The sequence below is a fragment of the Mycobacterium sp. FW102-FHT13B02 genome, from assembly GCF_058790275.1.
The window spans coordinates 1-57671 of record NZ_JBYTCM010000013.1 but is presented as its reverse complement, the minus strand read 5'-3'; the positions used below and the strand labels follow the sequence as shown (position 1 = coordinate 57671).

Annotated in this window: 51 protein-coding genes and 3 pseudogenes; 36 read left to right on the top strand and 18 right to left on the bottom strand. The window is 66.6% G+C overall.

Going from position 1 to position 57671, the window contains the following annotated elements:
• Positions 1 to 34 precede the first annotated feature (34 nt).
• On the top strand, positions 35 to 1420 hold the full coding sequence (locus AC3WTE_RS20920; protein ID WP_492440547.1) for a class II 3-deoxy-7-phosphoheptulonate synthase: 1386 nt from the start codon (positions 35 to 37) through the stop codon (positions 1418 to 1420).
• A gap of 70 nt (positions 1421 to 1490) precedes the next feature.
• On the opposite strand, the gene AC3WTE_RS20915 is transcribed toward AC3WTE_RS20920, so the two are convergent.
• Positions 1491 to 2741 (bottom strand): protein kinase domain-containing protein, encoded by a 1251-nt coding sequence (locus AC3WTE_RS20915; protein WP_492440545.1) that lies wholly within the window; start codon positions 2739 to 2741, stop codon positions 1491 to 1493.
• Here AC3WTE_RS20915 and AC3WTE_RS20910 point away from each other — a divergent pair.
• Positions 2731 to 3135, top strand: a complete 405-nt coding sequence (locus AC3WTE_RS20910) for an Rv2175c family DNA-binding protein (protein WP_492440543.1) — start codon at positions 2731 to 2733, stop codon at positions 3133 to 3135. The two genes, AC3WTE_RS20915 and AC3WTE_RS20910, sit on opposite strands and share 11 nt — an antisense overlap.
• On the opposite strand, the gene AC3WTE_RS20905 is transcribed toward AC3WTE_RS20910, so the two are convergent.
• The 4 genes from AC3WTE_RS20905 to AC3WTE_RS20890 all read right to left on the bottom strand — a co-directional run bounded on the left by AC3WTE_RS20905 (position 3122) and on the right by AC3WTE_RS20890 (position 7162).
• Positions 3122 to 4630 (bottom strand): alpha-(1->6)-mannopyranosyltransferase A, encoded by a 1509-nt coding sequence (locus tag AC3WTE_RS20905; protein WP_492440541.1) that lies wholly within the window; start codon positions 4628 to 4630, stop codon positions 3122 to 3124. The genes AC3WTE_RS20910 and AC3WTE_RS20905 overlap by 14 nt on opposite strands.
• A gap of 9 nt (positions 4631 to 4639) precedes the next feature.
• The gene (gene idsA2, locus AC3WTE_RS20900; protein ID WP_492440713.1) at positions 4640 to 5698 is read right to left on the bottom strand and encodes a bifunctional (2E,6E)-farnesyl/geranyl diphosphate synthase; all 1059 of its coding nucleotides are present in this window, start codon (positions 5696 to 5698) and stop codon (positions 4640 to 4642) included.
• Positions 5699 to 5864: 166 nt separating this feature from the next.
• Positions 5865 to 6506, bottom strand: a complete 642-nt coding sequence (locus AC3WTE_RS20895; protein WP_492440711.1) for an LppM family (lipo)protein — start codon at positions 6504 to 6506, stop codon at positions 5865 to 5867.
• 62 nt (positions 6507 to 6568) lie between these two features.
• Positions 6569 to 7162 (bottom strand): GNAT family N-acetyltransferase, encoded by a 594-nt coding sequence (locus AC3WTE_RS20890; protein WP_492440539.1) that lies wholly within the window; start codon positions 7160 to 7162, stop codon positions 6569 to 6571.
• Positions 7163 to 7372: 210 nt separating this feature from the next.
• Here AC3WTE_RS20890 and AC3WTE_RS20885 point away from each other — a divergent pair, with 210 nt between their 5' ends.
• The 28 genes from AC3WTE_RS20885 to AC3WTE_RS20750 all read left to right on the top strand — a co-directional run bounded on the left by AC3WTE_RS20885 (position 7373) and on the right by AC3WTE_RS20750 (position 40559).
• Positions 7373 to 7765, top strand: coding sequence for an SCO2097 family morphological protein (locus tag AC3WTE_RS20885; RefSeq protein WP_492440537.1), 393 nt, complete (start codon positions 7373 to 7375; stop codon positions 7763 to 7765).
• A 378-nt stretch (positions 7766 to 8143) separates the two neighbouring features.
• The gene (mraZ, locus tag AC3WTE_RS20880; RefSeq protein ID WP_492440535.1) at positions 8144 to 8578 is read left to right on the top strand and encodes a division/cell wall cluster transcriptional repressor MraZ; all 435 of its coding nucleotides are present in this window, start codon (positions 8144 to 8146) and stop codon (positions 8576 to 8578) included.
• Entirely contained in the window at positions 8553 to 9701 is a 1149-nt protein-coding gene (rsmH, locus tag AC3WTE_RS20875) for a 16S rRNA (cytosine(1402)-N(4))-methyltransferase RsmH (protein ID WP_492440533.1), read from the top strand. Before mraZ ends, rsmH begins: the two co-directional genes overlap by 26 nt.
• Complete coding sequence (ftsL, locus tag AC3WTE_RS20870) at positions 9701 to 10867, top strand: cell division protein FtsL (RefSeq protein ID WP_492440532.1); 1167 nt, start codon at positions 9701 to 9703, stop codon at positions 10865 to 10867. Before rsmH ends, ftsL begins: the two co-directional genes overlap by 1 nt.
• A complete protein-coding gene (locus tag AC3WTE_RS20865; protein WP_492440530.1) occupies positions 10864 to 12807 on the top strand; it encodes a peptidoglycan D,D-transpeptidase FtsI family protein in 1944 nt (647 codons plus the stop codon). The genes ftsL and AC3WTE_RS20865 overlap by 4 nt, the downstream gene beginning before the upstream one ends.
• Positions 12808 to 12843: 36 nt before the next feature.
• Positions 12844 to 14397, top strand: a complete 1554-nt coding sequence (locus tag AC3WTE_RS20860; protein WP_492440528.1) for a UDP-N-acetylmuramoyl-L-alanyl-D-glutamate--2,6-diaminopimelate ligase — start codon at positions 12844 to 12846, stop codon at positions 14395 to 14397.
• The gene (locus AC3WTE_RS20855; RefSeq protein ID WP_492440526.1) at positions 14394 to 15893 is read left to right on the top strand and encodes a UDP-N-acetylmuramoyl-tripeptide--D-alanyl-D-alanine ligase; all 1500 of its coding nucleotides are present in this window, start codon (positions 14394 to 14396) and stop codon (positions 15891 to 15893) included. The genes AC3WTE_RS20860 and AC3WTE_RS20855 overlap by 4 nt, the downstream gene beginning before the upstream one ends.
• Positions 15890 to 16969 carry a phospho-N-acetylmuramoyl-pentapeptide-transferase gene (gene mraY, locus AC3WTE_RS20850; RefSeq protein ID WP_459369381.1) on the top strand — a complete coding sequence of 360 codons (1080 nt, stop codon included), beginning with the start codon at positions 15890 to 15892 and terminating at the stop codon, positions 16967 to 16969. The genes AC3WTE_RS20855 and mraY overlap by 4 nt, the downstream gene beginning before the upstream one ends.
• A 66-nt stretch (positions 16970 to 17035) precedes the next feature.
• On the top strand, positions 17036 to 17698 hold the full coding sequence (locus tag AC3WTE_RS20845; RefSeq protein WP_492440525.1) for a DUF5642 family protein: 663 nt from the start codon (positions 17036 to 17038) through the stop codon (positions 17696 to 17698).
• Between the two features lie 229 nt (positions 17699 to 17927).
• Positions 17928 to 19643, top strand: coding sequence for a putative lipid II flippase FtsW (gene ftsW, locus AC3WTE_RS20840; RefSeq protein WP_492440523.1), 1716 nt, complete (start codon positions 17928 to 17930; stop codon positions 19641 to 19643).
• A gap of 94 nt (positions 19644 to 19737) precedes the next feature.
• The gene (gene murG / locus AC3WTE_RS20835; RefSeq protein ID WP_492440521.1) at positions 19738 to 20838 is read left to right on the top strand and encodes an undecaprenyldiphospho-muramoylpentapeptide beta-N-acetylglucosaminyltransferase; all 1101 of its coding nucleotides are present in this window, start codon (positions 19738 to 19740) and stop codon (positions 20836 to 20838) included.
• Positions 20839 to 20876: 38 nt separating this feature from the next.
• Positions 20877 to 22286 (top strand): UDP-N-acetylmuramate--L-alanine ligase, encoded by a 1410-nt coding sequence (murC, locus tag AC3WTE_RS20830; protein WP_492440709.1) that lies wholly within the window; start codon positions 20877 to 20879, stop codon positions 22284 to 22286.
• Positions 22283 to 23260, top strand: coding sequence for a cell division protein FtsQ/DivIB (locus tag AC3WTE_RS20825; protein ID WP_492440520.1), 978 nt, complete (start codon positions 22283 to 22285; stop codon positions 23258 to 23260). The genes murC and AC3WTE_RS20825 overlap by 4 nt, the downstream gene beginning before the upstream one ends.
• Positions 23261 to 23498: 238 nt before the next feature.
• Positions 23499 to 24674 (top strand): cell division protein FtsZ, encoded by a 1176-nt coding sequence (ftsZ, locus tag AC3WTE_RS20820; RefSeq protein WP_492440518.1) that lies wholly within the window; start codon positions 23499 to 23501, stop codon positions 24672 to 24674.
• 42 nt (positions 24675 to 24716) lie between these two features.
• Positions 24717 to 25427 (top strand): peptidoglycan editing factor PgeF, encoded by a 711-nt coding sequence (pgeF, locus tag AC3WTE_RS20815; protein ID WP_492440517.1) that lies wholly within the window; start codon positions 24717 to 24719, stop codon positions 25425 to 25427.
• Positions 25424 to 26236: a YggS family pyridoxal phosphate enzyme gene (locus AC3WTE_RS20810; protein WP_492440515.1), complete on the top strand. Its 813-nt coding sequence runs from the start codon at positions 25424 to 25426 to the stop codon at positions 26234 to 26236. Before pgeF ends, AC3WTE_RS20810 begins: the two co-directional genes overlap by 4 nt.
• Positions 26237 to 26301: 65 nt before the next feature.
• Complete coding sequence (locus AC3WTE_RS20805; protein ID WP_492440514.1) at positions 26302 to 26952, top strand: cell division protein SepF; 651 nt, start codon at positions 26302 to 26304, stop codon at positions 26950 to 26952.
• Positions 26953 to 27086: 134 nt separating this feature from the next.
• Positions 27087 to 27380 (top strand): YggT family protein, encoded by a 294-nt coding sequence (locus AC3WTE_RS20800; protein ID WP_492440512.1) that lies wholly within the window; start codon positions 27087 to 27089, stop codon positions 27378 to 27380.
• A 270-nt stretch (positions 27381 to 27650) separates the two neighbouring features.
• On the top strand, positions 27651 to 28448 hold the full coding sequence (gene wag31, locus AC3WTE_RS20795) for a DivIVA-like cell division protein Wag31 (RefSeq protein WP_492440510.1): 798 nt from the start codon (positions 27651 to 27653) through the stop codon (positions 28446 to 28448).
• A 10-nt stretch (positions 28449 to 28458) separates the two neighbouring features.
• Positions 28459 to 28947, top strand: coding sequence for a hypothetical protein (locus tag AC3WTE_RS20790; protein WP_492440508.1), 489 nt, complete (start codon positions 28459 to 28461; stop codon positions 28945 to 28947).
• A 352-nt stretch (positions 28948 to 29299) separates the two neighbouring features.
• The gene (locus AC3WTE_RS20785) at positions 29300 to 30793 is read left to right on the top strand and encodes a nitrate/nitrite transporter (protein ID WP_492440506.1); all 1494 of its coding nucleotides are present in this window, start codon (positions 29300 to 29302) and stop codon (positions 30791 to 30793) included.
• A gap of 117 nt (positions 30794 to 30910) precedes the next feature.
• On the top strand, positions 30911 to 31630 hold the full coding sequence (locus AC3WTE_RS20780; protein ID WP_492440504.1) for a FadR/GntR family transcriptional regulator: 720 nt from the start codon (positions 30911 to 30913) through the stop codon (positions 31628 to 31630).
• 6 nt (positions 31631 to 31636) lie between these two features.
• On the top strand, positions 31637 to 32467 hold the full coding sequence (locus tag AC3WTE_RS20775; protein WP_492440502.1) for a sterol desaturase family protein: 831 nt from the start codon (positions 31637 to 31639) through the stop codon (positions 32465 to 32467).
• 149 nt (positions 32468 to 32616) lie between these two features.
• A complete protein-coding gene (locus tag AC3WTE_RS20770) occupies positions 32617 to 36690 on the top strand; it encodes a bifunctional nitrate reductase/sulfite reductase flavoprotein subunit alpha (protein WP_492440500.1) in 4074 nt (1357 codons plus the stop codon).
• 86 nt (positions 36691 to 36776) lie between these two features.
• Positions 36777 to 38096 (top strand): GTP cyclohydrolase II, encoded by a 1320-nt coding sequence (locus AC3WTE_RS20765; RefSeq protein ID WP_492440498.1) that lies wholly within the window; start codon positions 36777 to 36779, stop codon positions 38094 to 38096.
• Positions 38093 to 39328, top strand: coding sequence for a URC4/urg3 family protein (locus AC3WTE_RS20760; protein WP_492440496.1), 1236 nt, complete (start codon positions 38093 to 38095; stop codon positions 39326 to 39328). Before AC3WTE_RS20765 ends, AC3WTE_RS20760 begins: the two co-directional genes overlap by 4 nt.
• 9 nt (positions 39329 to 39337) lie before the next feature.
• Positions 39338 to 39967, top strand: a complete 630-nt coding sequence (gene upp / locus AC3WTE_RS20755; RefSeq protein ID WP_492440494.1) for a uracil phosphoribosyltransferase — start codon at positions 39338 to 39340, stop codon at positions 39965 to 39967.
• Positions 39968 to 40040: 73 nt separating this feature from the next.
• Positions 40041 to 40559 (top strand): nucleoside deaminase, encoded by a 519-nt coding sequence (locus AC3WTE_RS20750; protein ID WP_492440492.1) that lies wholly within the window; start codon positions 40041 to 40043, stop codon positions 40557 to 40559.
• Between the two features lie 19 nt (positions 40560 to 40578).
• On the opposite strand, the gene AC3WTE_RS20745 is transcribed toward AC3WTE_RS20750, so the two are convergent.
• Both AC3WTE_RS20745 and AC3WTE_RS20740 read right to left on the bottom strand, forming a co-directional pair.
• Positions 40579 to 40929, bottom strand: coding sequence for a hemophore-related protein (locus tag AC3WTE_RS20745; protein WP_492440490.1), 351 nt, complete (start codon positions 40927 to 40929; stop codon positions 40579 to 40581).
• Positions 40930 to 41007: 78 nt separating this feature from the next.
• Positions 41008 to 41292, bottom strand: coding sequence for a hypothetical protein (locus AC3WTE_RS20740; RefSeq protein ID WP_492440488.1), 285 nt, complete (start codon positions 41290 to 41292; stop codon positions 41008 to 41010).
• Positions 41293 to 41599: 307 nt separating this feature from the next.
• Between AC3WTE_RS20740 and AC3WTE_RS20735 the strand changes: the two genes are divergently transcribed.
• Together AC3WTE_RS20735 and AC3WTE_RS20730 are read left to right on the top strand one after the other, a co-directional pair.
• The gene (locus AC3WTE_RS20735; RefSeq protein WP_492440487.1) at positions 41600 to 41854 is read left to right on the top strand and encodes a hypothetical protein; all 255 of its coding nucleotides are present in this window, start codon (positions 41600 to 41602) and stop codon (positions 41852 to 41854) included.
• A gap of 5 nt (positions 41855 to 41859) precedes the next feature.
• Positions 41860 to 42321, top strand: coding sequence for a hypothetical protein (locus AC3WTE_RS20730; RefSeq protein WP_492440485.1), 462 nt, complete (start codon positions 41860 to 41862; stop codon positions 42319 to 42321).
• Between the two features lie 238 nt (positions 42322 to 42559).
• On the opposite strand, the gene AC3WTE_RS20725 is transcribed toward AC3WTE_RS20730, so the two are convergent.
• The 10 genes and pseudogenes from AC3WTE_RS20725 to AC3WTE_RS20680 form a co-directional block, all read right to left on the bottom strand.
• The gene (locus tag AC3WTE_RS20725; protein WP_492440483.1) at positions 42560 to 42946 is read right to left on the bottom strand and encodes a hypothetical protein; all 387 of its coding nucleotides are present in this window, start codon (positions 42944 to 42946) and stop codon (positions 42560 to 42562) included.
• Positions 42947 to 43117: 171 nt separating this feature from the next.
• A pseudogene (locus AC3WTE_RS20720) lies at positions 43118 to 44314 on the bottom strand (multicopper oxidase family protein); the annotation flags it as partial.
• Positions 44315 to 44588: 274 nt separating this feature from the next.
• Positions 44589 to 45200 (bottom strand): annotated as a pseudogene (locus AC3WTE_RS20715) (DEAD/DEAH box helicase family protein); the annotation flags it as partial.
• Positions 45097 to 46200 carry a TOTE conflict system archaeo-eukaryotic primase domain-containing protein gene (locus AC3WTE_RS20710; RefSeq protein WP_492440481.1) on the bottom strand — a complete coding sequence of 368 codons (1104 nt, stop codon included), beginning with the start codon at positions 46198 to 46200 and terminating at the stop codon, positions 45097 to 45099. The gene AC3WTE_RS20710 and the pseudogene AC3WTE_RS20715, both read right to left, overlap by 104 nt.
• A gap of 54 nt (positions 46201 to 46254) precedes the next feature.
• Positions 46255 to 47106, bottom strand: a complete 852-nt coding sequence (locus AC3WTE_RS20705) for a nucleotidyl transferase AbiEii/AbiGii toxin family protein (protein WP_492440480.1) — start codon at positions 47104 to 47106, stop codon at positions 46255 to 46257.
• The gene (locus AC3WTE_RS20700) at positions 47103 to 47660 is read right to left on the bottom strand and encodes a type IV toxin-antitoxin system AbiEi family antitoxin domain-containing protein (protein WP_212814870.1); all 558 of its coding nucleotides are present in this window, start codon (positions 47658 to 47660) and stop codon (positions 47103 to 47105) included. Before AC3WTE_RS20700 ends, AC3WTE_RS20705 begins: the two co-directional genes overlap by 4 nt.
• Before the next feature lie 671 nt (positions 47661 to 48331).
• A complete protein-coding gene (locus tag AC3WTE_RS20695; protein WP_413232336.1) occupies positions 48332 to 48487 on the bottom strand; it encodes an integrase core domain-containing protein in 156 nt (51 codons plus the stop codon).
• Positions 48462 to 49142 carry an IS3 family transposase gene (locus AC3WTE_RS20690; protein WP_413232339.1) on the bottom strand — a complete coding sequence of 227 codons (681 nt, stop codon included), beginning with the start codon at positions 49140 to 49142 and terminating at the stop codon, positions 48462 to 48464. Before AC3WTE_RS20690 ends, AC3WTE_RS20695 begins: the two co-directional genes overlap by 26 nt.
• 14 nt (positions 49143 to 49156) lie before the next feature.
• Complete coding sequence (locus AC3WTE_RS20685; RefSeq protein WP_413232335.1) at positions 49157 to 49456, bottom strand: transposase; 300 nt, start codon at positions 49454 to 49456, stop codon at positions 49157 to 49159.
• Between the two features lie 650 nt (positions 49457 to 50106).
• Entirely contained in the window at positions 50107 to 51930 is a 1824-nt protein-coding gene (locus AC3WTE_RS20680) for a fatty acyl-AMP ligase (RefSeq protein WP_318985128.1), read from the bottom strand.
• A 482-nt stretch (positions 51931 to 52412) separates the two neighbouring features.
• On the opposite strand from AC3WTE_RS20680, the gene AC3WTE_RS20675 reads away from it, so the two are divergent.
• On the top strand, positions 52413 to 53003 hold the full coding sequence (locus AC3WTE_RS20675) for a TetR/AcrR family transcriptional regulator (RefSeq protein WP_318985127.1): 591 nt from the start codon (positions 52413 to 52415) through the stop codon (positions 53001 to 53003).
• A 434-nt stretch (positions 53004 to 53437) separates the two neighbouring features.
• Here AC3WTE_RS20675 and AC3WTE_RS20670 read toward each other — a convergent pair whose 3' ends face one another.
• Positions 53438 to 54469 (bottom strand): TIGR03617 family F420-dependent LLM class oxidoreductase, encoded by a 1032-nt coding sequence (locus AC3WTE_RS20670; RefSeq protein WP_318985126.1) that lies wholly within the window; start codon positions 54467 to 54469, stop codon positions 53438 to 53440.
• Between the two features lie 392 nt (positions 54470 to 54861).
• Here AC3WTE_RS20670 and AC3WTE_RS20665 point away from each other — a divergent pair, with 392 nt between their 5' ends.
• The 3 genes and pseudogenes from AC3WTE_RS20665 to AC3WTE_RS20655 all read left to right on the top strand — a co-directional run bounded on the left by AC3WTE_RS20665 (position 54862) and on the right by AC3WTE_RS20655 (position 57600).
• Positions 54862 to 55437, top strand: coding sequence for a DUF6431 domain-containing protein (locus AC3WTE_RS20665; protein ID WP_318985125.1), 576 nt, complete (start codon positions 54862 to 54864; stop codon positions 55435 to 55437).
• Between the two features lie 470 nt (positions 55438 to 55907).
• A pseudogene (locus tag AC3WTE_RS20660) lies at positions 55908 to 56696 on the top strand (transposase); the annotation flags it as partial.
• 481 nt (positions 56697 to 57177) lie between these two features.
• Positions 57178 to 57600 (top strand): PaaI family thioesterase, encoded by a 423-nt coding sequence (locus tag AC3WTE_RS20655; RefSeq protein ID WP_492440707.1) that lies wholly within the window; start codon positions 57178 to 57180, stop codon positions 57598 to 57600.
• Positions 57601 to 57671: the final 71 nt, after the last annotated feature.

Here is a 57671-nt window from a genome sequence, read left to right as displayed (position 1 = left end):
AATACTCGCTGGTCGGCGCCGGTACCATAGACACGTGAACTGGACCGTCGACGTACCCATCGACCAGCTGCCCGAGCTGCCCCCGCTGCCCGGGGACCTGCACGCGCGCCTTGCCGACGCGCTGTCCCGCCCGGCCGCGCAGCAGCCCAGCTGGCCCGCGGACCAGGCTGCCGCGATGCGCAAGGTGCTCGAGAGCGTGCCGCCCATCACCGTGCCGTCCGAGATCGAGAAGCTCAAGCTGCAGCTGGCCGACGTGGCGCAGGGCAAGGCGTTCCTGCTGCAGGGGGGCGACTGCGCCGAGACGTTCGTCGACAACACCGAGCCGCACATCCGGGCCAACATCCGGACCCTGCTGCAGATGGCCGTCGTGCTGACCTACGGCGCCAGCATGCCGGTGGTCAAGGTGGCCCGCATCGCCGGGCAGTACGCCAAGCCGCGCTCGTCGGACATCGACTCGCTGGGCCTGACGTCCTACCGCGGTGACATGGTCAACGGTTTCGACCCGGACCCCGCGGTGCGGGTGCACGACGCGTCGCGTCTGGTGCGCGCCTACGCCAACGCGAGCGCCGCGATGAACCTGGTCCGGGCGCTGACCTCGTCGGGCCTGGCGTCGCTGCAGCAGGTGCACGAATGGAACCGCGAGTTCGTCCGCACGTCGCCGGCGGGTGCCCGGTACGAGGCGCTGGCCGGCGAGATCGACCGCGGGCTGAACTTCATGACGGCCTGCGGCGTCAACGACCGCAACCTGCAGACCGCCGAGATCTACGCCAGCCACGAGGCGCTGGTGCTCGACTACGAGCGCGCCATGCTGCGGCTGTCCACGGAGTTCGGCGAACCGCGCCTGTACGACCTGTCTGCGCACTACGTCTGGATCGGCGAGCGCACCCGTCAGCTCGACCATGCGCACATCGCGTTCGTGGAGACCATCGCCAACCCCATCGGCATCAAGATCGGCCCCACGACGACGCCCGAGATGGCCGTCGAGTACGTGGAACGCCTTGACCCGCACAACATTCCGGGCCGGCTCACGCTGGTCAGCCGGATGGGTAACGGCAAGGTGCGCGACGTGCTGCCGGGCATCATCCAGAAGGTGGAAGCCTCCGGCCATCAGGTCATCTGGCAGTGCGACCCCATGCACGGCAACACCCACGAGAGCTCGACGGGCTACAAGACCCGGCACTTCGACCGCATCGTCGACGAGGTGCAGGGCTTCTTCGAGGTGCACCGCGCGCTGGGCACCCACCCGGGCGGCATCCACGTCGAGATCACCGGCGAGAACGTCACCGAATGTCTTGGTGGCGCACAGGATATCTCCGACGACGACCTGGCCGGCCGCTACGAGACGGCGTGCGACCCGCGCCTGAACACTCAGCAGAGCCTGGAATTGGCGTTCCTGGTCGCGGAGATGCTCCGCGACTAGAACCGCCCGGCGGTGGCCGCTTACCGCGCGATTCTCGAGAAATCCGCGTGGTAGGTGGCCATTCGGCGTTCTAGAACAGCCCGTTGATATTGGTGCCGAGCGTCCAGGCGCCGGCGGCGACCAGCGCTGTCAGCGTGAGGATCGCGATGACCCAGAAGAGCACGGCGCGCCGCGAGCGCTGCCGGGCCCAGGCGAAGTCGTCGAGGTCGATGCCCGCGAATTGCTTTGCGACCACGGGTGATTCCAGTAGCGCGGGGTCCATCGCCGGGTCCATGGTGAACTGCAGCGTGTGCTGCGGCGCCGGCTTCGGGGCCGGTGCCCGGCCCGTCGCCACCGTGGTGCGCTCAGCCCGGCCGCTTTGGGCAGCCGCCGCGGTGTGCTGCGCCGAATTGTGCGGTGCCGGCACGCGGAATTCGGGCAGGCCCAGATCGGTGACGATCGCGGCCAGCTCTGCCGCCATGTCGCCGGCATCGAGGTAGCGGTCGTCGGGCACGCGGGCCGTCGCGCACGCCACCAGGTCGTCGAATTGCTTTGGCACACCGGCGATTGCCGCGCTCGGCAGTGGCACGTCCTGGTCCAGTCGCTGATACGCGACGCTGAGTGGGCTGTCACCGGTGAACGGCGCGGTGCCCGTCAGGAGTTCGTACGCCAGGATGCCGACGGAGTAGACGTCGCTGCGCGGGTCGGCGTCCCCGGTGCTCACCTGTTCGGGGGAGAGGTACGCCGCGGTGCCGAGGATGACGCTCGTCGATGTGATCTTGGCCTCAGCTACCGCGCGCACCAGCCCGAAGTCGGCGATCTTGACCTCACCGCTGTCGGAGATCAGGACGTTCTCGGGCTTGATGTCGCGATGCACCAGGCCGGCCTGGTGGGCCACCGCGAGGCCGTCGAGCATGGGGGCCAGCACGGCCGCCACCGCGTGTGGGGGCATGGGTCCGCGCTCGCGCAGCAACTCGCGCAGCGTGCCGCCCTCGACGAGTTCCATGACGAGATAAGGCGCCGCCCGGCTGATGTCTCCGCCGCCTTGGTCGTAAACCGCTACCAGCCCAGGACTTTTCAAACCGGCGGCGGCGCGGGCCTCGCGCTGGAACCGGGTCAGGAACTGCTGATCACCGGAGTACCGCGAATCCATGACCTTGAGTGCGACCAGCCGGTCAAGCCGGGTGTCCAGGCCGCGGTACACCGTCGACATGCCGCCGCTGGCGATCGGGGCATCCACCCGGTAGCGCCCGTCCAGCACCGCACCGATCAGGGGGTCGGGTTGGTGGGATGGCTGCACCTGGCAATCGTACGGCTCTAGAATCTCCTGGGTGAGCAGCATTCCGGCCGCCGAGGACGTTATCGATCCCGATGAAGCGGTCTACGACCTTCCCGCAGTGGCATCCATGCTGGGTATTCCGGTGACCAAAGTGCACCAGCAGCTCCGGGACGGGCACCTCATCGGAGTGCGCCGGGGCGGTGCCATCGTGGTGCCCAAGATCTTCTTCGACGCGAAGGGGCAAGTGGTCAAGCAGCTGCCGGGCCTGCTCGTCGTGTTGCGCGACGGTGGCTACCACGAAACCGACATCGTGCGTTGGCTGTTCACCGCGGACGAGTCGCTGACGCTGAGCCGCGACGGGAGCACCGAACGCACCACCAACGCGCGTCCGGTCGACGCGCTGCATTCGCACCAGGCCAGGGAAGTGCTGCGGCGCGCCCAGGCTATGGGGTACTAGCCGGCTCGGCTGTCGCCGTCTGCGGCTCCGGCGCGTGGGCCAGCGAGTACCACGCTGCCACGGCGCATCCCGTCGCCAGGATGACATGCAGCCAGGAGTACATGCCGTGCGATCCGTCGGGTTTGAAGATCACCATGATCCAGGTCGAGAACCCGGCGATCAGCGCGATCGCCGACCGGCTCTGCGCCAGTGCTGAGACGATCGCCAGCGGCCACGTGTAGTACCAGGGCAGCGCGGCGGGCACGAACAGCACGACGACGGCCATCACCAGCGCGATGCCGATCAGCGCCTCCCGGTCGGTGTGGCGGAATCGCCACCACAGCAACGGAAGGGAGATCGCGATGATCGCGATGCCGATGATGCGGGTGACGTCCAGCACCGCGTAGAAGCTGACGGTGGTGAACAGCCCGCCGATGGCGTGGATCAGGTTGGCCACAGCAGTCGGGATGGTCAGCCAGTTCACGATCTTCACCGAGCCGGCCAACGCGGTCAGCCAGCCGAGCCCGACGCCCGCCGCCACCGTGGTCACGGCGAACACCACGCTGAAGATCGCTCCCGATGCGGCGGTCGCCGCGATCCAGGTGCGGACGGCGCCCCACGGGCGTCGTTCGCGCAACTGGCGCATCCAGACCCACACCATGAATGGAAGTGCCAGTCCCGCGGTGGCTTTCACCGCCACCGCGAGGGCGATCAGGCTGACGCCGGCGATGGGATGCCGTTCGAAGGTCAGCGCGATGGCGGCCATCATCAGCCCGACCATCAGCATCTCGTTGTGGACACCGCCCATCAGATGGATGATCACCAGCGGGTTGAGGACGCAAATCCACAGGGCGGCAGCGCTGTTGGCGCCGACGTGGCGGGCCACCCGGGGCGCCGCCCAGATCAACATGACCAGACCGGGCAGCATGCACAGCCGCAGTAGCATGGTGCCCTGCACCACGTGGTCGCCGACGATCATGGTGACGAATTTCGCCACCAGGATGAATGCCGGCCCATACGGCGCGGTGGTGGTGGTCCAGATCGGACTCACGTTGTCCAGCAACGAGTTCGGGTTGTCCACCGGCCCGACGAGGTAGGGGTCAAGCCCGTCGCGCAGCAGCGCGCCCTGGGCCAGATAGGAGTAGGTGTCGCGGCTGAACACCGGCACGCTCAGCAGCAGTGGGGCCAGCCAGAAGCCGGTCGTCGCGATCATCGTGGAGTCGGTCGCCGTGCGGTCCACCACGCGCCGGCCCAGTGCCAGCCAGGCGACGAGCATCAGGGCCACGCCGGTCCACAGCAGGATCGACGACAGCACCAGCCCATGGCCGAACCGGAACCAGGACAGGTGCATCGACTCCAGCAGCGGATCGTGCTGCCGGGTACTGCCGGCACCCAGCCCGCCCAGAGCGATCAGGATGGCGCCGGCGAAGCCGAGCAGCGCCGGGCGGCCCTCGTCGGATCGTCCGAACGTGATCAGCCGGGCCAGCGCCCCGGGCGCAGTAGTCGAGGTGGTCATCGTCGGTGTCTACGCGGACCGGTTCGACGCCCGCCGGGCGAGTTCGGTGAGTCCGGCCTTGGCCTGGTCGTCGATGGGGGACGACGCGAGGGCGTCCAGTCCGCGGTCGGTGAGCAGCGCGATGCGCTGTTCGACGGCGGCCAGCGCACCCACGGACTCGATCACGCCGCACAGGTCGCTGACCTGGCCGTCGGTCAGGTCGGTCCCGATCGAGTCGCGCAGCAGGCTCGCCGCGGCCGGGTCGGCGCGTTCGGCCAGCTCAACGGCCTCGGCCAGCAGCACCGTGCGCTTGCCTGAGCGCAGGTCGTCACCCGATGGCTTGCCGGTGACGGCCGGATCACCGAACACGCCGAGCACGTCGTCGCGCAGCTGGAACGCGATGCCCAGATCGGTGCCGACCGCGTGGAAGATCTTCTGTACGTCGGGCCGGTCGGCCGCCGCTGCGGCGCCCAGCTGCAGCGGCCGGGTGACGGTGTATGACGCGGTTTTGTACAAGTTCACGTTCATCGCGGAAGCCACGGTGTCGGCGCCGCTGGATTCGGCGACGATGTCGAGGTACTGCCCGCCGAGGACCTCGGTGCGGATGTGCGCCCACACCTCGTTGACGCGCCGCCGCGCATCGGCGGACAGGTCGGCGTTCGAGACGACGTCGTCGGCCCACGACAGCGCGAGGTCGCCGAGCAGGATGGCCGCGGACAATCCGAACTGCTCCGAGGAGCCGCGCCAGCCCTGCCGGCGGTGCCGGTCGGCGAACAGCCGGTGCACCGTGGGCAGGCCGCGCCGGGTTGCCGAACAGTCGATGACGTCATCGTGGACCAGAGCGCAGGCCTGTAGCAGTTCCAATGCGGAGAACAGGCGCAACACCGCCGGGTCGGCTGGGTGGCCGGGGTCGGGAGCCACGGCGCGCCAGCCCCAGTAGGCGAACGCCGGGCGGACCCGCTTGCCGCCGCGGAGCACGAACTCTTCGAGTGCGCCCGTCACCTCGGCGTAGGCGTCGCCGATGTAGGCGCTGTCCCGCCGGCGTTCGGCGAGATAGTCGCGCAGTTGATCTGTGATGGCATTCGCCAGCTCGCCAGCCGACGGACCTGCGGCATCGACGCTCAGCGCGCGTCCCCTCTCCTGACCCCGGAATAGTGCATCCAGATTAGAGGGTGTCGGGTCAGCGGTCGGACACAGTCACAAAGTCACTCGTCGGACACAGTGGTGAAGTCACTCATCGGACACTGGGGCGAAGTCACTCGTCGGACACTGTGGCGAACTTGGGGGACCGGTCGCGGCTCCAGTAGGCGAGGCCGCCGATGACGCCCGCGATCGCGAAGGCCAGGACGGCCATCCAGATCGCGGCCGTGGTGAACGAGCGCGCGCTCGGGTCGGTGTAGCGTGCCTGGGCCTTCATGGTGCTCACGACGCCGGGCTTGAGTTTCCACTGGACGATGTCGCTGGCCACCCGCTCGCCGTTGGTCGACGTGACGTCGCCGGGGAACGCCACCGACAGCGTGACGTCGGAATCCGGATCGCTGAGCGTGGTCAGGTCCACGCGGCCTTCGAGGATCACCAGGTCGCCGGCACGGCGCAGCGAGATGTCGGCGCCGGCCGAGTCACGACTCAGATTGGCCAGCTGGGGCACCTCGGAGAAGCTCAGGTCCGAGAACACCGCCTCGGAGCCGACGTAGTCGTCCTTGCGATAGTCCGAGACCGCCACCTTCTGGGCGAACGGCAGGTTGTTGGTCAGCTGCGGACCTTTGTCGTCCGAGTTCTTGGCTTTGGCGGCGGCCACGATCTGACCCGAGACCCGGTCGTCCGGCGAGACGGTGAGTGAGGTGTGGACGCGCACGCAGCCGACGGCGAGGGGGAGCAGCATCAGAAACAGCAGCATGGCGCGCAGGTGGCGGCGGCGGTTCACGCCGTTATCGTGCCAGATGGGGCGTGCACAGGGCTTCAGAGTGGCAGGGCGCGGCCCAAAATGGCGAACGGCCGCGGATCACCGGGGAAGAAGTAGCTGCGCATCACGTCCTGGAAACCCAGCCGGCGGTAAAGCCGCCAGGCCCGGTTGCCTTCGTCGAGGATCTCCGGCGTCGACAGCAGGACGTGCGATTCGGCGGCGCCGGCGAGCAGCCGGCGGGCGAGTGCCTCGCCGAGCCCGTGCCCCTGGGCGCGCGGGTGGATGTGCAGCTCGGTGAGCTCGAAGTACCCATTCATCAGCTGGTCGATGCGTTCGCTCGGGGTACCGACGTGACGCAGCCCCGTGGCGACCTGTTGGTACCACCACTGATCGGGTGCGCCGCGGTACCCGTAGGCGACGCCGAGCATGGGCGCCGAGTCGATGGACCCGCCTTCTGCCATTTCCGGCGAGGGAACCTCGAACGCGGCAACGCCGGTCCACCCGTCACGCCGGGTGTGTTCCAGCCACATCGAGGCGCGCTGGCGTTCGGTGCCGCGCGGGTAGCGCATGGCGTCGACGTAGACGGACAACGCGTCGTCGAGTCGGTGCTGCATGTCAGCCGGCGACAGATCGGTCAGCAGCGTCGCCACGGTGTGAGCCTTTCGGTGCAGCAGGGAACGTTGGTGTCGGGTTGCGCAGCAGGCGCTGTCGCCCGGCCGACGTCCCAGTCTTACAATTCGGGAGTCTGAAGTATGTGGTACGTGTCTGTGTGACCTCGTATCATGACTGTTAGGGATCCGTGACCACGGGTGCAGACGTCAGGAGCCGCTGCGGGCAGCGGTGTGAATTGGGAGGCGCGGATGCCACTCTCCGATCATGAGCAGCGCATGCTCGACCAGATCGAGAGTGCGCTGTACGCCGAGGACCCGAAGTTCGCTTCGAGCGTCCGGGGCGGCACGCTGCACGCGCCGTCGGCGCGCCGGCGGCTACAGGGCGCGGGGTTGTTCGTCTTGGGTCTGGCGCTGTTGGTGCTGGGCGTGGCATTTCGGATTCTGTGGGTCAACCAGCTGCCGATCCTGAGCGTGATCGGTTTCGTGGTGATGTTTGCCGGTGCGGTGTTCGCCGTGACCGGCCCACGGGTGCTCTCCAAGGAGAAGTCGGCGCCGGCCGGCGGCAAGTCCAAGCGTGCTCGCGCCGGTAATTCCTTCACAAACCGGATGGAAGATCGATTCCGTCGCAGGTTCGACGAATAAACGCCGACGCGTGATGCAGGGGTAGCCGATTCGGCTGCCCCTGTTTTTTGTTTTCGCCGCCCCTCGAGGGGTGTGACTCCCAGACACGCCGGGTTGGTAGCGAAATTTGCCGGCGGTCGCGGCGCGGCGATTTTGCAGGGGCTGGGCTCCGCGGTTCCCCACATTGCCCCACCGCATCCTCGCATGGCCATTTAACTGCGGTTTTAGCGCGCATCCAGGCCGTTTGCCGCCGTCCTTCACTGCAGGGTTCTCGTGATTACTGCGTGAGGTGGGGCAGATAAGGCCATTTTTAGACTTTGAATGGAGAGAAGTGGGGGATTGTGGGGTAATGTGGCGGACGTCGGAGAGACCGGACTCCGGAGTCGTGGGAGGTGCCTGATGTTCCTGGGTACCTACACGCCGAAGCTCGACGACAAGGGGCGACTGACGTTGCCCGCCAAGTTCCGCGACGCACTGGCAGGAGGGTTGATGGTCGCCAAAAGTCCAGATCACAGCCTCGCCGTGTACCCGAGGGTCGAGTTCGAAGAAGAGATTGCCCGCCGTGTGGCGAGTACTCCCCGGAATGACCCCGCCGCTCGTGCCGACCTGCGCGTTTTTGCCGCAGGCGCCGACGAGCAGCACCCCGACGCTCAGGGCCGCATCACCCTGTCCGCCGACCACCGTCGCTACGCGAGCCTCACCAAGGAATGCGTCGTGATCGGTGCGGTCGACTACCTCGAAATTTGGGATGCCGCGGCCTGGCAGACCTACCAATCCACTCACGAAGAGAACTTCTCCGCGGCAAGCGATGAAGCGCTCGGCAGCACCCATTGACCTGCAGGCCCGTGCAGCGTGGCCTCTGCCCGAACCGGCCCTGGCGTACTTCCCCAACGTCAGGTCCGCGAACTCGGACAGAGACCTCGTTGCAGGGGCCGCACAAATCCACCAGCTGAAGCCTTTTGGGGGTGTTGCGTTGACCGATCGCCGGCCGCACATCCCGGTGATGCTGGACCGCTGTGTCGAGCTGCTCGCCCCGGCACTCAGCCGGCGCGACGCCGACGGCAGCGGCGCCGTCATGATCGACGCGACGTTGGGTGCCGGTGGGCACTCCGAAGCCTTCCTGACGCGCTTTCCCGGTCTGACACTCATCGGCCTGGACCGGGACCAGACCGCGCTGCGGCTGGCGGGGGAGCGGCTCGCACCGTTCGGTGACCGCGTGCACCTGGTGCACACCGCGTACGACGGCATCGACGACGCACTGACCCAATCCGGTTACCGCCCAGGCGAATTGGATGCCATCCTGTTCGACCTCGGGGTGTCCTCCATGCAGCTCGACCAGGCCGAACGCGGTTTCGCCTACGCGCAGGACGCGCCATTGGACATGCGGATGGACCAGACTTCGGGCCTGACCGCGGCCGACATCCTGAACACCTATGACGCCAAGGCGCTCACCCGCGTGCTGCGCGAGTACGGCGAGGAGAAGTTCGCCTCCCGCATCGCCGGCGCGATCGTCCGGGAACGGGGCCGTCGCCCGTTCACGACGACGACCGAACTCGTCGAGCTGCTGTACGCGGTGATTCCGGCTCCGGCCCGTCGGACCGGTGGCCACCCCGCCAAGCGGACGTTCCAGGCGCTGCGCACCGAGGTCAACGGAGAGCTGGACTGCCTGCGCGCGGCGATACCGGCGGCGCTGGACGCGCTGCGACCCGGCGGTCGCATCGCGGTGGAGGCCTATCAGTCGCTGGAAGACCGAATCGTCAAGGGCTACTTCGCCGATGCCATCGCATCGCGCACTCCGGAGGGTCTGCCCATGGAGTTACCCGGCTACGAGCCGCTCTTCATCTCGCTGACGCGAGGCGCCGAGCGGGCCGACGAACACGAACTCGAATTGAATCCACGTAGCGCATCGGTTCGGCTGCGCGCACTGGAAAAAGTTGTCACAAGGGGAGGTCTGTGATGGCAAAGCGGCCAGCACCGGTACGCAGCGGTGGCACTCGACGGGGCACCGACCCGGACCCGCGCCGGCGCACCGGAGGGCGGACCCGCCGCGGCGACGAGCCCGAGGCCCGGCGCGACGTCGGCAAGCGGGAAGCGGGGCGCGACAACAAGACTGACGCCCGCGTCAAGCGTGGCAAGCGCGACGTCCGGCCCCAGCGGTCCAAGCCCACCGGTGCCGGTCCGCAGACCACGCCGTTCGCCCGGCCTGCTGCGGCACCGTCGCGCCCCAAGAGTGCCTCTCAGGCCAAGGCTCGAGCCAAGGCGCGTAAGGCCAAGGCGCCCAAGGTTGTTCGCACGCCGCTGCGGGAGCGGCTGATCATCCGTATTGCCGAGATGGACCTGAACCCGCGGCGCCTGATCGCGCGGGTGCCCTTCGTCGTGCTGATCATCGGTGCGCTCGGCATGGGTCTCGGCGTCACGCTGTGGCTGTCGACCTCGGCGGCAGAGCGGTCCTACGAACTGGGCCGCGCCAAAGAGATCAATCAGGCTCTGCAGCAACAGAAAGAGGCCCTCGAGCGTGACGTGCTGGTGGCGCAGGCCGCGCCGGCACTCGCCGATGCGGCCCGCAACCTCGGCATGATCCCGTCCCGCGACACCGCGCACCTGGTGCAGGATCCGACCGGCAATTGGCTGCTGGTCGGTAGTCCCAAGCCGGCGCAGGGGGTTCCGCCGCCACCCCTGAACACGCCGCTGCCCGAGGCGGCCCCGCCCGCCCCGGCGCCCGCCCGGGTCTCGGCGCCCGCCGCTGCTCCCGCCCCGGCGCCGGCTGCCGCGCCCGTTCCGGTCCCGGGCGCTGTAGCGGTCCCAGGCGCCATTCCGGTCCCGGGTGCGGTTCCGGCCCCGGCTGCCGCTCCCGCACCGGTGGTGGTGGACCCGCGCGAGCAGGTCGTACGTCCGCCGGCGCCCGCGGCTCCGGTGCTCGCAGTCCCCGCGCCCGCGCTCGCGGCTCCCTTCCCCGCCGCACCGGCCCTCCCGGTGCCCGGGCAGGGCACCCTGCCTGGGCCGGCCCAGCAGCCTGAGGCCGCGCTGCCCGTGCCGGCTGCGCAGGTTCCGGTTCCGGCGCAGGTCCCGGCTCCGGTTCCGGCCCCGCTGCCGGTGCAGCCCGCCCCCGGCCTTCCCGCATGAGCGGCACGCGCCCGAGCAAGCCCGGCGCTACGCGGACGGGCGCGCCGCGCAAGCGGCAGCCCGCCGCCAAACCGCGCACCGCGCAACCGCATTCGGCCCGCGACCGACGGACCCGCGAGGCTGTCGTACCCGAGGGGCGGACCGGCTCGTTCGGGTTCCGCCACAAAGCCGGCAACATCGTCATCGCGCTGGTGCTGGTGACGGCGGCCGTGCAGTTGTTCTTCCTGCAGGGCCCGCGTGCGGCGGGTCTGCGCGCCGAGGCCGCCAGTCAGCTCAAGGTCACCGACGTGGAGAAGGCGGTGCGCGGCAGCATCGTCGACCGCAACAACGCCAAGCTGGCGTTCACCATCGAGGCGCGGGCCCTGACCTTCCAGCCCAACCGAATTCGTCAGCAGCTGACCGAGGCGAAGGCGAAGACCCCGGCGGCGCCGGACCCGGACAAGCGCCTCAACGAGATCGCGGTCGGCGTGGCCGGTCTGCTGAACAACAAGCCCGATGCCGCGACCCTGGCCAAGAAGATCACCGGCAGGGATTCGTTCGTCTACCTGGCCCGGGCGGTCGATCCGGCGGTCTCCGACGCCATCACCAAGAAGTACCCCGAGGTGGGTGCCGAGCGTCAGGATATCCGGCAGTACCCGGGTGGCTCGCTGGCCGCCAACATCGTCGGCGATATCGGCTGGGACGGCCACGGCCTACTCGGGCTCGAAGACTCCTTCGACGCAAAGCTTTCCGGCACCGACGGATCGGTCACCTACGACCGCGGTTCGGACGGCGTGGTGATCCCCGGCAGCTACCGGGACCGGCACGACGCCATCAACGGCGCGACGGTGCAGCTCACCCTCGACAACGACATCCAGTACTACGTCCAGCAGCAGGTGCAGCAGGCCAAGGACATGTCCGGGGCGCACGACGTCTCCGCCGTGGTCCTGGACGCGAAAACCGGTGAGATTCTGGCCATGACGAACGACAACACGTTCGACCCGGCGCAGGAGCTGAGCCGGCAGGACGACAAGCAGATGGGCAACCTGCCCGTGACGTCGCCTTTCGAACCGGGTTCGGTCAACAAGATCGTCACCGCGGCCTCGGTCATCGAGTTCGGCCTGTCGAATCCCGATGAGGTGCTGCAGGTCCCGGGTACGTACAACATGGGTGGCGTCACCATCCACGACGCGTGGGGCCATGGCGTTGACCCGTACACCACCACCGGCGTCTTCGGGAAGTCCTCGAACATCGGCACGCTGATGCTGGCGCAGCGGGTCGGTCCGGAACGGTTCGCCGACATGCTGACGAAGTTCGGCCTCGGCCAGCGCACGGGTTCCGGGTTGCCAGGCGAGAGTTCGGGTCTGGTTCCGCCGATCGATCAATGGTCGGGCAGCTCGTTCGCGAACCTGCCCATCGGCCAAGGTCTTTCGATGACACTGTTGCAGATGACCGGCATGTACCAGGCGATCGCGAACGACGGCGTGCGCATCCCGCCGCGCATCGTGAAGTCGGTCGTCTCGGCCGACGGCACCCACCAGGACCAGAAGGCGCCGGAAACCGTCCGGGTGGTGTCGCCCGAGACCGCAAAAACGGTGCGCAACATGTTCCGCGCGATACTTCAGCGGGACCCGCGCGGTACCCAGCAGGGCACCGGCTGGCCGGGCGCCGTCGAGGGCTACCAGATGGCCGGCAAGACCGGTACCGCGCAGCAGATCAACCCGGCGTGCGGCTGCTACTACGACGACCACTACTGGATCACCTTCGCCGGTATGGCGCCGGCCGACGATCCGCGGTACGTCGTGGGCATCATGGCCAACAACCCGCAGCGCAACCCTGACGGAACTCCTGGGCACTCGATGGCCGGGCTCTACCACAACATCGCGGCGTGGCTGATGCAGCGCGAGAACGTGCCGCTGTCACCGGACCCGGGTCCGCCGTTGATCCTGCAGGCCACCTGACCGGGCAGGTGCCCGTATCCGGCCCGGTACTGTGTCATGGCCATGTCTTCGCCTACCTTGCGCCCCGCTGACCCTGTCGGAGCCGCACTGGGCTTGTTGGCCGACCACGTCGGCGCAGCGCTGTCATCCGATTCGCAGGTCCGGGAGTTGCGGGTCACCGGCGTCACGCTGAGCAGCCGGGATGTCGTCGCCGGGGATCTGTTCGCGGCGCTGCCGGGATCGGCCGCACACGGTGCCCGGTTCGCCGCCGATGCGGTCGCTGTCGGCGCCGCGGCGGTGCTGACCGACGCGGCCGGCCTGGACCTGCTCGATGTCACCGTGCCCGTTCTCGTCCACCCCGACCCGCGTGCGGTACTGGGTGAAGTCGCCGCCGAGATCTACGGCCGGCCATCCGAGCGGTTGCGCGTCATCGGCATCACCGGGACCTCCGGCAAGACCACGACCACCTATCTGGTCGAAGCCGGACTGCGCGCCGCCGGGCGGGTGGCCGGTCTGATCGGCACCGTCGGCATCCGGATCGACGGCCGCGACCTGCCGAGTTCGCTGACCACTCCCGAGGCCCCGGCGCTGCAGGCGCTGCTGGCCACCATGGTCGAGCGTGGCGTGGACACCGTGGTCATGGAGGTGTCCAGCCACGCGTTGTCACTGGGCCGGGTGGACTCGCTGCGCTTTGCCGCCGGGGGTTTCACCAACCTGTCCCGGGACCACCTGGACTTCCATCCGACGATGGAGGACTACCTGGACGCCAAAGCCCGCCTGTTCCAACCGGATTCGCCCAACCATGCTGCCGTGTCGGTCGTGTGTGTCGACGACGACTGGGGCCGCCGGATGGCCGCCCGGGCCGCCGACCCGGTGACCGTCAGCACCACAGGCGACGCCAACTGGACCATCGCCGATATCGAGGCCGACCGCGGTGGTCAGCAGTTCACCGCTATCGGGCCCGACGGCGTCCGGCACGGGCTGCGGATCGGCCTGCCCGGCGGTTACAACGTCGCCAACGCGCTGTTGGCCGTCGCACTGCTCGACGCCGTGGGCGTCACCCCGGAGCAGGCAGCGCCGGGACTGGCCACCGCCAGCGTGCCCGGCCGCCTACAGCGCATCGACCGTGGGCAGGATTTCCTGGCCCTCGTCGACTATGCGCACAAGCCCGGCGCCCTGGAGGCCGTGCTGCAGACGCTGCGCCCGCAGACCCAGGGCCGGCTGGCCGTGGTGTTCGGCGCCGGCGGCAACCGCGACGCCGGCAAACGCGAACCGATGGGACGCATCGCCGCGGAACTCGCGGACCTGGTTGTGATCACCGATGACAACCCGCGTGACGAAGACCCCGACCTGATCCGGGCCACCATCGCGGCGGGTGCCGCCGACGGATCGGCCGAGGTGGTGGTGATCGGTGACCGGCGGGCGGCCATCGACCATGCCGTCGGCTGGGCCCGAGCCGGCGACACCGTCCTGGTCGCGGGGAAGGGACACGAGTCGGGTCAGACCCGCGCAGGCAGTACTCGTCCTTTTGACGATCGTGACGAGTTGGCCGCCTCTTTGGATCAGGTCCTGCATGCCGCGACCGTGAAGACTGGGGAGTCACCCGCATGATCGACCTGACCCTGGCAGAGATCGCCGACATCGTCGGCGGCGAGCTGTCCGACATCACCGCCGATGCCGCGGCGTCGACCCGGGTGACCGGGACCGTGGAGTTCGACTCGCGGGCCGTCACCGCGGGCGGGTTGTTCCTGGCCCTGCCGGGCGCCCGGTCGGACGGACACGACTTTGCCGCAGGCGCGGTGGCGGCCGGCGCCGTCGCGGTGTTGGCGGCCCGGCCGGTCGGCGTGCCGGCCATCGTCGTGAAACCTGTCGCCGGGCAGGTTGATTCATCCTCGGGTGCGCTTGAGCACGACGCCGATGGTTCGGGCGCCGCAGTGCTGGCCGCCCTGGGCAAGCTGGCCCGCGCGGTGGCCGACCGGTTGGCTGCCGGCGGACTGCGGATCATCGGTGTCACCGGCTCGTCGGGCAAGACGTCGACCAAGGATCTGCTGGCCGCGGTGCTGGCACCGCTGGGCGAAGTGATCGCGCCGCCGGGATCGTTCAACAACGAGCTCGGCCATCCGTGGACGGTGCTGCGAGCCACCCCGGACACCGACTTCCTGGTGCTGGAGATGTCCGCGCGGCACCCTGGGAACATCGCGGCCCTCGCCGCGATCGCGCCCCCGTCGATCGGTGTGGTGCTCAACGTCGGCACCGCACATCTCGGCGAGTTCGGCTCACGCGAGGTCATCGCGGCGACGAAATCCGAACTGCCGCAAGCGGTACCGGCCACCGGTGTCGTCATCCTCAACGCCGACGACGCCGCCGTGGCGGCGATGGCGGAGACCACCGCGGCCCGCGTGGTGCACGTCTCCCGGTCGCCCGGTGCCGATGTCTGGGCCGGTGACGTCAGCCTCGACGAGTTGGCCCGCCCCCGCTTCTCGCTGCATGCGGGGGACCAGCAGGTCGACGTCGCACTGGCGGTGCATGGTGATCATCAGGTGTCCAACGCGCTCAGCGCGGCGGCGGTGGCGCTGGAATGTGGCGCGACCCTGCAGCAGGTGGCCGACGCGCTCGCCGGCGCCGGACCCGTCTCCAAGCACCGCATGCAGGTCACGACTCGCGCTGACGGAGTCGTGGTGGTGAACGACGCCTACAACGCCAATCCCGATTCGATGCGGGCGGGTCTCAAGGCACTGGCCTGGATGGCCAAGTCGGCGCGCGCCGAGACCGGTGCGCCGGTGCGTAGCTGGGCGGTGCTCGGCGAGATGGCAGAACTGGGTGATGACGCGATTGCCGAACATGACAGCATCGGTCGACTGGCCGTGCGTTTAGATGTCTCACGACTGGTTGTCGTCGGAACCGGGAGGACTATGGGCGCCATGCAACACGGCGCGGTGATGGAAGGCTCGTGGGGCAGCGAGGTATCGCCGGTCCCCGATGCCGGTGCCGCGCTCGATTTGCTGCGCGCCGAGCTGGAGCCCGGCGATGTCGTGCTGGTCAAGGCCTCGAATTCGGCGGGGCTCGGCGCACTGGCTGAGGAGCTGGCGCGGGAGGGGCAAGCGTGATTCAGATCCTGTTCGCCGTCGGCATCGCGCTCGCGGTGTCGATCGTGCTGACGCCGGTGCTGATCCGGCTGTTCACCCGGCGCGGCTTCGGCCACGAGATCCGCGAGGACGGTCCGGCCAGCCACCAGAAGAAACGCGGAACGCCGTCGATGGGTGGCGTCGCGATCGTCACCGGTATCTGGTGCGGGTACCTGGGCACCCACGTGGTGGGTCTGCTGGTCGACGGCGAAGGGCCGTCGGCTTCCGGTCTGCTGGTGCTCGGCCTGGCCACTTCGCTGGGTGCGGTCGGCTTCATCGACGATCTGATCAAGATCCGGCGATCCCGCAACCTGGGCCTGAACAAGACCGCCAAGACCGTCGGGCAGCTGGTGTCCGCCGTTCTGTTCGGCGCTCTGGTGCTGCAGTTCCGCAACGCCAACGGTCTGACACCGGGGAGTGCCGGCCTGTCCTACGTGCGCGAGATCGCCACCGTCACCCTGGGCCCGCTGCTGTTCGTGTTGTTCGTCGTGGTGCTGGTGAGCGCGTGGTCCAACGCGGTGAACTTCACCGACGGTCTGGACGGCCTGGCCGCCGGCGCCATGGCGATGGTCAGCGCCGCATACGTGCTGATCACGTTCTGGCAGTACCGCAACGCGTGCGCCACCAGCCCGGGGCCGGGCTGCTACAACGTCCGCGATCCGCTGGACCTGGCACTGGTCGCGGCCGCGACGGCGGGCGCCTGCATCGGCTTCCTCTGGTGGAATGCCGCGCCGGCCAAGATCTTCATGGGCGACACCGGCTCCCTGGCACTCGGCGGCATCATCGCCGGCCTGTCGGTGACCAGCCGCACCGAGACGCTGGCCATTGTGCTGGGCGCCCTGTTCGTCGCCGAGGTCACCTCGGTGGTGGTGCAGATTCTCGCGTTCCGGACCACCGGTCGCCGGGTGTTCCGAATGGCGCCGTTCCATCATCACTTCGAGCTGGCCGGCTGGGCCGAAACCACCGTGATCATCAGATTCTGGTTGCTCACCGCCATTGCCTGCGGGCTCGGGGTGGCACTGTTCTACAGCGAGTGGCTCTCTGCCGGTGGCCGCTAGACACGGCTCCCAGCCAACATCCAGCAGGTGCGCCGGGGGGCCGGTAGCCGCTGTTAGGGTCGCGCCATGAATGTCGAGAAATACCTGGTCGGGCCGGTTGTCGTGGTGGTTGGTGCGGCGTTGCTCGCCGGCTGCGGCGGCTCGGACAGCAAGTCCGGAGGCAGCGAGGCCGCGGCGAAGTACGACATTTCGAAGGTCGGCGGCGCCAAGTCCAGCCTGCCGCCGGGTTTTGACCCCATGGATCTGGAGCGGGACACCGTCACTCAGGAGAAGCTCGACGCGCCCGGTGTCGGCGCACTGACCACGACGCCGCCGTCGGTCGTCACTCCCGCCGAGTGTGCGTCGCTGCTCAAGCCGCTCGCGCCGGCCGGCGTCGGAGCCAAGACGGCGGGCTTCATCGGCAGCGACCAGGAGGCCCACACCATCATCGTCATGGCGGCGGAGGCCGATAAGACCGTCGGCGAACTCGGCCACTCCGGCTGCGATCACCTCACCGTCGATACGACCGACGGTGTCACCGCGACGGTCGAACGCGTGCCCGGTCCCGAGATCGCCGGCGCAAAGACCATGGGTGTGCAGGCGCACATCACCGCCAATGGCAAGGCCATCGAGGAAACCACCTATACCGCAGTCCTGGGCGACAAGACGGTTGCCGTCGTGCAGGCCGACATCGACCCGCAGGTCGCGAAGGACGTGCTCGTCAAGACCGTTGCGGCAATGAAGAGCTGACCCGCGCCCCGGGTTCCCCGGGGCGTGCACCCAGGTCATCGATCCGGGATGACGTACCGGCCGCGCATTCGTGAACGTCGTGATGTCACAAGTTCCTGGCAAATCACCCCATTCCGGCGACACGCGCCGGATGTGCCGCGCCCGACGACGGTGACAGGGGAGGATTTTGGGATGCAAGGGACAGTTGTGGTTTTCGTGACCAATGTGAATAACGAGGTCGGGTAGTCACATGCCGGATATCCTTGCGAAGCTCCGCCGGAGCAAAGCCGGCCCGGACGGCGCCGACGACTCGACGCCGGCCGACGGCGCCACCGCTTCGGACGGTGGCCAGCCCGCCAAAGACGCCGCCCAGCCCGCCGCGCCCACGCGGCAGGGTCCCCGGGCGCGGTTCGGGGCCTGGCTGAGCCGGCCGATGACATCGTTCCACCTGGTCATCGCATGCGCGGCTTTGCTCATCACGCTGGGCCTGACCATGGTGCTCTCCGCCTCGGGCGTGCACTCGTACGACGAGGACGGCTCGCCCTGGACCATCTTCGCCAAGCAGGTGCTCTGGACGGTCATCGGCCTGTTCGCGTTCTACATCGCGCTACGTCTACCCATCTCGTTCATGCGCCGGATGGCGCTGCCGGCCTTCATCGTCAGCCTGGTGTTGATCGCGTTGGTGCTGATCCCCGGCATCGGCCACCTGTCGAACGGTGCCCGCGGCTGGTTCGTCGTCGCCGGTTTCTCCATGCAGCCGTCCGAGCTGACCAAGATCGCCTTCGCGATCTGGGGATCGCACCTGCTGGCGACGCGCCGCATGCAGCACGCCGGCCTGAAAGAACTGCTGTTTCCGCTGGTACCGGCGGCGGTGCTGGCCCTGGGCCTGATCGTCGCCGAGCCTGACCTCGGCCAGACGGTGTCGGTCGGCATCATCCTGCTGGGCCTGCTCTGGTACGCCGGCCTGTCGCTGAAGATCTTCGCCACCTCGCTGCTGGCGGCGGTCGGCGCGGCCGCGATGCTCGCGGTGTCCGCCGGTTACCGCTCGGACCGCGTGCGGGCCTGGCTGGATCCCGACTCCGATCTGCTGGGTATCGGATACCAGTCCCGCCAGGCCAAATACGCACTGGCCAATGGCGGCATGTTCGGTGACGGCCTGGGGCAGGGGACCGCGAAGTTCAACTACCTGCCCAATGCGCACAACGACTTCATCTTCGCCATCATCGGCGAAGAGCTGGGGTTCGTCGGCGCGGTGGGCATGCTGTGCCTGTTCGGCCTGTTCGCCTACACCGGTATGCGGATCGCCCGCCGGTCGGTCGACCCGTTCCTGCGGCTGCTGACCGCCACCACGACGCTGTGGGTGGTCGGCCAGGTGTTCATCAACGTCGGTTACGTGCTCGGCCTGCTGCCCGTGACCGGCATCCAGCTGCCTCTCATCTCTGCCGGCGGAACAGCAACGGCCACAACACTTCTGCTGATCGGCCTGATCGCCAATGCGGCGCGTCACGAGCCTGAGGCGGTGGCCGCGCTGCGGGCCGGTCGCGACGACCGGATGAACCGGATCCTGCGACTGCCGCTGCCGGTGCCGTATTCGCCGACCGACCCGGACTCGGCCCGGGACCGGGTGCGCGGCCGTGCCGACAAGCCCGTTCGCAAGCCTGCCGCCCGGCAGACCAACCCCGCCAAACCGGCAAAGCCCACGAAATCGGCGCGACCCACCCGTCAGGCCGGTAGGCGGGAACCGCCCGCCAGGCAGCGCCGGGCCGACGCCCCGAGGCGGACGCGACGAGCCGAGGAACCGGACCGGCGCGCGGACCACAGCCGCAGCAAGCGCGGCAACCCCGTACCGGGCGACGGCGCCGGACGGCGCGCAAGGCAAAATGGTGACCTCAAGGGTCAACAAAGACGTGACCCGCGCCGGTCGGACCCACGGGTTCGCACATTGGAAGGTCAGCGGTACGGGTGAGTCAGGATTGGGTGTGAGTTCGGACGGAGGCGAGCGGAGCGACGGGGAAAGGCCCGGAGGCGAGCGGAGCGACGGGGAAACCCGGAGCATCTCGGTGGTTCTGGCCGGAGGCGGCACCGCAGGTCACATCGAGCCCGCGATGGCGGTCGCCGACGCCTTGGTGGCGCTGCGCCCCGACGTCCGGATCACTGCCCTCGGCACCGCCCGTGGGCTGGAAACCCGCCTGATCCCCGAGCGTGGCTACGACCTCCAGCTGATCACCCCGGTTCCGTTTCCGCGCAAGCCTTCTGCTGACCTGGCCCGGCTGCCCATGCGGGTCCGCGCCGCGGTTCGCGAGACACGTGACATCCTCGACTCGGTCCAGGCCGACGTCGTCGTGGGTTTCGGCGGCTATGTCTCGCTGCCCGCCTACCTCGCCGCCCGCGGCGGTGGGCTGCGCCGGCGCCGCACGGTTCCGGTGGTGGTGCACGAGGCCAACGCCAGCGCCGGCTGGGCAAACAAGGTCGGCGCCCGTTCGGCGCGCCGGGTGCTGGCCGCGGTGCCGGATTCTGGTCTGCGGCGCGGCGAGGTCGTCGGCATCCCGGTGCGGGAGTCGATCACCTCACTGGACCGGGCCGCGCTGCGCGCGCAAGCCCGGGAATTCTTCGGTTTCGCCCCCGACGCCCGCGTCCTGCTGGTGTTCGGCGGCTCCCAGGGCGCGCAGTCGCTGAACCGCGCCGTGTCCGGAGCGGCCAAGAACCTCGCCGCACAAGGCGTTGCGGTCCTGCACGCCTACGGTCGCAAGAACACCTTGGAGTTGCCGGAGCCGGCGCCGGGCAGTCCGCCGTATATCGGTGTGCCGTACCTCGACCGCATGGATTTGGCCTATGCCGCAGCGGATCTGGCGATCTGCCGGTCCGGGGCCATGACTGTCGCCGAGGTCAGTGCGGTCGGTCTGCCCGCGGTCTACGTACCGCTGCCGATCGGCAACGGCGAGCAGCGACTCAATGCACTCCCGGTGGTCGATGCCGGCGGCGGCCTGTTGGTCGACGACGCCGAGCTGACACCGGACTTCGTCACCGAACGGATCGGAACTTTGATGGGCGACACCGCCGCACTGGATCAGATGACGACGGCGGCTGCACTGGCCGGCCATCGCGACGCGGCCCGGCAGGTGGCGCAGATCGCTCTTGATATCGCAGCGGGTATCCGGTGACGGCGCGCGAGCTGCCGCCCGAGCTGGCTCGGGTGCACATGGTCGGTATCGGCGGTGCCGGCATGTCCGGCATCGCGCGGATCCTGCTGGACCGTGGCGGCCAGGTGTCGGGCTCGGATGCCAAGGAGTCGCGTGGGGTCGCGGCGCTGCGGGCGCGCGGTGCCGAGATCCGGATCGGGCACGACGCGTCGTCCCTGGACATGCTGCCCGGCGGTCCGACCGTCGTCGTCAGCACACACGCCGCCATCCCCAAGGACAACCCCGAACTGGTGGAGGCGCAGCGGCGGGGCATCCCGGTGATCATGCGCCCGGTGGTACTCGCCAAGCTGATGGACGGCTACCGCTCGGTGCTGGTGACCGGCACCCATGGCAAGACCACAACGACCTCGATGGTCATCGTGGCGTTGCAGCACAGTGGTTTTGATCCGTCGTTCGCCGTCGGTGGCGACCTGGGCGAGGCCGGCACCAATGCCCACCACGGCAGTGGTGACTGCTTCGTCGCCGAAGCCGACGAGAGCGACGGTTCGCTGCTCGAATACACCCCCGACGTCGCGGTCGTGACCAACATCGAGGCCGATCACCTGGATCACTTCGGCAGCGTCGAGGCCTACACCGCGGTGTTCGACGATTTCGTGGCCCGGTTGCGTCCCGGCGGTGCGCTCGTGGTGTGTGCCGACGACCCGGGCGCGGAAGCCCTGGCCCAGCGGTCGATCGAGCGTGGGGTCCGCGTGCTGCGGTACGGCATGGGCAGTGCACAGCGCACGGATCTGGAAGCGACGTTGCTGACCTGGCAGCAGCAGGGCACCGGCGGGGTGGCCGCCGTCCAGCTGGCGGGCGAGCCGCACCGCCGCGGCATGCGGCTGTCGGTGCCGGGCAAGCACATGGCACTCAACGCGCTGGCCGCGCTACTGGCGGCCCGCGAGGTCGGCGCCGATCCCGAGGTCGTGCTCGACGGCCTGACCGGGTTCGAAGGCGTGCGGCGGCGCTTCGAGGCCGTCGGAACCGCTTATGGCGTCCGGGTTTTCGATGACTACGCACATCATCCCACCGAGGTCCGGGCGACCCTGGAAGCGCTGCGGGCCGTGGCCGGTACGTCGCGGTCCATCGTGGTGTTCCAGCCCCACCTGTATTCGCGGACAAAGACTTTCGCGAAGGAGTTCGGCCAGGCACTCGACCGTGCGGACGAGGTGTTCGTGCTTGACGTGTACGCCGCACGCGAGGCCCCGATGGCCGGGGTCAGTGGCGCGAGCATCGTCGAACACGTCTCGGCCCCGGTGCATTACGTGCCGGACTTCTCGGCGGTCGCCGAGCAGGTGGCGGCCAAGGCCGGTCCCGGTGACGTCATCGTCACCATGGGTGCCGGCGACGTCACCCTGCTGGGACGCGAAATCTTGACCGCACTCGAGGTCAAGGCCGACCGCGCCGCTCCGGGACGGCCCACGCCGTGACCGTGGAGGATGGCTCGGGGGAGCCGGATCCGGTTGTGACGCAGGACAACACGACCGAAGACGTCGCACCTGAGGCGGCCGAGCCGGACACCGCGGCAGCAGAACCCGCAGCCGAGGACAGCGCGTCGGATGCCGCGGCGGCTGATCCCGCGTCACCGGACTACGAAGGGCCCCGTCGCCGCGCCCGCCGGGAGCGGGAGGAACGGCGGATCGCGCTGGAACGGGCCAGGGCCCTGGAGCAGGCGCACCAGGAAGCCCGGCGCCGGGCGGCCGGCCTCTCGGAGCAGCCCAAGGCGCCCACGCGGGGCGTCATCCGTGGCTTGAAGCTGTTGTTGTGGTCTGCGGCGGCGGCCGTGCTCGCGGTCACGTTGGGGCTGGTGCTGTACTTCACGCCGATCATGGCCGTCCGGCACACGGTGGTAACCGGCGTGACGACCCTGACCGAGGACGAGGTGGCGGCGGCGGCCGCGGTCAAACCGGACACGCCGCTGCTTCAGGTCAACACCGATGCGGTGGCCGAAAGGGTCGCCACCATCCGGCGTGTGGCCAGTGCCCGGGTGCAGCGGGAGTACCCGTCGACCCTGCGCATCACGGTGGTGGAGCGGGTTCCGGTGGTGGCCAAGGACTATCCGGACGGCCCACACCTGTTCGACCGGGACGGGGTGGATTTCGCGACCGAGCCGCCCCCGCAGGGCGTGCCGTACCTCGACGCCGAGAATCCCGGGCCGAAGGATCCCGCGACGCTGGCCGCCCTCGAGGTGTTGTTGTCGCTGCGCCCCGAGGTGTTCAGCCAGGTCGCGCGGGTCGGAGCGCCATCGGTCGCCGGCGTCACCTTGACCCTGGACGACGGTCGTGAGGTCATCTGGGGGACCACCGACCGCACCGAAGAGAAGGCGCTGAAGTTGGGGGCACTATTGACCCAGCCGGGGCACACCTATGACGTGTCCAGTCCTGATCTGCCGACTGTGAAGTAGCTCATCGAGTTTCATCGCTCAGCTCGGCCAATCCATATTCCCCGTCGCTGCGCTCGCCCCGGGCCGAAGAAAAATCGCGTGAACTCTCGGCGCGCCTGCACGGCTGCGGCGCGGCCGCCCCCTACCGTTCTGTTTGCGCGGAACAACTTGACATAACTCTAACCCTATGGTTGAGGTTTAGGGTTTTGATTCGAGAAGTTTTGCTCAGGACAAACCGAGCCAGGGAGGAAGACGTCAGATGACACCCCCGCATAACTACCTCGCCGTCATCAAGGTGATCGGCGTCGGCGGCGGCGGCGTCAACGCCGTCAACCGCATGATCGAACAGGGCCTTCGTGGCGTCGAGTTCATCGCTATCAACACCGACGCCCAGGCGTTGCTGCTGAGCGAGGCCGACGTCAAGCTCGACGTCGGTCGCGACTCGACCCGTGGCTTGGGCGCCGGCGCCGACCCCGAGGTCGGCCGCAAGGCTGCCGAAGACGCCAAGGACGAGATCGAGGAGCTGCTGCGCGGCGCCGACATGGTTTTCGTCACCGCAGGTGAGGGTGGTGGCACCGGCACCGGTGGCGCGCCCGTCGTCGCGTCCATCGCGCGCAAGCTCGGCGCGCTGACCGTCGGTGTGGTGACCCGCCCGTTCTCCTTCGAGGGCAAGCGCCGCTCGAACCAGGCCGAAACGGGTATCCAGGCACTTCGCGAAAGCTGCGACACCCTGATCGTCATCCCCAACGACCGGCTGCTGCAGATGGGCGACGCCGCCGTTTCGCTGATGGACGCGTTCCGCAGCGCCGACGAGGTGCTGCTCAACGGTGTTCAGGGCATCACCGACCTGATCACCACCCCGGGTCTGATCAACGTCGACTTCGCCGACGTCAAGGGCGTCATGAGCAGCGCCGGCACGGCGTTGATGGGCATCGGCTCGGCCCGCGGCGACGGTCGCGCGCTCAAGGCCGCCGAGATCGCCATCAACTCGCCGCTGCTCGAGGCCTCGATGGACGGCGCCCAGGGTGTGCTGATGTCGGTGGCCGGTGGCAGCGATCTGGGTCTGTTCGAGATCAACGAGGCCGCGTCGCTGGTGCAGGATGCCGCGCACCCCGAGGCCAACATCATCTTCGGAACCGTCATCGACGATTCCCTGGGTGACGAGGTTCGAGTCACGGTCATCGCGGCTGGTTTCGATACCGCCGGTCAGAGCCGCAAGCCGGTCACCTCGGCGGTGCCGGGTGCCGCGGCGGCGCCGGCCACGGGCGGCGCGCACCGGGCCCAGACCTTCTCGGCCGCCAGCGCGGGCAAGCTCGGTGCCTTCGGGACCGACCCGGGCAGCGTGCCGGCGGCGACCAACGGTGTGACGGTGAGTGTGGGCGGTCGTGGCGACGACGACGACGATGTCGACGTGCCGCCGTTCATGAAGCACTGACGATGGCCGAGTGACTCGGGTACGCATGATAAATCTGGAATCGTGACGTTCCGTATCCGCAGAGTGACTACGACGCGTGCGGGCGGGGTCTCGAAGGCCCCGTTCGACACGTTCAACCTGGGTGACCATGTCGGCGACGATCCGAAGGCCGTGGCGGCCAACCGGACTCGGTTGGCCGAGGCCATCGGGCACGGCCCGCTGGTGTGGATGAACCAGGTCCACGGTGACCATGTCGAAGTTGTCGAAGGTCCTGGAACTGGAGCCGGGGGAGCCTACGACAACACCGACGCTCTGGTCACCGCGACGCCGCGGCTGCCGCTCACAGTGATCACGGCCGACTGCGTGCCGGTGCTGTTGGGTGATGCGCGCGCCGGTGTGGTGGCGGCCGTGCATGCCGGGCGGGTCGGTGCGGCGGCCGGCGTCGTGCTGCGGACGGTCGAGGCCATGCAGAAGCTCGGCGCGCAGATCGCCGACATCTCGGTGCTGCTCGGCCCGGCGGTCAGCGGACGCAACTATGAGGTGCCCTACGAGATGGCGGACGACGTGGAGGCCGTGCTCCCCGGCAGCATCACCACCACCGCGCGCGGCACTGTGGGTCTGGACCTGCGGGCAGGCATCGCCAAGCAGTTGGCGGGGTTGGGCATCAAAGCCATCGACGTCGATCCGCGCTGTACGGTCGACGACCCGAATCTGTTCAGTCACCGACGTGGCGCCCCGACCGGGCGGCTGGCGTCGGTGGTGTGGATGGAATGACCAGCGCGCCGCGCGAGGCTGAACTGGCCGCGTCGCTGGCCAGGATTCAGGCGCGAATCGACGCTGCCGCGGCAGCGGCCGGCCGGGATCGGGCCGACATTGAATTTCTTCCGGTGACCAAATTCTTTCCCGCGGCCGATGTTGTTGCGCTGTATGGATTGGGGTGTCGGGCATTCGGCGAATCGCGGGAGCAGGAAGCCGCAGCAAAGGTAGCCGAAGTCACCGAAGCCTTGGCGGCGCTGTCCAACAAGAAATTGATCACAGCGCCGGGCGAATTGTTGGATTCGTCATCGAACATAGAGTCGAACAATGCAATTCGGTGGCACATGATCGGCCGAATTCAACGCAACAAAGCGCGGGCCGTGGCGGGTTGGGCGGCAGTGGCGCATTCGGTCGATACCGCGCCGTTGATCGCCGCGCTCGCCCGTGGCGCGGTCGAGGCACTGGATCAAGGTCGCAGGTCGGAGCCGTTGCGGGTATACATCCAGGTCAGCCTCGACGGAGACCCGGCCCGCGGCGGGGTGCCGGTAAGCCGCCCCGATCTGATCGATGAATTGTGTGCCGCCGCGCACACCGCTCCGGGCCTGGGTTTGGCCGGTCTGATGGCCATCCCGCCGCTGGCCAGCGACGCCGACGCAGAGTTTGCGCGCCTGGAGGCCGAATTGCTCAGGGTCCAAACGCAATACCCGCACCGGCTGGGGCTGTCCGCGGGCATGTCGAATGACCTCGAAGCTGCGGTGCGACACGGGTCAACGTGTGTGCGTGTCGGTACCGCGCTAATGGGACCGCGTCCTCTAACGTCACCATGAGTAGTCACTCCAGTCACACTTACATCACAGTCACCAGAGACCACATTCTTAGCTAGGGGCATCCGATGAGCACACTGCACAAGGTCAAGGCCTACTTCGGTATGGCGCCGATGGACGAGTATGACGACGAGTACTACGACGACGAAGAGCGCCCGGCGCGCGCCTACGCGGCCCCGCGTCGGCCCCGTGAGGAGCGCTTCGAGGACGACGACTACGGCCGTGGTGAGCCGCGCGGTTACGACGACCGCCTGGGTCGCGAATACGGCCGCGAAATGGAAAGCGCCCCAATGGGTTACCGCGGTGGCTACGACGAGATGCCGGCCCGTGGCCCGCGGGAGTTCGAGCGTCCCCGCTTCAACACTCTGCGTGGTGCCACCCGCGGTGCCGTTGCCATGGAGCCCCGCCGCATGGCCGAGCTGTTCGAGGCCGGCAGTGCGCTGGCCAAGATCACGACGCTGCGGCCCAAGGACTACAGCGAGGCCCGCACCATCGGTGAGCGCTTCCGCGACGGCACCCCGGTGATCATGGACCTGGTGTCGATGGACAACGCCGACGCCAAGCGCCTGGTCGACTTCGCCGCCGGCCTGGCTTTCGCGCTGCGCGGCTCGTTCGACAAGGTCGCCACCAAGGTCTTCCTGCTGTCGCCGGCCGATGTCGACGTCAGCGCCGAAGAGCGTCGTCGTATCGCCGAGGCGGGCTTCTACAGCTACCAGTAGCACCCCTGCTAGCACCGAGTAGCTCTACGCAAGACCCCTTCGGCCCCCCGGCCGGAGGGGTCTGCGTTATGTAGGCTCGTCTTCAAGCGCCGACATCAGTCGGCGCTTTTCCCGCGCTAGTGAGGTCTGTTGCATTGACCCTGTTCTTCGACATCCTGGGTTTTGCGCTGTTCGTCTTCTGGCTGCTGTTGATCGCCCGCGTGGTGGTGGAGTTCATCCGCGGATTCAGCCGGGACTGGCAGCCCAGGGGACTGACGGTGGTGATCCTCGAGGGGATCATGACGGTGACCGATCCTCCGGTGAAGCTGTTGCGGCGCTTGATCCCCCCGCTGACCATCGGGCCGGTCCGGGTCGATCTGTCCATCGTGGTGCTGCTGATGGTGGTGTTCGTCGGCATGCGGCTGTCTTTCGATCAGGTCGGGGCCTGAGCGCGACGTTCCTCTGACCTGCAGAAGCGCATTAACTACATTTATGTAATTAATGCGCTTCTTTCGTTTTGGTCAATTGCGACGGGCGTCGGACAGTAGCTCGCGAAATTCCAATGAAACATTGAAATTCGTTCTTAATTCCGGCCCTCGCCTGCAACCGCCGGGTCTGCTGTGACAGGATGGACGCCAGTTACTCCACGATCGCTCTACACTTTGATCGCTCTACACTTTTGACACCGATTGACGGTCCAGACTGCAAGGGGGCAGAAGATGCCGCTAACTCCGGCTGACGTCCACAACGTCGCATTCAGCAAGCCGCCGATTGGCAAGCGCGGTTATAACGAGGATGAGGTCGATGCATTCCTCGATCTCGTCGAGACCGAGCTGACCCGGCTGATCGAAGAGAACAGCGATCTGCGGCAGCGGGTCGCCGAGCTCGACGCCGAGGTCCAGTCCGCGCGCACCGGCCAGCCGGTGGCGGCTCCCGTGTTCACCAAGCCGGAGCCGCAGCCCGAGCCCGTCGCGGCGCCCGCTCCGGTGGCCGCTCCCGTGGCCGCACCGGTCGGCGAGGACCACCACGTCCGCGCGGCCAAGGTCCTGAGCCTGGCCCAGGACACCGCCGACCGCCTCACCGGCTCGGCCAAGGCCGAGGCCGACAAGACCCTCGCCGACGCCCGCGCCCAGGCCGATGCTCTCGTCAGCGACGCCAAGCACACGGCAGAGACCACGGTCGCCGACGCCAAGGCGCGCGCCGAGGCCATGCTGGCCGACGCGCAGACCCGGTCGGAAGCCCAGCTGCGTCAGGCCCAGGACAAGGCCGACGCCCTCCAGGCCGACGCCGAGCGCAAGCACACCGAGATCATGGGCAACATCAACCAGCAGCGCACCGTGCTGGAAGGCCGCCTCGAGCAGCTGCGCACCTTCGAGCGCGAGTACCGCACCCGCCTCAAGACCTACCTGGAGTCCCAGCTCGAGGAGCTCGGCCAGCGCGGCTCGGCCGCGCCGGCGGACTCGTCGGCCGGTGGTGAAGGTGCTGGCTTCGGCCAGTTCAACCGGGGCAACAGCTGACGGCTGAACAATGCTGATCATTGCCCTGGTCCTTGCCCTCATCGGCCTGACGGCGCTGGTGACCGCAATCGTCACCAGCAATGAGCTGATCGCCTGGGTGTGCATCGGCGCCAGTGTCATCGGGGTCCTGCTGCTCATCGTCGATGCGCTGCGGGAACGCTCGCGCGGCGGTGCGGCTACTTCCGAGGCCGAGGCCGATGCCGCCACAGTGGGCGCCGAGGACTACCCCGAGGACGAGACCGAAGCGGAGCCGGAAACGGTTGTCGCCGAAGCGGTTTCGGAGGACGAAACTAAAGCTGACGAGGCTGAGAGCGAAGTAGCTGAGGGTGATGAGCCCGTGGCCGAAGAAGCTGTCGACGAGGCGCCGGAAGAAGCCGCAGAACCCGAGGCTGCCGAGGAGGCCGAGGAAGCCGGCGAGTCCGCGGCTTCCGATGCCGACGACGCTGAAGTCGCCGAAGGCACCACAGATGCCAAAGCGGACGAGGCCAAGAAGGCCTGAGCCCCGGCGTTCCCAGTTTCAATCGAAGTCACCGCCGCGACGGGTTCCCGTCGCGGCGGTGCTTGGTTTCAAGGTCAGCTGCGCGACCGCTGAGAAGCGCGTTGACCCTGTACATCCGGTGCGTGTTACTCGCAGAAGTACGCCCTGAATTCAGGGTCAGCAGGAGGGCCGCGCCGGCGCCCGGGTTATTTCGTGCTTGTTGCGGCGATACGACGGCTGTGAATCGCGCCGGTCACGCGGGCCCGCGAGGGTAAATGAGCCCCTCTTGACTTTGCTGACATCGAAGGGCAACAGCTGCGGAATCGCGCGCCCGTACATATGTAGCCAACCAATTACTGAACTGGGAGGCTTCGTGAGTCTGTTGAGTCGAAACCGCGACATCGAGCACTGGGATGCTGAGGATGTTGCTGCGTGGGATGCCGGCAACAAGGACATCGCCAAGCGGAACCTGATCTGGTCGATCTTCGCCGAGCATGTCGGCTTCTCGGTGTGGAGCATCTGGTCGGTGATGGTGCTGTTCATGCCACAGGCGGTCTACGGCATCGACGCGCTGGGCAAGTTCGTGCTCGGGGCCGTCCCGATCGCGGTGGGTTCGTTCATGCGCATCCCGTACACCATCGGGCCGGCGAAGTTCGGTGGCCGCAATTTCACCATCTTCAGCGCGTTGATGCTGGCCATCCCGTGCGCACTGACCATGTACTTCATGATGCATCCGGGTACGTCGTACACGACGTTCCTGATCGTCGCCGCGGTTGCGGGTTTCGGTGGCGGTAACTTCGCGTCATCGATGACCAACATCAACGCCTTCTACCCGCAGCGGCTGAAGGGCTGGGCGCTCGGCTTGAACGCCGGCGGCGGCAACATCGGTGTCCCGGCCCTGCAGATCATCGGCCTGGTCGTCATCGCCACACTCGGCAACCGTCGCCCTGAGGTCGTCTGCGCCATCTACCTGGTCCTGCTGGCCGCCGCGGCCATCGGTGCCGCGCTGTTCATGGACAACATCCAGGGCCAGAAGTCCAACCTCTCGGCGATGGTCGAAGCCATGAAGTTCCGGAACTCGTGGGTGATGTGTTTCTTGTACATCGGCACGTTCGGCTCGTTCATCGGCTTCAGCTTCGCGTTCACCCAGATCCTGAACATCAACTTCACCGCGCAGGACGTCGCACCGCTGCTGGACAAGTACCACGTCGCATCGGTCGCCAAGCTGCCCAAGGAGGCTGCCAAGGAGCTGGCCAAGGCCAACTTCGATGCGTCCATCCACACCGCGTGGATCGCGTTCCTCGGCCCGTTGCTCGGCTCGATCTCGCGTCCGTTCGGCGGCAAGCTGGCCGACAAGATCGGCGGCGGCAAGATCACGCTCTACACGTTCGCCGCGATGACGGCCGTCACCGCCGTCCTGGTCGCGGGTGGCATGTGGGATGACGCCACCAAGGGCCCGGCGACCGGCGCTCAGATGGCTCTCTACATCGCGGCGTTCATGGTGCTGTTCATCCTGACCGGCATCGGTAACGGCTCGACTTACAAGATGATCCCGTCGATCTTCGAGGCCAAGGCGCAGAGCAAGGACGAGCTCGGTGCAACGGAGAAGATGCTGTGGTCGCGCAGCATGTCCGGTGCCCTGATCGGCTTCGCCGGTGCCGTCGGCGCGTTCGGTGGCGTGCTCGTCAACGTCGTGCTCCGGACGTCCTATGCGGGTCCGTCGCACTCGGCGACCACCGCCTTCTGGGTGTTCCTCGCCTTCTACGTGGTGTGCGGCGTCGTCACCTGGTTCGTGTTCCTGCGCCAGCCGCACCTGCGGGCAGCGACGGGGGAGCACGTCGGCCGGGAAGTTGTACCTGCGACCTGAGCGGTCGTTGACCGGAATGCCCCGCGGGAGTTTCCCGCGGGGCATCTCCGTATTTGTGACCCAGATTACTGGTCCAACCAGTTGACCAGTAATCCGTCGACCCTCGATCATCGGTACATGGACATCGCACCCGTTTCGCGCGCGGCGGTCAGTGATGCGGTCTTCGCGCATCTCGTCGAGGAAATCCTGTCCGGACGCGTTGCGGTGGACGAGGCTCTGCCGTCCGAGCGTGAGCTGGCGCTGGCCTTCGCGGTGAACCGGCACGCCATCCGGGAAGCGCTCAAGCGGCTGCAGCAGGCCCGACTGGTCCGCATCAGCCACGGCGGTAAGACCCGGGTCCAGGATTGGCGTCAGACGGCGGGTTTGGACGTGCTCAGTACGCTCGCTGCCACCGGCGCGGTGCCGGCGCTGCAGATCGCGCGCGACATCATGGTCATGCGCCGGTCGGTGGCCGCCGATGCGGCCCGGTTGTGCGCGCTGAACGCCACGGACGGCGAGCTGGCGGCGATCACCGCCGCGGCCGCGGCGTACCCGCCGGAACGCACCGACGAATCCATTGCCGCTGATCTGGCGTTCTGGACCGCGGTGATCGACGGTAGCGGCAACCTCGCTTACCGGCTGGCGCTGAACACTCTGGTTGCGGCGTTCGCCGACATCGGCTTCGGCGTGATCGCCGACCTCGGCACGGCGGCCGAACTCGTCGACCGTGACGCCCACATCGCGCTGGCCGAGCACCTCGTCGCTCGCGACGCCGACGCCGCGCACCGCGTGGCGGACGAGCTGCTGGGCCGGGTAGTCGACACCCTCTCTGCCACTGATGCTTCCGGTGAGGAGTAAGCCCAGATGTTCGATCTGATCCTGCACGCGATCCCGGTGTTCGTGATCTGCCTGGTGCTGGAGGCGCTGTCCTTCCGCTTCCTGCCGGACGACGACGAGGTCGGGTACGAATTCCGTGATTCCCGAACCAGTCTCACCATGGGCATCGGCAACGTCATCATCAACATCGGCTGGAAGCTGGTGGTCCTGGCGGCGTACAGCGCGGCGTACCTGGTGGCGCCGGTGCACCTGCCGGCCGGCAACCCACTGACCTGGATCGCGCTCTTTCTCGCCGACGACTTCCTCTATTACTGGTACCACCGCACCCACCACACGATCCGGGTGTTCTGGGCCAGTCATGTCGTGCATCACTCCAGCGAGCACTACAACCTGTCCACCGCGCTGCGGCAGACCTGGACGCCGTTCACCGCACTACCGTTCTGGTTGCCGTTGGCGTTCCTCGGATTCTCGCCGTGGATGATCCTGCTGCAGCAGTCCGTCAGCCTGCTCTACCAGTTCTTCATCCACACCGAACGCGTCGGAAAACTCTGGCGGCCAATCGAGTTCATCATGGACACCCCGTCGCACCATCGCGTCCACCACGGTTCCAACGCGCAGTATCTGGACACGAATTACGGTGGCATCCTGATCATCTGGGACCGGTTGTTCGGCAGTTTCGAACCGGAAGCCGAGCGCGTGGTCTACGGTCTGACCAAGAACATCAAGACGTTCAACCCGGTTCGGGTCGCCACGCACGAATACACCGCCATCTGGCAAGATGTGCGCGCGGCCCGCAGCTGGAAACAGCGCTTCGGACACGCGTTCCGCGGCCCGGGCTGGGCCCCGGAGAGCGCGTAACCCGGGTCGCAGGTTTCCGGCATATTTCCACCATGATTCCGGCATGAAACATATTGCGCACCAAAGCTTACTGCTCATGTGAGCTCGGGTTGACGCGTAGTACATAGTCGCGCAACGGTTGCGGAATTGACGGCCCGTAGAACTGTCTCATGACCGCTTCCGGAGCACACACCACGCGCACCGCGTGCTCCTATTGCGGTGTCGGTTGTGGCATTTCAGTCGAGACCCGTACCGACCAGGGCACCGGTTTGCCCGTCATCGCGCGCGTGTCCGGAGACCGGCTGCACCCCACCAACTTCGGGCGGCTGTGCACCAAGGGGGCCACCCATGCGGAGATGATGGGTGCCGACGACGGCCGGCTCACCACGGCGTTGGTGCGACGCAACGACGAGATGGTCAGCGTCACGACTGACGACGCCACTGCCGAAGCCGGCCGCCGGCTGCGGGCCATCATCGACGAACACGGTCCCGACGCTGTGGCGCTGTATGTTTCGGGCCAGATGACCATCGAGGCCCAGTACCTGGCCAACAAACTGGCCAAGGGCTTCATCCGCACCGTACACATCGAATCGAACTCGCGGCTGTGCATGGCCAGCGCCGGTACCGGCTTCAAGCAGTCGCTCGGCGCCGACGGCCCGCCCGGTTCGTACACCGATTTCGATTCTGCGGAGCTGTTTTTCGTCATCGGCGCCAACATGGCCGATTGCCACCCGATCCTGTTCCTGCGCATGGCCGACCGGATGGCCAAAGGCGCCGGGCTGATCGTCGTCGACCCGCGCCGCACCGCGACCGCCGACAAGGCCGATCTGTTCCTGCAGATCAAGCCCGGCACCGACCTGGCGCTGCTCAACGGCCTGCTGCACCTGTTGGTCGAAGGCGGTGCCATCGATCAGGAATTCATCGCCGAGCACACCGAGGGCTGGGAGGCCATGCCCGCGTTCCTGGCCGACTATCCGCCCGCCAAGGTCGCCGAGATCACCGGTATTCCCGAAGCCGACATCCGCCGTGCCGCCGAGATGATCGCGGAGGCGGGGGAGTGGATGTCGTGCTGGACCATGGGCCTGAACCAGAGCACCCATGGCACCTGGAACACCAACGCCATCTGCAACCTGCACCTCGCGACCGGCGCCATCTGCCGCGCCGGCAGCGGCCCGATGTCGCTGACCGGCCAGCCCAACGCCATGGGCGGCCGCGAAATGGGTTACATGGGACCCGGTCTGCCCGGGCAACGCGCCGTCACGTCGGCCGAGGACCGCGCGTTCGTGGAAGAGCAATGGGAGCTCGAACCCGGGACCATCCGCACCGACGTCGGCCCCGGCACCATCGAGATGTTCCGGCAGCTGGGCACGGGCGACATCAAGGCCGTGTGGATCATCTGCACCAATCCCGTTGCCACCGTGGCCAATCGGCAGACCGTCATCGACGGGCTGCAGGCGGCCGAACTGGTGATCACGCAGGACACCTATCAGGACACCGCGACCAACGCATACGCCGACATCGTGCTGCCGGCCACCTTGTGGGCCGAGGCCGAGGGCGTCATGGTCAACTCCGAGCGCAACCTCACGCTGCTGCAGCAGAGCATCCCGGCGGCCGGCGACGCGCGGCCCGACTGGGAACTGATCTGTAATGTGGCCCGGCACATGGGCTTCGGCGACGAGTTCGACTACAAGTCCAGCGAGCACGTGTTCGCCGAGATCCGGCAGTTCGCCAATCGCCGCACCGGCTACGACCTGGGCGGCGTGACCTACGAGCGGCTGCGCGAAACCCCGCTGCAATGGCCCTGCCCGCCCGACGGGGGCGATCGGAACCCGACCCGCTACGTCAATGACGGGGTCAGTCAGGACCTGTTCGTCGACGCCGACGGACATCAACCGCGGCTGGCCTTCCCGACACCGTCGCGGCGGGCGGTGTTCCACGCCCGTCCGCACATGGACGCCGCGGAACTACCCGACGACGAATTCCCGTTGGTGCTGAACACCGGTCGGCTGCAACACCAGTGGCACACCATGACCAAGACCGGGAAGGTGGCCAAGCTCAACAAACTCAACTGGTCTCCGTTCGTGGAGATTCATCCGACCGATGCGGCGGAGGTCGGTATCGCCGATGGTGCGTCTGTCGAGATCTCGTCGCGACGCGGCACGGCCGTCTTGCCGGCACTCCTGACCGACCGGGTGCGTCCGGGCAACTGCTTCGCGCCGTTCCACTGGAACGACGTGCAGGGCGATCGGCTGACCATCAACGCGGTGACCAACGATGCGGTGGACCCGGATTCGCTGCAGCCCGAATTCAAGGTATGCGCCGTGCGGTTGGCGCCGGTCCTGAGCGAGACCGAGACAGCAGCGCCGGTCGCGCCCGCTGCGACCTCCGGCGTCGCCGTCGCCCATCCGTTGGCAGCGGCACTGGGCCTGGGCGGTCCGCCTACTCTCGACGAGACCGAAAAGGCCTATCTGGCCGGATTCTTCACCGGCGTCCAGCATGCCACCGGGGTGCCGGTATTGCCCGAATCAGCGCCCGTCAGCGGCATCGTCCGGCTGTGGGTCAACGGGGCACTGGCCGGCGCGCACAGTGTGTCGGCCCCCGCCGCGGCGACCCGCGCCGTACCGGCGCCCGCGCCGTCGGGCCCATTGGTGCTGTGGGCTTCGCAGACCGGCACCGCCGAAGAATTCGCGGCCGGTCTGGCCGCGAAGATCACCGGGGCCAGATTGCAGGTGCTGGACGACACCGCGCTGGAGGAGGTCGCCGCCGCAGACGAAGTCCTGGTCGTGACAAGCACGTTCGGTGACGGCGGGCCTCCCGACAACGGCGCGGACTTCTGGGCGCGGCTGAGCGCCGCCGATGCGCCGGACCTGAGCGGGGTGCGGTACTCCGTGCTGGGGATCGGTGACCGTGCGTACGAGAATTTCTGCGGCTACGCCAAGTCCTTGGACGGCCGGCTTGCCGAGCTGGGGGCCACCGCGCTACTGGACCGCGCGGACTGCGAGGCCTACGACGACGAACCGCTCGCCCAGTGGGCCGACGCCGTTGTCGAATTGGCCGCGACGGACCGGGCCGCCGTCTCTCCTGAAGCATCGGTTGTCGCTCCCGCGGTACCGGCCGCCCCCGCCAACCCTTCCTCCAAGACCGCCAAACCGTTCACCCGCAACAACCCGCTGCCTGTTCCGCTGTGCCGCAACACGCTCCTGACCGCCGGCGGCGCGAAGGAAGTACGCCAGATCGGATTCGACCTGACAGGGCACGACGTCAGCTACGGCGTCGGCGATGCGCTGGGCGTGGTCGTGGCGAATGCTCCGGAAGCGGTGAGCGCCTGGCTGACCGCGACCGGGCTCTCCGGCGATGAGATCGTCGAGATCGCCGGCGCGGAAACAGCTTTGCGTGATGCACTGACCACGTCGTACGACATCTGCAAGGTGTCGCCGACCCTGATCAACTTCCTCGCTGAGCGGCACGGCGCCAAGGTTCTGCGGGCGCCCCGGGAAGAACGCGAGCGCTGGCTCGATGGCCGAACCGGCCTGGACCTCGTCGAGGAGTTCAAGGTCCGCGCGGAACCCGAGGAATGGCGAGATGCGTTGGTGCGCCTCGCACCACGTTCGTACTCCATATCGTCCAGCCCGCTCGTCAGCCCCGACGAGGTGCAACTGACCGTGTCGGTCGTGCGGTACCAAGGTGCGCGCGGCGGCATACGGCACGGCGTCGCGTCGACGTACCTGGCCGACCGTGCCGCGACGGTGCCGGTGTTCCTGCAGGCCGCTCCCCACTTCCGGCCGCCCGAGGATGCGCTGACCCCGATGATCATGGTCGGCCCCGGCACGGGTGTCGCACCGTTCCGCGGGTTCCTGCACGAGCGGCGGGCGCTGGGGCACACCGGCCGCAACTGGCTCTTCTTCGGTGACCAGCACCGGGCCGAGAACTATTACTACCAGGACGAATTGGAGGCCTTCGCGGCCGACGGCCTGCTGACCAGGCTGGACACCGCGTTCTCCCGGGACCAGCCGCGCCGGGTGTACGTGCAACACAAGATGCGCGAGCACGGCGAGATCCTGTGGCGCTGGCTCGAGGACGGCGCGCATTTCTACGTGTGCGGTGACGCGGCCCGGATGGCCAGGGACGTCGACATCACGCTGACCAACATCATCAGGACGCACGGCGGCATGTCGGAATCGGCGGCGCACGACTACAAGCGCGAGTTGATCGCCGACAAGCGCTACGTGCGCGACGTCTACTGAGCCGTCGGTCCAGGCGGTCCGCCCGTACCGCTGCACACCCGGCCGTTTCAGGGTTGACTGGAGCATGCCGGGAAGGAGCGCCATCGATGGTCGTTGAATCAGGTATCGACGCAGCACCAGGTCCGGATGCGGCATCAGGCCTCGCCGCGTCGGCGATCCCGCCCCGGAACCCCGCCCGCCACATCCGATTGACCTCGCACAGTGGCGGCGCCGACGCCCCGCCGATCCTTTGGGGTGCAGCGACGGCCGCCGTGCGCGGCCCCGTCATCGGGACCACGACCACGCGCGCGCATCGCAATGTGATCGGTACCCACAGCGGGTCCTACAGCGTCTACCGGGCGCTGGCAGTCGCCGCCGGGGCGCTCTCGCCCGAGCACCGCGCCGACCTGACCAACACCGCACCGACCGATGTGATCGGCCCGTATCCCCGGTGGACCGAATCCGGGGCGATCGTGAGTCTTGACCCGTGGGGCGCGATGGTCGCCGAGGCGTTCTCCGCCGAGCTGGGTCGCGGCTATGACATCCGGCCGACCATCGCCATCACCAAGGCCCATGTGATGCTCCCCGAGGTCGCCGACGCGATCGTCCAGGGCCGGCTCCGCCCGGACGGCCGGGTGCTGCTGGAAAACGGTGCGGCGCTGGTGACCAAAGCGGCCATCGAGCCGGTCTGGTTTCTTCCCGGCGTCGCCGCTCGGTTCGGTTGCAGTGAAACCGAACTGCGCCGCGTGCTGTTCGAGGAGACCGGCGGCATGTACCCCGAACTCGTCACGCGCGGCGATCTCGAGGTCTTCCTCCCGCCGATCGGCGGACAGACCGTCTACATCTTCGGCGAGCCCCGCGATCTTGCCGACCCGGCCGTCGAACTGACCGCACGGGTGCACGACGAATGCAACGGATCGGACGTGTTCGGGTCCGATATCTGTACCTGCCGGCCGTATCTCACCCATGCCATCGAGGAGTGCATCCTGGGCGCCCAACGCGGAGGGGTCGGGCTGGTGGCGTATTCCCGCAAGGAGGGCCGCGCCCTCGGCGAGGTCACCAAATTCCTGGTCTACAACGCCCGCAAGCGCCAGATCGGGGGCGACACCGCCGACCAGTACTTCGCCCGCACGGAATGTGTTGCCGGAGTACAGGATATGCGGTTCCAGGAACTGATGCCCGACGTGCTGCACTGGCTGGGTATCCGCAAGATTCATCGTCTGGTCTCGATGAGCAACATGAAGTACGACGCCATCACCGGCTCGGGGATCGAGGTCGTCGAACGCGTGAATATCCCCGACTACCTGATCCCGGCCGATGCCCGCGTCGAGATCGATGCCAAGACGGCCGCCGGTTATTTCACGCCCGGCCCGGTGCCCGACGCCGATGAACTCAAGATCGCCAAGGGCCGCGGACTCACGCCATGACAACCGGTATCGGCGCTGGCACCGATAGCGCCGTCGCGGCCGGCATCCTGCGCAGCACAGCAGCCATCCGCGCGCGCGCAGAATTCCTGCTGCGCCGCGCACGGGCGGGAGAGTCGCGCTGGTTCGTGGTCGACGACGACGCGCTCGCACCGGCCGCCGACCTTGTCGCTGACGTCACCCGCACGCGGTATCCCGATCTGGTGATCCCATATCACAGCCGGTGGCGCCATTTCGAGGCCGGCGGTATCGACCGCAACACCGAGCTGCGGGCCCGGCTGAGCGCGCTGGACGTGCCCGCGCAGGCCCACGCCATGATCGACCTGGCCGTGGTCAGCGTGCTGCTCGACGCCGGCGCCGGCCCACAGTGGGGCTACGTGGAACCGACTACCGGGCAACGCTTTACGCGCTCCGAGGGACTCGGCGTGGCCAGCTGGCATGCCTTTGCCGGCGGTATGTTCTCCAGCGACCCGGCCCAGCCGTTGCAGGTCGACGCCGCGGGACTGCGCAGCGTCGACGCCACCGCGCTGCGCCGCGCTTTTCAGGCCGGGCCCGACAATCCGTTGGTCGGGCTCGACGGCCGGGTGCAGCTGCTGCGGCGCCTCGGTGCCGCCCTGGCGGGTCAACCGCAGATCTTCGGCCCGCAGGGACGTCCCGGCGGTCTGTTCGACGCGCTGGCCGGTCCGGCAGTCGGAGCCCACGACATTCTGGTGCGGCTCCTGGACACCCTCTCCGGGGTCTGGTTGGCCGACAACCACATTGGCGGCATACCGCTCGGCGACTGTTGGCCGCATGCCGCGGTGCCGGGAGCCGGCCTGTCCCGCGGGTGGATGCCCTTCCACAAGCTGTCCCAATGGCTGACCTACTCGCTGCTGGAGCCGTTCGAGTGGGCGGGTGTGACGGTCACCGGGCTGGACGCCCTGACCGGTTTGCCCGAGTACCGCAATGGTGGTCTGCTACTCGACACCGCAGTGCTGCGCTTGCGGGATCCCGCGGCCGCAGAGCGGACCTGGTCGGTGGCCGACGAATTGGTGGTCGAATGGCGCGCCCTGACCGTCGCGCTACTCGACGACCTGGCGCCGCTCGTCCGCACCAGGCTGGGCCTCGATCTTGCGGCGCTGCCGCTGGCCTGTGTTCTCGAGGGCGGCACCTGGGCGGCCGGCCGCACCGTGGCGGGGCAACTGCGGGCCGGCCGTCCGCCCCTGTCCATCAGCAGTGACGGCACGGTTTTCTAGGAAGGCACCATGGGTAACCTGCATCTCGTCGACCATCCGCTGGTCCAGCACAAGCTGACCCTGATGCGACAGAAAGACGTGTCCACCAAAGGTTTTCGTCAGCTACTGAACGAGATCTCCACGCTGATGACCTACGAGGTGCTGCGCGACATCCCCATGCACGAGATCGAGATCGACACTCCGCTGGAACCCACCACCGGCATGGTGATCGACGGTAAGAAGCTCGTTTTCGTCTCCATCCTGCGGGCGGGCAGCGGCATCCTGGACGGCATGCTCAGTGTTGTGCCCGCCGCCCGCATCGGCCACATCGGGCTGTACCGCGACCCGAAAACCCATGTCGCGGTGGAGTATTACTTCAAGATGCCGAGTGAGCTGGACGAGCGCGACATCGTGGTGTGCGATCCGCTGCTCGCCACCGGCAACTCCGCGGTGGCCGCCATCGACCGACTCAAGGAGTACCGGCCGCGGTCCATCAAGTTCGTCTGTCTGCTGACCTGTCCCGAGGGCGTCGCCGCGATGCAGGCGGCACACCCCGAGGTACCCATCTACGCCGCGGCGCTGGATCGGCAGCTCGACGAGCACGGCTACATCGTGCCCGGCCTGGGCGACGCCGGCGACCGCATGTTCGGAACCAAGTAGGCGTTTCGTCGTGCACGAGCAGAACAGGAGGAGCGTCCTCCGCGGTACTGGGCTGTTGCTCGGCGCCTCGGTCGTGGCACTGCCAACCGCCGGGCCTGCCCTGGCAGAGCCCGACGCCGGCCCGGAAGATCTGGTGCGCCTGCGGCGGACCTTCGCCCTGGCGGAACAAGCTCGCCAATCCGGTGGCGCACCGTACGGCGCCCTGGTCACCGCCGCCGACGGCTCGGTCGTGGCCGAGCGCGGCAACACCTCCGCCCTCGACGGCGGCGACCCGACCGATCACGCGGAGATGGTCACCATCCGCGGCGCGTGGCGAGCGCTCGGCGATGACGGCATGAAGTCGGCGACGCTGTACGCCAGCACCGAGCCGTGCACGATGTGCGCGGGCGGCATCTACTGGAGCGGCATCGGCCGGGTGGTGTACGGCATGTCCAACACCCGGCTGTTCCACTTCACCGGCGACGACCCCGACCACGCGGCGTTCGCCTTGCCGTGCCGCAACATCCTGCAGCACGGCTACCGACCGATCGGCGTCGTCGGACCGCTACTGGAAGACGAAGCGGCACAAGCGCATCAGGGCTACTGGCACTGACTCCAGCGGCCTGTCCGGCTCAGGACGACAGCGCGTCGAACAGCGCCGACAACTGACCCGGAGTGACCGACATGCCACACTGCCCACGCAACGACGTCAACGGTCGGGCGATGTTCTTCAGATCGAGGAACTCGCCGGGGTGGGCGGTGAAGTACGACCGCACCGCCCCTTCGGCATCGCCCGACGAGCCGGCACTGGTCAGCGCATCGTTGGCGCCCGGGTGCGCATCCAGGTAGGCGCTCGCCTGGGCCAGCACTCCGCTCGAAGTGCTGGCCAGGCCGCTGGCAGAACAGGGCGCGGCACTGGCGGTCGGGGCAGCGATGGTGAGCGAGGCGAGCGCACCAAGCACGATCATGGCAGGCATCTTCATACCGTGATCCTGCGCGAAAGCTGCCAATCTTGGGTGCGTTGTGTGGAATTGGTGCGCCAGCGCCTGCTCAAAGATGTGTCAACATTCGCCCCCGAGGGCCGCGAGCACCCCGCCCGTGCAACCGGGGAGGACCGACCACAGGTTCGTCGACGGCGGTCCGCTCCACGGACTGACCTCTGGAGCTTGCGATTGCGCTCCACTGGCCGGTGAGCAGTAGTACGAGTACTGGAGCTCGCCGTAACAGGCATCAGCATGGGCGACTCCGGCACTCAGGGGGAGCAGGGTGGGTATGGCGGCGCCGGCCGCCGCCATACCCACCGCCGCGATGAGCCGCTTGGTCGAGGAGTTCAAGGTGACATTCATGAAGGTGTCCTTTGTCCGGTGCGCGACCGGGCGGCCGCGCTACCGGTAGGAGTGCTGAGCCCGGGCGCGCAGGACAACTTTTTCCCGATCTTCTATGCAGGCCGGAGAAACGCGGTTCCATCTGGCCCAGTTGGTCGGTCGGGTAGAGACCGCGAAGCGGACCGTGGCGACAGGTTTACCGGCGTTGACCTGCGCAGCAAGAAACCACCAAGGCGTCTGCCGAAGCCTCTGGGTGCCCGGTCATTACGGACCGCCAAACGACGAATGGCAAACGACTATGAAGCACCTTTCTTTACAGCGGCAGTCTGTGAAGGCGCTGACGCTGATCGCAACGACTGCCACCGTCGCGGCGACGATGGGCCCGACGGCAATCGCGCAGGCAGACGACAGCGATGCCTTTCGGTCCCCCTCGGGGAACATCGGCTGCAAGATGGGGACGGGGGGTGTCATGTGCGAGATCAGTTCCATCACCTGCGACAGCGAGCCTTCGGGCATGACATGCACCGACTCCGGCACCGGACATTTCTTCCGAGTGTCACGCGACTCCTATCAGCTCGGCTGACCGCAATGAAGCCATTCCAACCGAAGAAGATCGCGGCACAGGTTGCCGCGGCCATCACGACCACCGTCGCCGTCTGCTCGACGACCGGCGCGCCCGCCGCATGGGCCGATCCGCAACCGACTCTTGGGCGTGCCTGGGCCCCGAGCGTGAAGGGCTACGGAACGGTCCGGCCGGCCAGAGTCTTCAACGGTGGCGACCCGACGGGCGACATCTGGGACATCACGTGGGCATCGTGGGGCGGAGAACAGGCCATCGGGGCGGGTACTTCTTACGCGATACCGCCGGGCGCGGTCAGCGTCGCGCAGTCGGTCAAGGAACCGGCAACGATCGTGGCGTACAACCTCGGCAAATGCAGTGGCCAGCTGATGTACCAAGCGGCGAAGTGGTACTTCCCCGGCTACGGAGAGGTGTTCGATCCGGCCGGGCACTACAACATCTGCACTGGCGACTATGTAAAGGGGATCTGAGGTGGGCTTGTGGCCGCGGCGTCGCGGCTCAACGCACTCCATCGGCTCGGAAATGAACGCAAGCGTTCATTTCCAGCCGATGGAGTGCGGTGTCCGAGGGCCTTTCCCGCTTGCGATACGGCTTGAGGTCTTTGAGTCGAGCCTGACTGAACGGCGACCGACGGCCGCAATTCAGTTCGCCGAAATCTCGAATGCCCACGGTCACGACACCCTCAACTTCTGGGCGCTGAGGCTACGGCTACGGGTGGTGCGGCACCGGCGCCGGGGATGGTTGCCCTGGCATCATCCCGGGTCCCGGCATCGCGGGACCGCTTGTCCCCGGGCCCATCATGCCTGGACCCATCATGCCGCCGCCCGATCCCATCATGCCTCCCGAGCCCATCGGGCCGGAGGTCGTGGAACAACCGGGCCCCTGCTGCCACTGCTGGTGACGGTAGCCGCCATGCCAGTATCCTCGCGTGCTGTAGGCCCCGGCGTAGAAGCCACTGAAGAAGATCACCGCCACAACGAAGACGATCCCCGCGACGATGCCCACCCAGGCAGCGATCTGGTTGAGCCGGCTCGGCCGCCCCGACACTGTCGTGGTTGCCGTTGCGTCGGTGGGTGATTCAGATTCCTCGGTCATGATCGATGCCCTTTCTGGTCTGCGTTGTGCACGCACTGGCCCGGCGCGATCTGTCGCGCCGGCCGTGACTGCCAGTCTTGACCCCACGGACCCTGCCGTTAAGGGTCTTTGGGCCCCGCATCCGCTGAACCTTAGCCATCACGGTGACCACTGCCCGGGGCGGCGATGAGGTTACGGGTGGTAGTTGAGGCTGGTCATCATCCCGGCGGCTTGGTGATAGGTGTTGTGGCAGTGCAGCATCCAGATACCCGGGTTGTCGGCGACGAGTGCGACTGCGAGTTTTTGCCGGGGTAGCACGATCGCGGTGTCTTTGCGTGCTCCGTGGCTGCCATCGGGTTTGACAATCTGGAAGGTGTGGCCGTGCAGGTGCATGGGGTGCCACATCATGTTGTTGTTGGTGAAGGTCAGCACGGCGCGTTGACCCTGGCTGATCTGCAGCGGTTCGTTCTTGCCGAACGGTGCGCCGTTGATGGTCCAGTTGGAGTGCATCATGTCCCCGGCCAGAACCGCGGCAAGGTTCACATCGGCGGCCGCGTTGCCGAGGTCGGCTTGTGGTGTGGCGGTGAACATCTCGACGGTACCGACGCGTCTGGTCAGCTCGGCCGGTTGAAAACCCGCATCCGGTGCGGTGCCCGCGCCGGTGGCCAGCAGCGCCCGTGCCACCGCGTTCTTCCCTTCGGCCAGCGCCACCAGGGGGAAGATGCCGTCGGCGGCGGTGACCAGCACGTCGTCGCGTTCGCCCATCCCCAGCAGCAGGGCGTCGACCTGGGTCGGTTGCACGGGGTAGCCGTCGGTGTGGGTGACGGTCATGGTGTGCCCGGCCAGGGCCACCCGAAAGGCGGTGTCCGAGCCGGCGTTGATGATGCGGATACGGATCCGCTGACCAGGCTTGGCGCTGAACGTGGTCGGCGCCGCCGGGATGCGGCCGTTGATCAGGTAGTACGGGTAGCTGACGTCCCCGGCGTCCCCGCCCAACAATGAGTTGGTGCGGTCGCCGCCCATGCCGGGCATTGGCCCCATCCCCGACATCCCTGGCATGTCACCCATGCCGGGCATACCGGCGTGCAGGGTGTCGAAAATCTGCTGGGGTGTCTTGCCGACACCGTCAGTCCAGTCATCAAGTACGACAATCCATTCGGCGTCATAAGCGCCCGGTTCGCGCGGGTCATCGATGATCACTGGCACGTACATGCCGAAGTCGGCGTCGAGTTCGGTGTGCGGATGGGCCCAGTAGGTGCCCGCATCCGGTACCGAGAACCGGTAGGTGAACTCTTTGCCGGCCTCGATGGTCGGGGTGACGGGGGAGGCCCCGTCCATGTCGTTGCGGATCGTGATCCCATGCCAGTGCACTGAGGTGCCGTTGCTCATCGGCGACCAGCGTCCGGTAGATGTCGGCCATCCCGCCTGGTTCTCGTGGGTCAGCGTCGCCGAGGTAGCGGAATTGTGTCGGATGGAGGTGCAGTACCGGGTGCGGTGTTGACAGTTCGGCGCTGTCGGTGGGCAGTTGGCCTGCGGTGGGTCTTTCAATCTGTACGTGGTGTGAACCGAGTTGGTGGTAGATCAGGTCTTCGAGTCCATCTCGCCGTTCCGGAGTCGCGGTCAGGCCCAGCCAGAATCGGGCGGGAATCTGGCCGAGGACGTTGAAGAAGGCGCTTGCTGCGACGTGGTGGCATTCGTCGACGATGATGAAGCCGTATCCGGCCGCTAATTCGGAGATGTTGTTGCGACGCGCCAGGGTTGGCAGTAGTGCGATGTCGAGAACTCCGGTGGTCTTGGATCGTCCGCCGCCGATCTGGCCGCATTTGAAGTCGAGGTGTTGGTGGATTCGGTCTCGCCATTGGTCAGCGAGTGCTTTGCGGTCGACAAGAACGAGCGTTGAGGTGGCACGTGCTTCGATTGTCGCGCAGGCGATGACCGTCTTTCCGGTTCCTGGGGGTGCGATCAGTACGCCTGTGTCGTGGTTGAGGAGCTTCTTCAGAGCATCTGACTGGGTTTCGCGCAGTGTTGTGGCGCAGGTGAATTCGTGGTGCTCACCGATGACGCGGTGGTCCTCGATCTTGAGGGTGCTCTCGGCTGAGCTGACGAGGTCGCTGAGCAGTTGGTGCAGGCCGCGTGGCAGGGTTAGGTTGCCGTCGGCGGTTTCGTCGTAGCTATATAGGTAGCGCGGGGTATCCCACGTGCTTCGCCGTGCTCGCTGCCGTACGTCGAATTCGGGGTTGCGGATGGAGGCGGCGTGTTTGACAGCCGAAATCATGGCTGGGCCGAGGTCGGTGGACGTCAGGGTGATTCGTGAATCGAACGCGGCTCGCACGATCGCCGCGGGGCGCGGGGACGATTTTCGATGAGGTGGGCAGTTGCAGCCGCCGAACGTTGTGCCCGATCTGGGGGCTGGGCAGCTGGCGGGCAAGGGAAGCAGTCTCTTTGGCGGACAGTCGCGCGATGCTCGACAGATATGCCCACTGGTCCTCGTACGGTTCAAGGGTTGCCGGATCAAGGAAGACGGTGGTGCCGTGCTGGCGGCGTTTGCCGTTGAGTGGTGCCGCGATCAGGTTGCCGACTCCGCGGCCGGTGTGCACGTCCTGGGAAGGAAACAAGCGGTCGTAGCTGCTCAGGCGCATGCTGCCGCGCAGCCGGAAGGCTTCGGCGAGCAGGCTGGTGGCGATCCCGCGCGCGACGGAGGCTGATGTCGCGTGCGCGAAAAAGATCCACACGTGGGCGCCGCGGCCGGACTGGGACACTTCCAGCGCTGCCGGAATATTATGGGAGCGAGCGGCTTTCGTGTACGCGAGGGCGTCGAGCATCGCCGCTTCTTTGTCGAAGTCTGCTGCTACCCACCAGCATGTGTCGTCATCGCCCAGCGGATATAAACCGATGTGGACGTCACCGCGGAGGTGTGAGCTCACGACCTCAGGGGTCAATGTCAGGTACGGGGCATCGGCACGGTTCATGCCTTTGCGCCAATAGCCTTCGATCGCCGGCATCCAGCCTGATCGGCCGTCTTTGCGGTTTTCCCATCGCTGGGCGTAAACATCGGTGCGGCAACGGAATAGGTCGAAATAGAACCTGACCTTGTCAGCGGGGTTGGACTCCATGCAGACAGGTGGCGTCGGGGCACCGGTTAGGGTGGCCTGGTCGCTGCGTGCGGCGCGGGCCTGTTCCTCGGTCAATTCAAGTAAGTGCCGTAGGCGCGCGTTGTCAGCTCGCAGTTCATCCAACTCGCCGGGAAATCGCTCACAGCCGCCAGTGATCGTCATTGATATCCCTCCGCTAGGTACGGACCCGGTCCTGCGCCGGTAGATGCCGGTGGTTCACTCGGGTCCGTGGCGAAAGACTGGATCGAGGTGGGCGGCAACGAGAGCGATTTGGTCGTCGAGGTTTTGTTCGCAAGCTGATTCGAGGTGTTCCTTGCGGCGCCATGCCGCCCATTTCGCTTGTGCGGCAGCGCCGTAACCGGCTAGTCGCGGTGCGACGGGTCCCAGATTTACTCCGCGATGGACGGCGACCGCCCGCGCTGAGCGGAGCAGTTCGTCCGAATCGATGCCGGCGCGAGCGAGTTGCACGATGTCGACGTAATCACGCCAGCGGGTACTGGTGATTCCGCGTTCGAGGATGGTCACGCCCTTTTCGGCGATCGTCGTTTCCGGTGCATATCCCAGGAGGGTGATCGGTTCGCCGAGGATCCGATCGATGGTCACGTGCCGTGGTGGCGGGACGATCGGATCACCAGTGGACACGTCCCACGCCGCTACCCCTTTCCACGGCCCAACGGTTGCGGCGATTCGTACGCGCAGACCGGGATACTCTGACTGTTCACGGATCTCCTGGACGGCGATCGTGGCGAGATCGAACTGCAGTCCGTCATCTATGGTGACTGCGGCGATGTCACGAACCACCTGTATGAGGTGCTCGGCATCGACATCGGCACGGATCGCATTGGCGTCGGCGTCTTTGGTGGGACGCCGAACTCCATAGGCGGCCAACAAGATTCCGCCTTTGAGTACAAAATCCTTGGCGTGAGGTGTTCGGGTGAGGCGGTCCAGAAACGATTCGAGTACGTGCCGTATCAGGTATTCCTGTGTCGGTGCACCGGCTCCGCTCTGTGCTGCGGCGGACCGTGCGGTGCCCTGGATGTGGCGGAACACCTCGTCGCCGCGGCTCACGTCAACATCTCTAGTGCTTGCAGGACCGGGGTTTTCGCGCGCGGCAGGCGCGCGGCGATGTCCATGAGCAGTGCCGGTTTGCCGCCTGCGCGCAGCCACTGCCGCAGCGCATCACGAGCGAGCTCGTAGCCGACCGAGCCACGCAGGCGGAACGCATCGGCGATGCAACGTTCGGGGGAGTAGATCCCGATCGTTTGATTCGAGCCGGGGATCGTCATCTGGTCGCGTCCGATGTCGAATGTGGCCGCATCGAAGTGATGCCAGGTGATGGCAGCGCGGCCAGCCGGTGTGCGGGAGCCGCGCGGGATCGCGACGTCCACGGTGGCGGGTATCTCGTCGGTGAGGTCGTAGTGGGCCAGCGCGGAGGTCAAGCAGATGGTCGCGTCAGGTCGGCGCGTTGAGGCTTCGATCAGATCCCAGTCCATCGCTGGGGCCTCGGCGGGAAGATATATGCCTCGTGCGATGCGGTCGAGGCGGCCTTCGCGTGCGTCCCGGTAGAAGGCGCCGCGCGACAATCCGACCTTCTGTGCGGTGCGTGGGGTTAGTGCTTCCATGGCCGGCGACACCTCCGATCGCATACAAACTGTTTACAGTTAATAGTACGTGTATGCGGATTGTTTCGCTTTGTGACCGTGCGTCGCGGCGGGCGTCATCACCGGTGAGGGTACGTTTCGCTATAAGGCCAGGTCGACACGAGTGTCAACGAGGCGCCCATGATGACCTTGCGGGGGTAATCGGGTCGCAGCGACCGCTGGATTCAGCCGTGTCGCCGGACGTGTCCGAGGGGGTGTCCAGAAGGCGACTCGGCCATCTGCGACACGGATTCGAGGACATTCGTCGCCAGCGTTAACCATGCGGCAAATGCATAAAACGAACTGTAGAGCGTATTTGCTGTATATAGCTAAGAAAACTGTGTCCGAGGGGGGACTTGGCCACTTGCGACACGAGTTGCGGTCTTTGAGTTGAGTCGTTTACCAGGTAGCTCGGAGGCTTGGGCGCGCAGTCGGCACCAGTGATGTCCTATGTTTAGCTAGCAGCTCTCGATCGGTTCCTATTCGCCGTAGCAGCAGATGGTCTGGCCGGTTCCTCGGTGGATGTCGTCAGCAAAAGTCAAGCAAACTGACTGCACGAACCCCCGGGCCTGGGCTTGACCCCTTTTGATGGACACAGGATCAGGCGGCTTGTGCCGTCTGATTGATCCGGTTTTCGCATTCCACCGGGGTGATCATGCCGAACGGCGTCGGCGGCGGTTGTAGACCCGTTCGATCCAGTTACCGACGGCGAGCTTAGCGGCCGCTTTGGTCGGCCACAAGTACCGGTCATAGAACTCGACTTTCAATGTGGCCCAAAAGGATTCAGCCGCGGCGTTGTCCCAGCACACCCCGGTCCTCCCTACTGAACGAGCGAGATCTAGGTTCGGGCCAGGTGGGCCATCTGCGCGCTGGTGTATTGGCAGCCACGGTCAGCGTGAAATACCACCTGCCGGGTAACTGCCCACGGGCCACGGCCATCGCGACCGCGGCCTGCACTAGATCGGTGTGCAGATGGTCCTCAATGGCCCAGCCGATGATCCTCCGCGAATGCCCATCGCGCACCGCGCACAGATACAGCCAGCCCTCGCCGGTTCGCAGGTAAGTGATGTCACTGGTCCACACCCGGTTGATCGCACCGGCATCGAAGCGACGTTTGACCAGGTCCGGGATCGGTGGTGCATCCAGATCCGCCACCGTGGTCGCCGGCGCGAACGACCGTGGGCTGATCACGGCCAGGCCCTGGCGCGCCAGCGAGGCGGCCACGGTCTTGCGGGACACCGCGCGGCCTTTTTCACGTAGGTCAGCCAGTATCCGCGGTGCCCCGTACACCCCGTCAGAGGCTTCGTGAGCGGCCGCTACCGCGGCATCCAGACCGGCACGGCGCACCGCAGCCGCACCAGGTCCGGCGGCCGCGTTGGTGCGCCATTTGTAGAACCCCGAGCGGGACACCTCCAAGAGTCGGCACATCCGTACGATGCTGTAGTTGGCCTTCTCGGCGGCAATACCCTGGTAGGCCTCTACCGGTTCTGTTCGGAGGCGAAGAAGGCCGCGGCGTTTTTTAAAAGCTCACGGTCCAAACGCAATTCAGCGTTCTCTTTGCGTAGCCGCTCCAACTCGGCACGCACATCAGCATCGAGCACCGCGTCAGTATCGGTGCCGCTCGCGCGTTGCTGGGCCAGGCGCACCCAGCGCTCCAGCAGTTGTTCACCGACGCCGATCTCCACGGCCACGTGCGCAATCGGGCGGCCCGTCTCGATCACCAGGCGGGCAGCCTGCTCCCGAAACTCCGGGGTGTACTTCTTGCGCTTGCCCGACATACGGACATCCTTCCCGCGGGACCAGCAGTCCCACCAGTTAGGTGTCCACCATCAGGGGTCAACCCCAGGCCCATCAGTCTCTAGAATTACCGGGAGCGTGCGTTTCGACGACATCGTCCTCATTTGTATCAGTCCAAGCTCGAACATTAGGGCGTGGTGATCCCAGGATGTCCAAAGCGCTCGCGCGCAAGGCTTCGTCGGTCAAGAATCGTTGTGCGCGGTAGCGGTCGATTCTGAAATGGTCGGCGACCAGGTAAAGGTACTCGACGACGATTCCACGTGCGATCGCTCGAGGTAGGTGTATTCGGTAGTGATCGTTCAGGTACTTCACGACGAACGTCGTGCGATTGCCCATCCAGGGTGAGCGCCAGATCACGGGTTGATGGGCTAGTTCTACGCGCTCTAGGTGCGTCGCTGGCTGGGGGCACTCCCGGGGCGGGGTTTCGTGTCTCAGATGCGTACCACCATATTTGCGGTGGGAGGGGTAGCGGTCGGTCCGTGATCGAGGCTGAATTCTGCAACAGCGATTCCAGCCATGGAAATCTTCGGTCTGAGCGAAGTCATCCGTAGTCATCCGTCACCATCTATCTGTTTCATCGGTTCGGGCGGTGCTGAACTCTGACTAGGAGCTGTCATTCTTCAGCAGGACGTCAGTCGAATTGACCGTTCAGAAACTCTGCCCGCGCCGCGGTGCGGGCCAGCTTGCCCGACGTCGTGCGCGGAATCCGCCCGGCCGCAACCAGCCTCACTTCGGCGACGCGAACCTGATGATGCCGCGACACCGCGGCCCGCACGGCTTCGGCGACGGGCTCCAATTCGGCACGCCCGGCACCCACCGCACGTTCGGCGACCACGACCAGCTGTTCACCTGAATCACCAGGGGTAGCAAAGGCTGTCACGTAGCCGGAACGCACGGCCGACGAGGCGCGGCTGACCGTCGCCTCGATGTCCTGCGGGTAGTGGTTGCGCCCGTCGACGATCACCAGGTCCTTGATCCGGCCGGTGACGAACAGCTCGTCACGGACGTAAACGCCCAGATCGCCTGTGGCCAACCACAATGCGTTGTCCTCGGCGCCGTCGGCGTGGCTGACCGTCTGGCGGGTCTGCAGCTTGTTGCCGAACACCCGCTCGGACTCCTCGGGTCGGCCGAAGTAACCCTGTCCGATGTTGTTGCCGTGCAACCAGATTTCACCGACGGTGCCGTCGGCGGCTTCGTCGCCGTCGGGGGTCACGATCGCCACCCACTGATCGGGGATGGCCCGCCCGCACGACACGTGCGGTACCGCGCCATCGGCATGACGGCCCACCACCACAGCGCGGCCCGCCGCGAGTTCGTCGCGGTCCAGATATGTGGCGCACGGCTTTTCGTCGGCCGCGATGCTGGCGACCGACAGCGTCGCCTCAGCCATCCCGTACGACGGCTTGACGACCGTCTCGGGCAGCCCGTAGGGCGCGAACGCTTCCATGAACTGCTCGATGGACGGCAGCGTCACCGGCTCGGAGCCGTTGAGCAGCGTCACCACGTTGGACAAATCCAGGGGCTCGCCGGCGGGCGGCAGACCCCGCTGGGCACACAACTCGAACGCGAAATTGGGTGCGGCCGCGAACGTCCGGCCATGGGCGGCCTCGTCGGCGAGGCGCCGGATCCACCGGTAGGGCCGCCGGACGAACGCCATCGGGTCCATCAGGCTGATCTGTCCACCGCACAGCGCGGGGAACATGATCATGATCAGACCCATGTCGTGGTAGAGCGGCAGCCAGCTCACGCTGCGGATGTCGGTGTCCAGGCCGCCGGCCAAGATCATCTGAATGACGTTGGTGCACACATTCCGGTGCGTGATCTCTACACCGGCGGGGGTGCGCGTCGACCCCGACGTGTACTGCAAGTAGGCGATGTCGTCGGTGCGCGAGCCCGGATCGACGTGCATCGCGGCCAGGGTGTCGGGCACGGCGTCCACCGCGATGACCCGCGGGCGCTCAGCGGCGGGCAGTGTCTTGATGAACGCGCGTACCGCTTCGGCGGCCGCGGTCGTGGTCAGCACCGCGGACGGCTTGGCATCGGCGAGCACCGCGGCCAGACGCTCGGTGTGACCCGCCAGCGCCGGCGCGAACAGCGGGACGGCGATGTTTCCGGCGTGCACGGCCGCGAAGAACGCCGCGACATAGTCGACGCCTTGGGGCGCCAGGATCGCGACCCGGTCGCGGGGCTTGGTCACCTGCTGCAGCCGGGCGGCGACGGCGTTGACCTGAGCCCACAGTCCGTTCCAGCTGAGCTCGATGATCTCGCCATCGGGATTCTGCGCGTAGTCGATGAACCGGTACGACGGCTCATCACCCATCGCCGCGCGGTTGCGCTCCAAAAACGACGTCAGCGTGATCCCGTCAGGTATGATAATGCTGCCATCGGAGTGAAGGAAACTTTCGGCTGACGCTGCATCTCCAGCAGTATTGTTGCTCAACGCTTTGCGTGTCATCGAAGTCATTTTGACGTCACTTTGACCCATGAACTTTCTCATCGTCGGCCCCAAGCAAACAGTGCCACAGTGTTCTGCGCTCCTACTGTCTAGACGTGGCGTGATGCAGACTGATCAGCTGCAGGTGCGCGTCCGGTCGACTGCTGGCGTTTGGGCGGTATGCAAACAATGTATGGCCACCGGAAGTACGCCCCGATGATGGCCGCGATCTGCCGCTTTGGGGCGACCAACATGTCGAGCAGACGATGCCGGCGTAACGAAATGGTCTGAATGATGCGCACATCGGCTCCAACGTGACTGATCGCTGCGCTATAGCCGCGATGACAAATCTAACTTGCCAACTGGCTGGTTAATTTAGCTTCCATGGCTAACGATGGGCAACCCCAGCCGAAGGTGAGTGACATCACATCCGCCGCTGTAGCATCATTCATCCAGTGCGCACGCAGCCCGCATAAACTCCCCGAAAGGTTGGCAGAGGAAACTTGACGTCATCACGTGGCTTCGTACGCCACCGTATCGTCCAGGCGGCTTTGGAATTATTCGCTGAGTACGGTGTCAAGGGCACGACCTTGCAGATGATTGCCGACCGGCTTGAGGTGACCAAAGCCGCTGTGTACTACCACTTTCACACCAAAGACGAGATCGTGAGGGCCGTCGCACAGCCGTTACTCGAGGACATCGCTCGCGTAATACGTATCGCCGACGCGCTTCCCGACCCCCATTCGCGGCGCGAAGTCGCCGTCAGCGGCTTTGTCGAACTGGCGGTGCGCCATAGGGGCCTCAGCGCAATTGTGCAGAACGACCCGGCCATGAGCACGCTCGCGAAGACGCATGTCGAGTTGGAGAACGCCGTCGTGAAGCTCATCACGCTGCTCGATGGCCCCGACGCGGACGTCGCCCACCATATCGGGACATCGATGATCATCGGCGGAGTTTCCGGCGTTGTAACCGATGCGCGGTTGCGCGACGTGCCCGACGAACTGCTCCATCGTGTGCTTCTCGACTACGCCCAGCATCTGCTACATACCCCCAAGTCGCTGTCGGCGGCCGTGAAGCCGTCGGGAAGTGTGTAGCCGCCCAGGAGCGAGGTGCCGAAACGAGAATTCGTGACGCGGTGGTGCACTTGCGGCGCCGGGCAGATTCGGGAGCTCCTACGGGTATCGAAGATGGTGTGGGGTTTACGAAACCCGTAGTCGCATTGCGGCAGACTAGCTGCGGCAGTGGCGCCCGCGCCTTCGGCGCTAGCGCGGATTGATCCGCGAACTTGGCGAGCAGCGGCAGCACATGGCCCTCGCTGTCAGACAATCGATAGCTCTGAGCGCTAGGCGGCTGGCCATGGCACTGTTCCGGTGCGCCCTTAACCCGATGTTCAAAAGCTACAGGATTTCTTGACTCAAGCGGCAGTGCGTGTAGTCGTAATGACCTATGCGGCCGATCTCGAGAATGCATAGAGGCATCTCATTGCGGAAACGAAGTCCCCGGGCGCGATCGTGAGTTTGTTTTGATGTCAGTCAAACTGGGGCAAGGCCGCCGACAACCGCCGCGCGATCTCGCCGTACCGTTCGAAGCGGTCTGACCCGCCGAGGGCGTTGTAGAGCACGATGCGGGTGGCGACGCCGTCATATTTCGCAATGAGCTTGTCCGCCAGGGCATCCCAGGTGGATTCGGTGGCGAAGGCGGCGATGTGGTCGTCGGTGATCTGTGCCATCATGCCTGCCATGTCGCCGGATTTCTGCTTCTCCCGCAGGCGCGCGGTGGTGCCCTCGAAACCGGCCTCGTCCCAGATGAACGCATAGTTCGGGGTACTGCCGTAGAAGCTCATGCTCGCCCGCACGAATTCGCGTTCATGGTGGCGTTCCTCGTCGGTGTCGCCGACGATCGTCATGGCCGGGATGATCGTGTCGATGTCGGCGGGGGAGCGGCCCGCCTTCTCTGCCCCGGCGGCGACATTGGGCAGTACGTGGCGGGCGATGTAGCCTGGCTCGCCGAGTGGGTGGATGTGCACGCCGTCGGCGACCTCGCCGGCCATGCGCAGCATCCACGGATTCACCGCGGCGATGTCGACTTTGGGATCGGGTGCGTCGATGGGGCCGGGGCTCCATTGTGGGGTGATGAAGTCCAGGTCGTAGAAGTCGCCGTGATGGTCGAGCTTGCCTGTCCGGAACGCGGCGAAGCACGCTTTCACGGCGCGTACGTAGTCGCGCAGCCGTGGTCCCGGTTGTTCGAAGGGCATGCCGTAGCGTCGCACCACGTGCGTGCGTACCTGGGTGCCGATCCCGAGCCGGAATTTGCCTCCTGTGGCTTCCTGCAGTTCCCACGCTGATGCCGCGGTGATGAAGGGACTTCGCGGGAAAGCTACTGCGACACCGGTCGACAGTTCGAGCCCGGGCGCAGCCTGGGATGCAACCGCTGCGCTCATATAGGCGGTCCGGCCGGTCTCGGTCAGCAGGAGGCCGGAGAAACCGGCGGCCTGCGTGCGCTGGGCAAGCGCGCCCATCTGAGTCAAAGGCTGCGGAACGGTCATCACGTCGACGTGCACACTGGGAGCCTACGCGTTGGATGTTCGCGGCGGTGGGAAGTGCCGAGCGCCAATCTCCTTGTCGCGCAGTTCTGCCCGCACCCCCGGCATTTCGACCCGCAAGTGATGGCACCTGTTGAACGTCTCACGGTGTGGCGACCACGGCGTCCCCTTCATCGCCGATAAGGCTCTGACACCGTAGGCGTGGTCTGCGTCATCAACGTGCCGACGATCGATCCCACCGCCGGTCGGCCGTCCATCACCGGCTTCGGTCCTCGGCCCGATGCGGTTCCGGCCGGTCGGCACGATCAGTGACGGCGCGATCGCCAAACCTGCTGGCGCCCAACACCAAATGACCCCTATGCACGCCGGCCGTGATAAGCAAAGGTCATGACCTATGGACTGGGTCCGCCGTGATCGTCGCCCGCACCACCGAACTGGCCGAACAACTGCTCGCCGCCGGCGAACTGCGCTGCCCCCGCTGCACGCACGGGCCACTGGCTGCGTGGGGCTACGGACGGCGCCGCACCATCCGCTCCCACGGCCACGCAACCATCACCATCAGACCTCGCCGAACCCGCTGCACCGCGTGCCGATCCACCCACATCGCGATGCCCGCCGAGGTGCAGCCCCGCCACGCCGACACCACCGCGGTGATCGGAACAGCGTTGCTGCACAAGGCAAATGGGCTCGGATACCGTCGTGTCGCCGCTGCTATCGACCGGCCCGAATCCACCGTCCGGCGCTGGCTGCGCCGCCTGCCCAACGCGCACCTCGAACGGATTTACCAGGACGGCGTGCGCCGTCTGCTGCTTGTGGCCCGTGAGACTTTCAGTGAACTGCGTTACGACGGCAACATGCTCCGCCATGCTCTGACCATGCTCTGCGCGGCCGCCTACTGGGACCGGCGCCGATACTCCATCACCGACCCGCCCTGGACCCTGATCGGCATGTACACCCGCGGCCGCCTACTGGCCCCACCCGGCTGACCGGCCACTGAATCGCTCAGGGGCCGACGTTGCCGTGCCCGCGATCAGCCGTCACCGCGACGAGGACCGCGTCACCGTGCCGATCACGCCGTCACCATGCAGACCAACACACCAGAATCCGTCTGCACCGACAACGACGCCTTCATCGTCATTCTGAGCGACGGCCAACAGCACCTCACCATGGGACCGATCACATCTCATTTATGACAGTTCCGGTGGTCTTGATGGTGACACTTCTGTCCCGAGGGTCGCCTCGAACGGGTCTCGTTCACGGCGTCGTTGGCGCGCATCGTCCACGAGTCGGGCGTGTGGCGCGTACTGAGTCGAAGAAGTAGCCCGCTCGGCATGGCGGGCGGTCCGTGGGCGCATCAGATGGACTGTGTAAATCCTCTTAACGGAAGGATCGTAGGACGTGACGACATAAAAGGGCAATGGATGCTGCGCTGATTGCCGCCAGCCCTGCAGTCGAGATGGCCGACGCGCTTCGTGCTTCGGGGCAGTGCATGAACTGCCGGCGCTGATCGATGGCGCTGACCGGTGATGGCGGGCTGCTGCCGAGGTTGATCAAGCTCGTCCTTCAACGTGGGCTGGCGCCGAACTCCCTGCTCACCTTGGGGACGAGAACGGCGAGCTGATCAAGGGGCTGTAACGGCGGCCACTCAAGACGGTGCTCACCACGCCAGCCCGGTACTCTTGGACGTGCCGGGAGACCGCAGCGGTTCGTTGCCCCCGATGCTGGTACCCATCGGCCAGCGTGGTTAAGGCAGGCTCGATGGCATGGCCATCTCTCTATATGCGGTGCGGAATCAATTTGCGGGACATCCGATTTCGGATTTGGTTCGGCGATCGGGACGCAGGCATCGCGAGAGACGATCCCCAGTATCGTCGAAGAGGTCTCCGATGGGGTCCTGGCATGGCAGCGCCGACCGCCGGAATCGTCGTATCCGGTGATCTAGCTCGACGCGATGATCGTGAAGGTCAAAGACGGCGGCCACACGCCACCAAGGCCGCGCCACATCGCTGTGGCCGTCGATATGACCGGGATCAAGCGCGTTCGGGTGATCTGGGTTCAGCCGAACGAAGGCGCTTCGTTTTTCTAGGTGTCGGTATCCGCCGCTTTGGCCAACCGCAGGGTCAAGGATGTGTTGACCGTGCGCTGCGGCGGGCTCATTGGGTTCCCGGACGCGATCGCGACCATGCGGTCACACACCGCGGTGCAGACGTGCGCGGCGAATCTGAGCCGTAACTCGATGCGGTTTTGTGTCGGTGCCCCGGTTGAAAAGCGATTGCATTCCCTATGCTACTCAATGTAGCGTAGGGAAACTAACTGTACGGATTGTGCTGCTCGGACTATGAAAATTGACTGTCAGGTAGCCAGCGTTCCGGCACTTTCGTGAGTACTGGTGGATGTCGCTGCTGGCTACGCTGAATACAGCATGTTGCTTCCGGCTTAGTGAGGATTCGCAGGTCTCGAGGCGGGCGTTCGCGTTCGCCAGACACGTCGATGAGTCTCTGCTGGAAGTAACGAGGAGTTTTCGTGCCCGGTCGCGCGACAAGGGAATCCGATTCGGCGCCATCGGTGTGGTGCCCTTACCCGTCTTCGGGATAGCGAGCAGGGCAGTCGGCCCGCGTTCGAGCGCCAGCGATCGTGGTACTTGCCACCAGTGACGAGAAGAGGTCTTTGTGAGCATTTCGAATCCACCGGACGTGCAGCGGTTACCGTCGCACACTCCGACGTGTATGGGCTGTGGGCCAGACAATCCGCATGGACTGCACCTTTCGGTCTTCCGCCGAGGGGAGGAGGTGTACGCGGACGTCACATTCGATGAACGGCACGTCGGCGCGCCAGGTCTCGCCCACGGCGGGGCCATCGCCGCCGCGTGCGATGACTTGTTTGGCTTCACGTTGTGGATCGCCGGAACGCCGGCTGTCACACGCAGGCTGACCGTCGAGTACTTGCAGCCTGTTCCGCTGCATGATGCCCATAGGATCGCCGCGCGTATTACTGAACGCAATGGCCGTGCCATCCACGTCACCGGCGCCGGAATTGGTGCTGACGGCGTTATGCGCTTCACTGCTGAAGCGGTCTTCATAGCAGTGGAAGTAGGGCACTTCGCTGCGCATGGGGACATCAAGGGATTCGGCGAACTATTCGCGTGTTAACGACGGTTGAAAATCCGGCCAGTCGCGACGGCTGAAAAGTAGGCCACCCAATCAGATTGGATGGGTGATCT

Bases quoted from the DNA above. Each gene is read 5' to 3' on its own strand.
- AC3WTE_RS20885 (WP_492440537.1), top strand. From the start codon at position 7,373: ATGCCACTCTCCGATCATGAGCAGCGCATGCTCGACCAGATCGAGAGT.
- AC3WTE_RS20780 (WP_492440504.1), top strand. From the start codon at position 30,911: ATGGACATCGCACCCGTTTCGCGCGCGGCGGTCAGTGATGCGGTCTTC.
- AC3WTE_RS20860 (WP_492440528.1), top strand. From the start codon at position 12,844: ATGGCCATGTCTTCGCCTACCTTGCGCCCCGCTGACCCTGTCGGAGCC.
- ftsL (WP_492440532.1), top strand. From the start codon at position 9,701: ATGGCAAAGCGGCCAGCACCGGTACGCAGCGGTGGCACTCGACGGGGC.
- AC3WTE_RS20770 (WP_492440500.1), top strand. From the start codon at position 32,617: ATGACCGCTTCCGGAGCACACACCACGCGCACCGCGTGCTCCTATTGC.
- AC3WTE_RS20855 (WP_492440526.1), top strand. From the start codon at position 14,394: ATGATCGACCTGACCCTGGCAGAGATCGCCGACATCGTCGGCGGCGAG.
- AC3WTE_RS20760 (WP_492440496.1), top strand. From the start codon at position 38,093: ATGACAACCGGTATCGGCGCTGGCACCGATAGCGCCGTCGCGGCCGGC.
- AC3WTE_RS20905 (WP_492440541.1), bottom strand. From the start codon at position 4,630: ATGACCACCTCGACTACTGCGCCCGGGGCGCTGGCCCGGCTGATCACG.
- AC3WTE_RS20810 (WP_492440515.1), top strand. From the start codon at position 25,424: ATGACCAGCGCGCCGCGCGAGGCTGAACTGGCCGCGTCGCTGGCCAGG.
- wag31 (WP_492440510.1), top strand. From the start codon at position 27,651: ATGCCGCTAACTCCGGCTGACGTCCACAACGTCGCATTCAGCAAGCCG.
- AC3WTE_RS20655 (WP_492440707.1), top strand. From the start codon at position 57,178: ATGGGCTGTGGGCCAGACAATCCGCATGGACTGCACCTTTCGGTCTTC.
- AC3WTE_RS20710 (WP_492440481.1), bottom strand. From the start codon at position 46,200: ATGACGATCACTGGCGGCTGTGAGCGATTTCCCGGCGAGTTGGATGAA.
- AC3WTE_RS20805 (WP_492440514.1), top strand. From the start codon at position 26,302: ATGAGCACACTGCACAAGGTCAAGGCCTACTTCGGTATGGCGCCGATG.
- AC3WTE_RS20915 (WP_492440545.1), bottom strand. From the start codon at position 2,741: ATGCTGCTCACCCAGGAGATTCTAGAGCCGTACGATTGCCAGGTGCAG.
- ftsZ (WP_492440518.1), top strand. From the start codon at position 23,499: ATGACACCCCCGCATAACTACCTCGCCGTCATCAAGGTGATCGGCGTC.
- AC3WTE_RS20685 (WP_413232335.1), bottom strand. From the start codon at position 49,456: ATGTCGGGCAAGCGCAAGAAGTACACCCCGGAGTTTCGGGAGCAGGCT.
- AC3WTE_RS20740 (WP_492440488.1), bottom strand. From the start codon at position 41,292: ATGAATGTCACCTTGAACTCCTCGACCAAGCGGCTCATCGCGGCGGTG.
- AC3WTE_RS20765 (WP_492440498.1), top strand. From the start codon at position 36,777: ATGGTCGTTGAATCAGGTATCGACGCAGCACCAGGTCCGGATGCGGCA.
- AC3WTE_RS20865 (WP_492440530.1), top strand. From the start codon at position 10,864: ATGAGCGGCACGCGCCCGAGCAAGCCCGGCGCTACGCGGACGGGCGCG.
- mraZ (WP_492440535.1), top strand. From the start codon at position 8,144: ATGTTCCTGGGTACCTACACGCCGAAGCTCGACGACAAGGGGCGACTG.
- AC3WTE_RS20680 (WP_318985128.1), bottom strand. From the start codon at position 51,930: ATGACACGCAAAGCGTTGAGCAACAATACTGCTGGAGATGCAGCGTCA.
- AC3WTE_RS20790 (WP_492440508.1), top strand. From the start codon at position 28,459: ATGCTGATCATTGCCCTGGTCCTTGCCCTCATCGGCCTGACGGCGCTG.
- ftsW (WP_492440523.1), top strand. From the start codon at position 17,928: ATGCCGGATATCCTTGCGAAGCTCCGCCGGAGCAAAGCCGGCCCGGAC.
- rsmH (WP_492440533.1), top strand. From the start codon at position 8,553: ATGAAGCGCTCGGCAGCACCCATTGACCTGCAGGCCCGTGCAGCGTGG.
- AC3WTE_RS20775 (WP_492440502.1), top strand. From the start codon at position 31,637: ATGTTCGATCTGATCCTGCACGCGATCCCGGTGTTCGTGATCTGCCTG.
- AC3WTE_RS20895 (WP_492440711.1), bottom strand. From the start codon at position 6,506: ATGCTGCTGTTTCTGATGCTGCTCCCCCTCGCCGTCGGCTGCGTGCGC.
- AC3WTE_RS20845 (WP_492440525.1), top strand. From the start codon at position 17,036: ATGAATGTCGAGAAATACCTGGTCGGGCCGGTTGTCGTGGTGGTTGGT.
- AC3WTE_RS20745 (WP_492440490.1), bottom strand. From the start codon at position 40,929: ATGAAGATGCCTGCCATGATCGTGCTTGGTGCGCTCGCCTCGCTCACC.
- AC3WTE_RS20730 (WP_492440485.1), top strand. From the start codon at position 41,860: ATGAAGCCATTCCAACCGAAGAAGATCGCGGCACAGGTTGCCGCGGCC.
- AC3WTE_RS20725 (WP_492440483.1), bottom strand. From the start codon at position 42,946: ATGACCGAGGAATCTGAATCACCCACCGACGCAACGGCAACCACGACA.
- murC (WP_492440709.1), top strand. From the start codon at position 20,877: ATGGTCGGTATCGGCGGTGCCGGCATGTCCGGCATCGCGCGGATCCTG.
- AC3WTE_RS20700 (WP_212814870.1), bottom strand. From the start codon at position 47,660: ATGGAAGCACTAACCCCACGCACCGCACAGAAGGTCGGATTGTCGCGC.
- upp (WP_492440494.1), top strand. From the start codon at position 39,338: ATGGGTAACCTGCATCTCGTCGACCATCCGCTGGTCCAGCACAAGCTG.